The 57,489-nt window shown below is 67.1% G+C and carries 49 protein-coding genes (2 of these 49 cut by a window edge); 18 read left to right on the forward strand and 31 right to left on the reverse strand.

Annotation, left to right across the window (positions count from 1 at the left end; genetic code table 11):
* From BDW41_RS01515 to hutU, 5 genes are all read right to left on the reverse strand, one after another.
* Positions 1–2,466: the 5' portion of an EAL domain-containing protein gene (locus BDW41_RS01515; RefSeq protein ID WP_083337551.1), read on the reverse strand. The gene continues 192 nt to the left of window position 1, outside the view; the window shows 2,466 of its 2,658 coding nt (coding positions 1–2,466); it begins with the start codon at positions 2,464–2,466; its stop codon lies beyond the left edge, outside the window.
* A gap of 176 nt (positions 2,467–2,642) precedes the next feature.
* On the reverse strand, positions 2,643–3,416 hold the full coding sequence (locus BDW41_RS01520; RefSeq protein ID WP_074547226.1) for an iron-containing redox enzyme family protein: 774 nt from the start codon (positions 3,414–3,416) through the stop codon (positions 2,643–2,645).
* A 318-nt stretch (positions 3,417–3,734) separates the two neighbouring features.
* A complete protein-coding gene (locus tag BDW41_RS01525; RefSeq protein ID WP_074547225.1) occupies positions 3,735–4,124 on the reverse strand; it encodes an MAPEG family protein in 390 nt (129 codons plus the stop codon).
* Between the two features lie 66 nt (positions 4,125–4,190).
* Positions 4,191–5,213, reverse strand: coding sequence for a class A beta-lactamase (bla, locus tag BDW41_RS01530; protein WP_074547224.1), 1,023 nt, complete (start codon positions 5,211–5,213; stop codon positions 4,191–4,193).
* 130 nt (positions 5,214–5,343) lie between these two features.
* On the reverse strand, positions 5,344–7,014 hold the full coding sequence (gene hutU / locus BDW41_RS01535; protein ID WP_074547223.1) for a urocanate hydratase: 1,671 nt from the start codon (positions 7,012–7,014) through the stop codon (positions 5,344–5,346).
* A gap of 189 nt (positions 7,015–7,203) precedes the next feature.
* On the opposite strand from hutU, the gene BDW41_RS01540 reads away from it, so the two are divergent.
* The 3 genes from BDW41_RS01540 to BDW41_RS01550 all read left to right on the forward strand — a co-directional run bounded on the left by BDW41_RS01540 (position 7,204) and on the right by BDW41_RS01550 (position 9,860).
* Positions 7,204–7,761, forward strand: a complete 558-nt coding sequence (locus BDW41_RS01540) for a hypothetical protein (protein ID WP_110301506.1) — start codon at positions 7,204–7,206, stop codon at positions 7,759–7,761.
* Between the two features lie 75 nt (positions 7,762–7,836).
* Entirely contained in the window at positions 7,837–9,330 is a 1,494-nt protein-coding gene (locus tag BDW41_RS01545; RefSeq protein WP_074547222.1) for a DNA-3-methyladenine glycosylase 2, read from the forward strand.
* Positions 9,330–9,860 (forward strand): methylated-DNA--[protein]-cysteine S-methyltransferase, encoded by a 531-nt coding sequence (locus tag BDW41_RS01550; RefSeq protein ID WP_074547221.1) that lies wholly within the window; start codon positions 9,330–9,332, stop codon positions 9,858–9,860. The genes BDW41_RS01545 and BDW41_RS01550 overlap by 1 nt, the downstream gene beginning before the upstream one ends.
* Positions 9,861–9,878: 18 nt before the next feature.
* Here the strand turns inward: BDW41_RS01550 and BDW41_RS01555 are convergent, their stop codons facing one another.
* Positions 9,879–10,109 (reverse strand): hypothetical protein, encoded by a 231-nt coding sequence (locus tag BDW41_RS01555; RefSeq protein WP_146217282.1) that lies wholly within the window; start codon positions 10,107–10,109, stop codon positions 9,879–9,881.
* Between the two features lie 138 nt (positions 10,110–10,247).
* On the opposite strand from BDW41_RS01555, the gene BDW41_RS01560 reads away from it, so the two are divergent.
* Entirely contained in the window at positions 10,248–11,525 is a 1,278-nt protein-coding gene (locus tag BDW41_RS01560; protein WP_074547219.1) for an ectonucleotide pyrophosphatase/phosphodiesterase, read from the forward strand.
* Positions 11,526–11,766: 241 nt separating this feature from the next.
* Here the strand turns inward: BDW41_RS01560 and BDW41_RS01565 are convergent, their stop codons facing one another.
* Positions 11,767–13,065 carry an MFS transporter gene (locus BDW41_RS01565; protein ID WP_233496734.1) on the reverse strand — a complete coding sequence of 433 codons (1,299 nt, stop codon included), beginning with the start codon at positions 13,063–13,065 and terminating at the stop codon, positions 11,767–11,769.
* Positions 13,066–13,310: 245 nt separating this feature from the next.
* On the opposite strand from BDW41_RS01565, the gene BDW41_RS01570 reads away from it, so the two are divergent.
* The gene (locus BDW41_RS01570) at positions 13,311–15,002 is read left to right on the forward strand and encodes a diguanylate cyclase (RefSeq protein WP_158536962.1); all 1,692 of its coding nucleotides are present in this window, start codon (positions 13,311–13,313) and stop codon (positions 15,000–15,002) included.
* Between the two features lie 7 nt (positions 15,003–15,009).
* On the opposite strand, the gene BDW41_RS01575 is transcribed toward BDW41_RS01570, so the two are convergent.
* From BDW41_RS01575 to BDW41_RS01595, 5 genes are all read right to left on the reverse strand, one after another.
* Positions 15,010–15,999, reverse strand: a complete 990-nt coding sequence (locus tag BDW41_RS01575) for an alpha/beta hydrolase-fold protein (protein WP_074547338.1) — start codon at positions 15,997–15,999, stop codon at positions 15,010–15,012.
* 5 nt (positions 16,000–16,004) lie between these two features.
* Positions 16,005–19,004: a glycoside hydrolase domain-containing protein gene (locus BDW41_RS01580; protein ID WP_146217283.1), complete on the reverse strand. Its 3,000-nt coding sequence runs from the start codon at positions 19,002–19,004 to the stop codon at positions 16,005–16,007.
* Positions 19,005–19,141: 137 nt separating this feature from the next.
* Complete coding sequence (locus tag BDW41_RS01585; RefSeq protein ID WP_074547216.1) at positions 19,142–20,128, reverse strand: multidrug resistance efflux transporter family protein; 987 nt, start codon at positions 20,126–20,128, stop codon at positions 19,142–19,144.
* 68 nt (positions 20,129–20,196) lie between these two features.
* A complete protein-coding gene (locus BDW41_RS01590; RefSeq protein ID WP_074547215.1) occupies positions 20,197–21,564 on the reverse strand; it encodes a HAMP domain-containing sensor histidine kinase in 1,368 nt (455 codons plus the stop codon).
* Complete coding sequence (locus tag BDW41_RS01595) at positions 21,561–22,247, reverse strand: response regulator transcription factor (protein ID WP_074547214.1); 687 nt, start codon at positions 22,245–22,247, stop codon at positions 21,561–21,563. The genes BDW41_RS01590 and BDW41_RS01595 overlap by 4 nt, the downstream gene beginning before the upstream one ends.
* Before the next feature lie 164 nt (positions 22,248–22,411).
* Here BDW41_RS01595 and BDW41_RS01600 point away from each other — a divergent pair, with 164 nt between their 5' ends.
* Positions 22,412–22,909: a Spy/CpxP family protein refolding chaperone gene (locus BDW41_RS01600; RefSeq protein WP_074547213.1), complete on the forward strand. Its 498-nt coding sequence runs from the start codon at positions 22,412–22,414 to the stop codon at positions 22,907–22,909.
* Positions 22,910–22,997: 88 nt separating this feature from the next.
* Here the strand turns inward: BDW41_RS01600 and BDW41_RS01605 are convergent, their stop codons facing one another.
* Positions 22,998–24,113, reverse strand: coding sequence for an aldo/keto reductase (locus tag BDW41_RS01605; RefSeq protein WP_074547212.1), 1,116 nt, complete (start codon positions 24,111–24,113; stop codon positions 22,998–23,000).
* Between the two features lie 107 nt (positions 24,114–24,220).
* On the opposite strand from BDW41_RS01605, the gene BDW41_RS01610 reads away from it, so the two are divergent.
* Positions 24,221–25,138 (forward strand): LysR family transcriptional regulator, encoded by a 918-nt coding sequence (locus BDW41_RS01610; protein ID WP_074547211.1) that lies wholly within the window; start codon positions 24,221–24,223, stop codon positions 25,136–25,138.
* A 7-nt stretch (positions 25,139–25,145) separates the two neighbouring features.
* Here BDW41_RS01610 and BDW41_RS23295 read toward each other — a convergent pair whose 3' ends face one another.
* The gene (locus BDW41_RS23295) at positions 25,146–25,313 is read right to left on the reverse strand and encodes a hypothetical protein (protein ID WP_158536963.1); all 168 of its coding nucleotides are present in this window, start codon (positions 25,311–25,313) and stop codon (positions 25,146–25,148) included.
* A gap of 143 nt (positions 25,314–25,456) precedes the next feature.
* On the reverse strand, positions 25,457–26,824 hold the full coding sequence (locus BDW41_RS01615; RefSeq protein ID WP_074547210.1) for a formimidoylglutamate deiminase: 1,368 nt from the start codon (positions 26,822–26,824) through the stop codon (positions 25,457–25,459).
* An 81-nt stretch (positions 26,825–26,905) separates the two neighbouring features.
* Between BDW41_RS01615 and BDW41_RS01620 the strand changes: the two genes are divergently transcribed.
* Genes BDW41_RS01620 through hutI form a run of 3 tightly spaced genes read left to right on the forward strand, consistent with a single transcriptional unit; the run spans position 26,906 to position 31,211 of the window.
* Positions 26,906–28,480: a carbon-nitrogen hydrolase family protein gene (locus tag BDW41_RS01620; protein WP_074547209.1), complete on the forward strand. Its 1,575-nt coding sequence runs from the start codon at positions 26,906–26,908 to the stop codon at positions 28,478–28,480.
* A gap of 59 nt (positions 28,481–28,539) precedes the next feature.
* On the forward strand, positions 28,540–29,979 hold the full coding sequence (locus BDW41_RS01625) for a chloride channel protein (protein WP_233496748.1): 1,440 nt from the start codon (positions 28,540–28,542) through the stop codon (positions 29,977–29,979).
* Positions 29,976–31,211, forward strand: coding sequence for an imidazolonepropionase (gene hutI, locus BDW41_RS01630; RefSeq protein WP_074547207.1), 1,236 nt, complete (start codon positions 29,976–29,978; stop codon positions 31,209–31,211). Before BDW41_RS01625 ends, hutI begins: the two co-directional genes overlap by 4 nt.
* Positions 31,212–31,276: 65 nt before the next feature.
* Here the strand turns inward: hutI and BDW41_RS01635 are convergent, their stop codons facing one another.
* From BDW41_RS01635 to BDW41_RS01655, 5 genes are all read right to left on the reverse strand, one after another.
* Complete coding sequence (locus BDW41_RS01635; protein WP_074547206.1) at positions 31,277–31,438, reverse strand: 30S ribosomal protein THX; 162 nt, start codon at positions 31,436–31,438, stop codon at positions 31,277–31,279.
* Between the two features lie 78 nt (positions 31,439–31,516).
* Positions 31,517–32,497: a cation diffusion facilitator family transporter gene (locus BDW41_RS01640; RefSeq protein ID WP_074547205.1), complete on the reverse strand. Its 981-nt coding sequence runs from the start codon at positions 32,495–32,497 to the stop codon at positions 31,517–31,519.
* Positions 32,498–32,557: 60 nt separating this feature from the next.
* Entirely contained in the window at positions 32,558–32,983 is a 426-nt protein-coding gene (locus BDW41_RS01645; protein ID WP_074547204.1) for a MerC domain-containing protein, read from the reverse strand.
* A gap of 115 nt (positions 32,984–33,098) precedes the next feature.
* Positions 33,099–33,605, reverse strand: coding sequence for a transcriptional repressor (locus tag BDW41_RS01650; protein WP_074547203.1), 507 nt, complete (start codon positions 33,603–33,605; stop codon positions 33,099–33,101).
* Between the two features lie 48 nt (positions 33,606–33,653).
* Positions 33,654–33,929: a hypothetical protein gene (locus BDW41_RS01655; protein ID WP_074547202.1), complete on the reverse strand. Its 276-nt coding sequence runs from the start codon at positions 33,927–33,929 to the stop codon at positions 33,654–33,656.
* Positions 33,930–34,055: 126 nt separating this feature from the next.
* Between BDW41_RS01655 and BDW41_RS01660 the strand changes: the two genes are divergently transcribed.
* From BDW41_RS01660 to BDW41_RS01680, 5 genes are all read left to right on the forward strand, one after another.
* Positions 34,056–34,757, forward strand: coding sequence for a response regulator transcription factor (locus BDW41_RS01660; protein WP_074547201.1), 702 nt, complete (start codon positions 34,056–34,058; stop codon positions 34,755–34,757).
* Positions 34,744–36,123: a HAMP domain-containing sensor histidine kinase gene (locus BDW41_RS01665; protein WP_074547200.1), complete on the forward strand. Its 1,380-nt coding sequence runs from the start codon at positions 34,744–34,746 to the stop codon at positions 36,121–36,123. The genes BDW41_RS01660 and BDW41_RS01665 overlap by 14 nt, the downstream gene beginning before the upstream one ends.
* Positions 36,124–36,214: 91 nt before the next feature.
* Complete coding sequence (locus BDW41_RS01670) at positions 36,215–37,366, forward strand: efflux RND transporter periplasmic adaptor subunit (protein ID WP_158536964.1); 1,152 nt, start codon at positions 36,215–36,217, stop codon at positions 37,364–37,366.
* A gap of 22 nt (positions 37,367–37,388) precedes the next feature.
* The gene (locus BDW41_RS01675; RefSeq protein ID WP_074547198.1) at positions 37,389–40,577 is read left to right on the forward strand and encodes a CusA/CzcA family heavy metal efflux RND transporter; all 3,189 of its coding nucleotides are present in this window, start codon (positions 37,389–37,391) and stop codon (positions 40,575–40,577) included.
* Positions 40,574–42,040 (forward strand): efflux transporter outer membrane subunit, encoded by a 1,467-nt coding sequence (locus BDW41_RS01680; protein ID WP_074547197.1) that lies wholly within the window; start codon positions 40,574–40,576, stop codon positions 42,038–42,040. Before BDW41_RS01675 ends, BDW41_RS01680 begins: the two co-directional genes overlap by 4 nt.
* A gap of 646 nt (positions 42,041–42,686) precedes the next feature.
* On the opposite strand, the gene gltX is transcribed toward BDW41_RS01680, so the two are convergent.
* Both gltX and BDW41_RS01690 read right to left on the reverse strand, forming a co-directional pair.
* Complete coding sequence (gene gltX, locus BDW41_RS01685; protein WP_074547196.1) at positions 42,687–44,087, reverse strand: glutamate--tRNA ligase; 1,401 nt, start codon at positions 44,085–44,087, stop codon at positions 42,687–42,689.
* A gap of 172 nt (positions 44,088–44,259) precedes the next feature.
* Positions 44,260–44,694: a DUF4399 domain-containing protein gene (locus BDW41_RS01690; RefSeq protein WP_074547195.1), complete on the reverse strand. Its 435-nt coding sequence runs from the start codon at positions 44,692–44,694 to the stop codon at positions 44,260–44,262.
* 168 nt (positions 44,695–44,862) lie between these two features.
* On the opposite strand from BDW41_RS01690, the gene BDW41_RS01695 reads away from it, so the two are divergent.
* Complete coding sequence (locus tag BDW41_RS01695) at positions 44,863–46,041, forward strand: glycosyltransferase family 1 protein (protein ID WP_074547194.1); 1,179 nt, start codon at positions 44,863–44,865, stop codon at positions 46,039–46,041.
* 214 nt (positions 46,042–46,255) lie between these two features.
* Positions 46,256–46,825, forward strand: coding sequence for a phosphatase PAP2 family protein (locus BDW41_RS01700; protein WP_074547193.1), 570 nt, complete (start codon positions 46,256–46,258; stop codon positions 46,823–46,825).
* 601 nt (positions 46,826–47,426) lie between these two features.
* Here BDW41_RS01700 and accD read toward each other — a convergent pair.
* Genes accD through trpB form a run of 3 tightly spaced genes read right to left on the reverse strand, consistent with a single transcriptional unit; the run spans position 47,427 to position 50,359 of the window.
* The gene (gene accD / locus BDW41_RS01705; protein ID WP_074547192.1) at positions 47,427–48,299 is read right to left on the reverse strand and encodes an acetyl-CoA carboxylase, carboxyltransferase subunit beta; all 873 of its coding nucleotides are present in this window, start codon (positions 48,297–48,299) and stop codon (positions 47,427–47,429) included.
* 54 nt (positions 48,300–48,353) lie between these two features.
* Complete coding sequence (gene trpA, locus BDW41_RS01710; RefSeq protein ID WP_074547191.1) at positions 48,354–49,154, reverse strand: tryptophan synthase subunit alpha; 801 nt, start codon at positions 49,152–49,154, stop codon at positions 48,354–48,356.
* Positions 49,151–50,359: a tryptophan synthase subunit beta gene (trpB, locus tag BDW41_RS01715; RefSeq protein ID WP_074547190.1), complete on the reverse strand. Its 1,209-nt coding sequence runs from the start codon at positions 50,357–50,359 to the stop codon at positions 49,151–49,153. Before trpB ends, trpA begins: the two co-directional genes overlap by 4 nt.
* Before the next feature lie 103 nt (positions 50,360–50,462).
* Between trpB and BDW41_RS01720 the strand changes: the two genes are divergently transcribed.
* A complete protein-coding gene (locus tag BDW41_RS01720) occupies positions 50,463–51,359 on the forward strand; it encodes a LysR family transcriptional regulator (RefSeq protein WP_074547189.1) in 897 nt (298 codons plus the stop codon).
* A gap of 132 nt (positions 51,360–51,491) precedes the next feature.
* Here BDW41_RS01720 and BDW41_RS01725 read toward each other — a convergent pair whose 3' ends face one another.
* The 6 genes from BDW41_RS01725 to BDW41_RS01750 form a co-directional block, all read right to left on the reverse strand.
* Complete coding sequence (locus BDW41_RS01725) at positions 51,492–52,139, reverse strand: phosphoribosylanthranilate isomerase (RefSeq protein WP_074547188.1); 648 nt, start codon at positions 52,137–52,139, stop codon at positions 51,492–51,494.
* Entirely contained in the window at positions 52,136–52,903 is a 768-nt protein-coding gene (truA, locus tag BDW41_RS01730; RefSeq protein WP_074547337.1) for a tRNA pseudouridine(38-40) synthase TruA, read from the reverse strand. The genes BDW41_RS01725 and truA overlap by 4 nt, the downstream gene beginning before the upstream one ends.
* A gap of 105 nt (positions 52,904–53,008) precedes the next feature.
* The gene (locus tag BDW41_RS01735; RefSeq protein ID WP_074547187.1) at positions 53,009–55,402 is read right to left on the reverse strand and encodes a FimV/HubP family polar landmark protein; all 2,394 of its coding nucleotides are present in this window, start codon (positions 55,400–55,402) and stop codon (positions 53,009–53,011) included.
* A gap of 201 nt (positions 55,403–55,603) precedes the next feature.
* Complete coding sequence (locus tag BDW41_RS01740) at positions 55,604–55,894, reverse strand: hypothetical protein (RefSeq protein ID WP_074547186.1); 291 nt, start codon at positions 55,892–55,894, stop codon at positions 55,604–55,606.
* Positions 55,894–56,922: an aspartate-semialdehyde dehydrogenase gene (locus BDW41_RS01745; protein ID WP_074547185.1), complete on the reverse strand. Its 1,029-nt coding sequence runs from the start codon at positions 56,920–56,922 to the stop codon at positions 55,894–55,896. The genes BDW41_RS01740 and BDW41_RS01745 overlap by 1 nt, the downstream gene beginning before the upstream one ends.
* Before the next feature lie 112 nt (positions 56,923–57,034).
* A protein-coding gene (locus BDW41_RS01750; RefSeq protein WP_074547184.1) for a D-glycerate dehydrogenase crosses the window boundary here: on the reverse strand, positions 57,035–57,489 show its end. Its footprint extends 565 nt past the window's final position; 455 of the gene's 1,020 nt are visible here — the last part of the coding sequence; the start codon falls outside the window, past its right edge; the stop codon is at positions 57,035–57,037.

The following is a 57,489-nucleotide window of genomic DNA, read 5'->3' on the forward strand; positions in this document are numbered from 1 at the left end:
CAGGCGGCGGCACAGCGTGAGCATGGCTTCGATGATGGCACCATCGCTGCTGTCGTCCGGCAGTCCAGCGACGAAGCTCTGGTCGATCTTCAAATAGTCGATGGCGCGCAGCTTCAGGTAGCTCATCGACGAATAACCGGTGCCGAAGTCATCGATGGCCACGCCCACGCCCAGCGAATGGAGTGCGTGCAGCGTGCGCTCCATTTCTTCGCCCAAGCGCAGGATGGCGCCTTCGGTGATTTCCAGCATCAAGCGTTCGGGGGCGAGGCGGCGCGCTTCCAGCAGCATGCGGATCTCGTCGACGAAGTTGGCCTGCCCGAACCAGTTGGCCGATACGTTCACCGCCATGCGCAGCGGCGGCAGGCCGGCCTTGTCCCAGTCGTACATCTGCTGGCATGCGGCCTGCAGCACCCACTGGTCGATGCGGCGGATCAGGCCCAGCTTTTCCGCCATGGGAATGAACTCGCCGGGCGCAATCAGTCCGCGCTGCGGATGGAACCAGCGCAGCAGCGCCTCCACCGCCACGATGCGCCCGGTGCGCATTTCCACCGTGGGCTGGTACATCAGCCTGAACTCGTTTTCCGCCAGCGCCTTGCGCAGCTCGGACGCCAAGGCGATGCGGCGCCGCGCATCGGCCTGCATACGCGGCGAATAGAAGCGGAAGGCGTTGCGCTCTTCCGTCTTCGCGGCATACATGGCGGCATCCGCATTGGTGATCAGCGTGGGCACGTCGGTGCCGTCGAGCGGGAAGCAGGCGATGCCGATGCTGGCGCTCAGCGCCAGCTCGTAGTCGCCCACCGCGAAGGGTGCGGACAGCACGGAAAGCAGCCGCCCCGCCAGCGCGCTGGCCTGTTCGCGCGAATGCAGGTCGGGTAGCAGCACGGTGAATTCGTCGCCGCCGATGCGGCCCGCCACGCCGCGGTCGCCCAGCTCGTAGGCGATGCGCTCGGCTACCTTCACCAGCAGTTGATCGCCGATGGCATGGGTGTAGCTGTCGTTGACCGCCTTGAACGCATCGAGATCGATGAACACCACCGCCGCCATGCCGCGGTCACGCTCGGCCCGCACGATGGCCTGCACGCAGCGGCGCTCGAACTCGGCGCGGTTGGCCAGGCCGGTGAGCGTGTCGTGCGCCGCCATGTACTGCAGGCGCTGTTCGTTCGCCTTGGCCGCGCTGATGTTGTTGATCACGGCGACGTAGTGCTGCACTTCGCCTTCGGGGTTGCGGATGGCGCTGATGCTGAGCAGTTCCGGGTAGCTGGTGCCGTCCATGCGGCGGCTGCGCACCTCGCCGACCCAGTTGCCTTCCGCTTCGATGGTTTCCCACACCGAGTCGGGCAAGGGCGAGCCGTCCGGCAGGCAGCGCAGGTCGTCGAAGCGCAGGCCCAGCAAAGCCTGCACGGTGAAGCCGGTCATGCGGATATGCGCGGCGTTGACGCGCGCGACGCGGCGCTCGGCGTCCGCGATGATCACGCCTTCGGCGATGCTGGCCAGCGCCTCCGAGGCGATGCGCCGCTGCTGTTCCAGGTTCACGCGCTCGGTGATGTCGCGCATGATGGATTGGCGCACGCTCTGCGTGCCCCAGTGCGTGGTGCTGCTGCGCATTTCGACCGGACGCAATTCATCGCCCGGCCCACGCAGTTCGCCGGTGACGGCGCCGTCGGCGCGATGCAGCAGGGGCGAGAAGAAGGTGGAAAGCTCCTCGCCGGCCAGGTCGTCCACGCCGCGGCCGGTCCATTGCAGCGCGGTGCGGTTGGCTTCCAGGATGCGGCCGCTTTCTTCGTCCACCATCAGGATGGCGTCGGCCGCGCTGTTGAACAGCACACTGTAGCGTTCCTCGGTGCCGCGTATGCGCAGCAGGATGCGGCGTGCCATGCGCAACCACAGCAGCGAGGCGGCGCATGCGGTCAGGAACACGGCGGCGAACAGCACGCGTCCCAGCCAGATGGCGCCCTGCGCCACTTCCAGCGAGAAACCGTTGGTCAGCGGTTCCAGTTCGTTGTTGAGTCCATTGATGCGATCCAACTGCCATTGCAGCCACGAGCGCTGAGGCTGGCCGCGCGCATAGGCGTCCTGCAGCTCCTGCGCCACGGCGTTCAACTGGGTCAGGGGCCGGTCGGCCGCGCGCCACAGGCCCACCGCTTCGCGCATGTGCGGCGCGCCGGTGCAGAAGCGCAACATGAAGATCATGCCCGGCTCCGCCTGCGGCAGGATCTTGCCGCGCTCGAAGGCCAGGTGAATCTGCGCGCGGTCGTAATGGCCCGAGGCGATGGCATCGCGCGCCCAGCCGTCGGAGCGCAGCAACTCGTAGTTGTCGCGGAAGTGCGCCAGCCGGGCGACGTCGCCGGAATTGGCATAGCCGAGCAGATCCACCACGGCCTGCTTCTGGGCCTTGCTCCAGACACTCTCGCCGTTGAGGAAACCGGCGAGAGTGACCTGGACCTGGAGGGCACCCCAGGTAAGAATGAGAATCAAGCCGATAACGGCCACTAGCCCGTAGGCCAACGGCCTCAAGCGACGGGACAGCGGTCTTGGAGAGGTGCTACGGATCAAATCCATGGCGTCCTTTTACACGACCACTTCAGAAAGCTACATCTCGAAGCGATGTCTCGTCCCGCCAGACTGTCGACGACGAGATTCCGTTACGCCGCCTGCTCTTCCACCTCGCCCACCGCATGCTGCACGAGGCAGCGCTCGAGGCCGTAGTGCAGGCTTACATAGCTGCGCTCGATGCATTCCCGCACGTGCTCCACTTCCTCGGGGGCGGGCTGGCTGCCCATCAGGGTACAGACGATTTCCAGCGCCTCCCACGGATGAGTATCGTCATAGGCCGCGTGTAGCTGAAGCCAACGCAGCGTCGCCTTGCGGCCGGCCTCGGGCAGGCTGTTGGCATAAGCCACGCTGTCGTAGACCTTGGCGGACCACTCGCCCGTGACGCCTTCGATGGCGTAGTTGGTGGCGGCGATGCCGGCGGCGAGGGTATCCCGGCCGCAGACGTCGTGGCACCAGTCGGCCGCCGTCTGGGTGCCGCGCGGCGGCGTACCGTCAAGAACGTCTTCACGCGGCACGCCGGCGCCTTCGGCCCAATCCAGCCAATACTCCGCGTGGTTCTGCTCCACGCGGATATTACGTACCAGCCAGCGTCGTGCCATGTTGTCGCCGGCGCTCCTGCCGTAGCGCGTCTTGAGCAGGCTCAGTGCCATGAAGGACGGAAAACGCTCGATCAGCGACCAGGTGCCCACCATGAAGTTGTGCATGGTCTGCGGGTCGATGCTGCCGTCGCGCATCATGTCCCACATCACGTGGTCGCGAACGCTCCGGCGGGCGGGTTCGCAGGCTTCAACCATTTCGCGCGCCCACTTCGGGTAGCTGGAAAGTTCGGTCAGCGAGCCGGTGCGTACAGTGTTGGTGTTCATGCAATGTCTCCAGTGATCGATCAGGGAATGCCGCCGAACCCTGCCGGCGGCCCGGCACGCACTGCGCCGGACCTGCATAGTGGTCACGCCTTGGAGAGCTTGCGAACGCCCCGTTCGAGGCCGTTTTTTGGAAACCTCATAACTGGTTGATGGACATTGGAAAAATAAAACCGGTGCAACGCCGTGCCATGCCGCAATGATGGGAGACCGGCGCCAGAAAACCGGCGAACGCCAGATTTTTGACGACCGCGGGCGCCTTGGCAGCCCGCCTGGGGCAAGGCTTTTCACGTGGCCATCACGGCGTCGGCCGCGGCGGGATCATCCGAACGCGGCCGACAGCACCATCACGATCCCGACCACGGAAGCGGTCCAGACCAGCGTGCGCAGATAGGGAATGCCGATCGCATAGACCGGCAGATAGATGACGCGCGCCCACACGTAGAGCTGGGCGCCGAGCGCGGTCTGGGCGTTGGTGCGCTGGCCCACCACGACCACCAGCACCGCGGCGGCGAAGAACGCGAAGGTCTCGAGGTAATTCCGGCTGGCGCGATCCACCCGTGCGGCAAGCCCGGTCAATGGCACCTGCTCATCGCGATTGCCCGCGTTCCAGGCCATGCCACGCCGCACCAGCGACAACAGCGTGGCGAACACCAGGTAGACCAGCCCCAGCGCCACCGACCAACCCAACATCTTCAGCTCGACCGGCATGTCGCACCTCCTCGTTGGATGTGGCGACATGATGCGCCGGGACGCCGCCCGGCACTACCCGGCGTATCAGGGATGAGCGGCCGTCGCCACGGTGCGTGCGATCTCGGCGAACAACTGGTCGCGCTCCTTGGCGGTCGTGGCCGAATCCATCAGGAACGCCGCCACGAGCACCTTGTGGCCATCGGGCCAGGTGATGATGCCCATGTCGTTGAAGGCCGCCGTGCGGTTGCCCAGCGAGCCGCTGGTGCCGGTCTTGTCGGCGAAGCGCACGCCAGGCGGCAGACCGGCGCGCAGGCGATTGGGGATGGTCTGCGCCTTCATCAACGCCAGCAGGCGCTGCGTGGACGCCGGCGACAGCAGGCTTCCCTCCACCAGTTTGTGCAGGAAGGTGATGGCCGCGTCCGGCGTGGTGCGGTTGCGCGGGTCCTTCAGGAACGCCTGGTAGCCATGCTCGTAGCGTTTCGCCGCTGCCGCGTCGCTTTCGTTTTCGGGTGCCTGCCCGCCGGGCGGCAGTCCGTTGAAGATCCGCGAAATGCCGGCTTCATCCATATCCACGCGCATGCCCTCGATGCCGTGGGCGCGGAAGTATTCCGTCACCACATCCGGCCCGCCCACGGTGCGAAGCAAGGCGTTCACCGCCGTGTTGTCGCTCTCGCTGACGGCCGCCTTCAGCAGTTGCTCGAGCGTGAAATCCATGCGCTCGCCCTTGAAGTGCGTACCGACGGAAGGAATGGCCGAACCGCTTTGCACCTGGTCGCGAGTGATCGATACCAGCTGCTGCAACGACAGCGTGCCTTCGTCGACGCGCGACAGCACGGCGGCTGCGACCGGCGCCTTGAACACGCTCATCATCGGAAAGGCCACTTCCGCATTCACACGCGGCGATGCGCCGGTGGAAAGGTCCAGCACGGCGATGCCGAGCGTGGCCGGGCGCGCTCGTTGCGCGAGTGCTTCAAGCGAATGCTGTAGCGCATCGTCGACATGTGCGGCTTTCGCGGGTTCCGCCGCAAGCGAAGGCGTCGAAGCGCTCGCGCATGCCAGGGCGAAGACGGCCGCGGCCAGCGCGCGGCGTGCATAGGGGAATGTCATGGGAGTCCTTGCCGATGTGATTGCCGCCCGCACTGTTGCAGTCGACCCTGGCAAATCGGTGGCACGGGCCTGTCCATGTTCGGACAGGCCCGTGCGGAGCCTTGCGCCTGCGCAAGGCTCCATCGGTCGATCAAAGCATGGGCAGCTTGAGGCCCTGCTCCTTCGCGCAGGCCACGGCAATCTCGTAGCCCGCATCGGCATGGCGCATCACGCCCGTACCCGGATCGTTCCACAGCACGCGCGCGATGCGCTTGTCGGCGGCCTCGCTGCCATCGCACACGATCACTACGCCGGAATGCTGCGAGTAGCCCATGCCCACGCCACCGCCATGATGCAGCGACACCCAGGTCGCGCCGCCGGCGACGTTGAGCATGGCGTTGAGCAGCGGCCAGTCGCTGACGGCGTCGGAACCGTCGCGCATCGCTTCCGTCTCGCGGTTCGGGCTGGCCACGGAACCGGAGTCGAGGTGATCGCGACCGATCACCACCGGTGCCTTCAGCTCGCCCTTGCGCACCATCTCGTTGAACGCCAGGCCCAGCTTGTGGCGCAGGCCCAGACCCACCCAGCAGATGCGCGCGGGCAAGCCCTGGAAGCTGATGCGTTCCTTGGCCATGTCCAGCCAGCGATGCAGGTGCGGATCGTCCGGGATCAGCTCCTTCACCTTCTGGTCGGTCTTGTAGATGTCTTCCGGATCGCCCGATAGCGCCACCCAGCGGAACGGGCCCACGCCACGGCAGAACAGCGGGCGCACGAAGGCCGGCACGAAGCCGGGGAACGCGAACGCGTTCTCCAGGCCCTCGTCCTTCGCCATCTGACGGATGTTGTTGCCGTAGTCGAAGGTGGGAATGCCTTGCGCATGGAAGGCGAGCATGGCTTCCACGTGCTTCTTCATGGATTGCTTCGCCGCCTTCGCGGTGCCGGCCGGATCGCTCTTGCGGCGCTCGAACCACTGCTCCACCGTCCAGCCCTGCGGCAGGTAGCCATTCACCGGATCGTGCGCGCTGGTCTGGTCGGTGACCGCATCCGGGCGCACGCCGCGGCGCACGAGTTCCGGCAGCACGTCGGCGGCATTGCCGAGCAGCGCGATCGACTTCGCTTCGCCAGCGGCGGTGTACCGGGCGATGCGCGCCAGCGCGTCGTCGAGGTCCGTCGCCTGCTCGTCCACATAGCGCGTCTTCAGGCGGAAATCGATGCTCTTCTGCTGGCATTCGATGTTGAGCGAGCATGCGCCCGCCAGCGTGGCCGCCAGCGGCTGCGCGCCGCCCATGCCGCCCAGGCCCGCGGTGAGGATCCACTTGCCCTTGAGGCTGCCGCCGTAATGCTGGCGACCCATTTCCACGAAGGTTTCGTAGGTGCCCTGCACGATGCCCTGCGAGCCGATATAGATCCACGAGCCGGCCGTCATCTGGCCGTACATCATCAAGCCCTTCTTATCGAGCTCGTTGAAGTGCTCCCAGTTCGCCCACGCCGGCACCAGGTTGGAGTTGGCCAGCAGCACGCGCGGCGCATCCGCATGCGTGGGAAACACGCCCACCGGCTTGCCGGACTGGATCAGCAGCGTCTCGTTGTCGTTGAGTTCGCGCAGCGCACGCAGGATGGCGTCGAAGCATTCCCAGTTGCGCGCGGCACGGCCGATGCCGCCGTAAACCACCAACTCCGCCGGGTTCTCGGCCACTTCCGGGTCGAGGTTGTTCTGCAGCATGCGGAACGGCGCCTCGGTGAGCCAGCTCTTGCAGCTCAGTTCAGCGCCGCGCGGCGCGCGGATGGTGCGGGTGGTGTCGATTCGGGTGGGAGCGTTCATGGAAAGCGTCACAGCCAGTGGGAAAACCCGATTGTGACCAGCCCCGCCGATGCCCGCAAACCGCACTGCGGCAAAACAGGCCGACATACGGTTGTGTTAAGCCTTCTGGTCGATTGAACGCCTATTTTTGCGAGAACAGACTGCGCTGGGGATTCAGGCTCGACCGTCGCGACCTTGTGGGGGACCACCATGAACGCGACCTACCCTGCCGCGTTGCTGACGCTGGCCTTGCTCGCCACTGCCAGTGCCGACGCCGCGGAAAAAAGCACGCCGTCCGACCAGGAACTCATCGCCAGCGCGATGCGCGCCGCGCCACCGGGCGTGGCGAAGGACGCGACCATCGTCGCCATGGACGCGCAGGGAAAGATGCGCACGCTGCGCGAGGGCAAGAACGGCTTCACTTGCATGCCCGACAACCCGGCCACGCCCGGCCCCGACCCCATGTGCATGGACAAGAACGCGTGGGAATGGGTTGCCGCCTATATGGCGCACAAGCCGCCGGCGGCCGGCAAGATCGGTTTCATGTACATGCTTGAAGGCGGCACCGACGCGAGCAATACCGATCCCTACGCCACGGGCCCTGCCTCGGGCAATCACTGGATCAAGACGGGCGCGCACGTGATGGTGGTGGGTGCCGATCCCGCGTTCTATGACGGCTATCCGAAGAACGCGGAGCCCGACACCAGTGCGCCTTACGTCATGTGGTCCGGCACGCCCTACCAGCACCTGATGGCGCCCGTGAAATGAACGTGGCCGGAGCGCCCGGCCATTGATGTCCGAAAACGGCGAGTCATGCCTTCGCGCCGGTGCTAGCCTGCACCCATGACCGACCGACATGACACGCCACTCGACACCCATACCTGCGAGCAGGCACGGCTGAGCCGCGACGCACGCTTCGACGGCCTGTTCTTCACCGCCGTCACCAGCACGCGCATCTACTGCCGGCCGGTGTGCCCCGCGCCGCCGCCGAAACCGCAGAACGTGCGCTACTACGGCAGCGCGGCGGCGGCGGAAGCCGCAGGGTTTCGTCCCTGCCTGCGCTGCCGTCCCGAGCTGTCGCCGGGCAACGACGCATGGCAGCGCGGCGACCACGTGATCGCGCGCACGCTGAAGTTGATGGACAGCGGCGCGTTCGACGAGTTGTCGGTGGAAACGATGGCCGAGCGCGTGGGCCTGGGCGCTCGGCAATTGCGCCGCCTGTTCGTGGAGCGCCTCGGCGCGCCGCCGATCAGCGTGCATACCACGCGCCGCCTGCTGTTCGCGAAGCAGCTGCTGACGGAAACGTCCATGCCCGTCACGGAGATCGCCCTCGCGTCCGGCTTCCGCAGCCTGCGCCGCTTCAACGCCGCCTTCCTGCAGGCCAACCGCATGGCGCCGCGCGACCTGCGGCGTCACCCGAGCACCACGACGGAAGACGCGATCGTGCTGCGGCTGGGCTATCGGCCGCCGTACGACTTCGAAGCCATGCTTGCCTTCCTGCGCGGACGCGCGCTGCCGGGCGTGGAATACGTGGACGAGCACAGCTATGCGCGCGTGTTCGGCACGCCCGACGCGCCGGGCTGGTTGCGGCTGAGCGCATGGCCCGGCCGCGAACATGCGCTGCGGCTGGAACTGCACTGCCCCCAGCCTGCGCAGATGCTCGGCGTGGTCAACAAGCTCCGCCGCATGTTCGACCTGGACGCCAGCCCGCAATCGATCGGTGACGCGCTCAAGGAAAGCCCGGTGCTGCGTCCCCTGCTGCGCAAGCGTCCCGGCTTGCGTCTGCCCGGCGGCTGGGACGGTTTCGAGATCGCGGTGCGCGCCATCCTCGGCCAGCAGGTCAGCGTTGCGGCCGCGCGGACGCTGGCCACGCGCATCGTGCACAAGTTCGGTACGCCGGTGGCGTCGCCCGTGCCGGGATTGGAGCGGCTGTTTCCCGGACCCGAATGCCTCGTGGAAGCGGACCTGCGCTCGGTCGGGCTCACCACCGCGCGCGCCGCCACCGTGCGTGGCGTGGCGCAGGCCCTGCTGGACGAGCGCATCGATTTTCGCAGCGAGCAACCGCTGGAGGAATTCGTGGAGCGATGGGTCGCCTTGCCGGGCATCGGCGAGTGGACGGCGCATTACATGGCCATGCGTGCGCTCAGCCATCCGGATGCCTTCCCCGCGGCCGATCTCATTCTTCGCCGTGCGGCAGCGGGCAGCGGCCCGGAGCTGTCGACCAAGGCGCTGACCTCACTCGCCGAAGCATGGCGCCCGTGGCGCGCCTACTCCGTCATGCATCTGTGGCGCAGTGCGTCCGATGCGGCGCAGGCAACGAGCAGGAAGGTGGTGTGATGTCCAACGAGACGATCTGGTACGACGACATGCCCACGCCCATCGGCGTGCTGCGCCTGGTGGCCGACGACGTGGGCCTGCGCGAGGTGTGGTTCTCCACCGGCCGCCATCAGCGTTCACCGCGTCCGGAATGGGTGCGCGCACGCGAACCGCTTGCACAGGCGCGACAGCAGTTGGACGAGTATTTCGCCGGCGAGCGCCAGCAGTTCGACCTGCCGCTGCATCCGCTAGGCACGCCGTTCCAGGTGCAGGTGTGGTGGGAGCTGTCGCGCATTCCCTACGGCACCACCATCAGTTACGGGGAAATGGCGCGCCGTATCGGGCAGCCAGCGGCCGTGCGCGCCGTCGGCGCCGCCAATGGCAGGAATCCGCTGCCCATCGTGCTGCCATGCCATCGCGTGATCGGCGCGAACGGCAGCCTCACGGGATTCGGCGGCGGACTGCCCACCAAGCAATTCCTGCTCTCGCTGGAAAGCCGCACGAAGGAAGGCGATCTGTTCGGCGTACCCGTGCGTGGCCTCGCGCACTGACGCGCGGCTTCTGTCGAATCAGCGATCCGTCGTCACCGGCGGCGGCGTCACGGCTTTCTGGTAGGAGTCGACCTGACGGGACGGATGCGAAAGCGAATACGCGTCGCCCGTCGATGCCTGCTGGCTCGCCGCGCCCTTGCTGGCCTTGGCCTTCGATGGCTTGGCGTGGTTCGACGACGAGTGCGTCTGCGCGTGCGGGGTCGATGCCTTCGCCGCAGGCGGGCTTGCGCTGGCGGCGGATGCGGGCACGTCGTCCGGCGTTGGATATGCCCATGCCGCACTCGCCAGGAGCTGGCAAGTGGCGAACGTCGCGTAAAAGAAAAGACGTGTAATGGTCATACGCCTGGGCGATGATACGGGCTTTGTATCGATATTAAAGCCCCGCGTATGAAGATCCTGTTCCGCTCGCTGCTTTGTTCGCTGATCGCGCTCGGCGCCGGTTGCGCCACCACGCACAATACGCCGCCCGCCACGCCGGCAACGCAGGCCGCCACCAAGGCCACGCCCGCTCCGCTGCTGCTGATCTCCATCGACGGCTATCGCACCGACTACATCACGCGCGGACTCAGCCCGACCTTGCAGACGCTGGCCGACGGTGGCGTACGCGCCGCCGATGGCATGCAGCCGTCGTTCCCGTCGCTGACCTTCCCCAACCACTACACCCTCGTGACCGGCCTGCGCCCGGATCACCACGGCATCGTCAACAACACGATGTCCGACCCGGTGCTCGGCAAGTTCTCGCTGAGCAACCGCGAGGCGGTCAGCAATGGCCGCTGGTGGGACGAAGGCACGCCGCTGTGGGAAACCGTGCAGAAGCAGGGCATGCGGAGCGCCACCATGTTCTGGCCGGGCTCCGAGGCGGATATCCACGGCGTACACCCGAACTACTGGAGGCCCTTCGACGGCAACGTGACGGCGGACCAGCGCGTCGACCAGGTGCTCGCATGGCTCGACCTGCCGGCGAGCGAACGCCCGACCTTCCTCACCCTGTACTTCGATGAGGTGGATCACGCCGGCCATACCTACGGCCCGGATACGCCGCAGGTCAATGAAGCCATTGCGCACACCGACGCCGCGCTCGCGCGCCTGGTCAAGGGGCTGGTGCAGCGCGGCCTGCTCGAGCGCATCAACATCATCGTGGTCGCCGACCATGGCATGGCCAGCACGCCGGCGCACAACATGGTGATGGTGGACAAGCTCATCCCGCTCAAGCACGTGGACGTGGTGAGCCTGGGCGTGCTCGCCGGCTTCAACCCGAAGCCGGGCTACGACTTCGCCAAGATCGAAGCCACGCTGGAAAAGCCGCAGAAGCACATGACGTGCTGGGACAAGACCCGCGTGCCCGCACGCCTGGCCTACGGCAGCAACCCGCGCGTGCCGCAGCTGCTGTGCCTGGCCGACGTGGGCTGGCGCGTGTCCACCAGCGACTATGTCGCGAAGAAAAAGAAGCCGACGCTGGGCGAGCACGGTTACGACAACGCCGCGCCGGAAATGCAGGCGCTGTTCGTCGCGCACGGCCCAGCCTTCCGCCAGGGCCTGCAGGTGCCGTCGTTCCCGAACGTCGACGTGTATCCGCTGATGGCACACCTGCTCGGCGTTGCGCCCGTGGCCAATGACGGTGACTACGGCGTTGTGAAGGGCATGCTCAAGGCGGAAGCGCAGTAAGAGCTTGTTCAATATTCCGGTGGAGTCCCCTCCCCTCACCGTCATTCCGGCGCAGGCCGGAATCCAGTGGCGAAGTGACCGGTTGTCGCGTGACGTCAAAGCACTTGGCTCTTCGGCAAAAACCGCACCAAGAGGCTCTGGATTCCGGCCTGCGCCGGAATGACGGTGAGGGCAGTGGGTGTTCACGCGAGATTTTGACCAGGCGCCAAGAGTCACTTGCCAAAAAAGATCTTGCGATGCTTCACTGCGGAATCGGCGGCTCCGTTTCCGGCCGCGACGGGCTCACCAATGGCGGCAGGCGATACAGGCGCAAGGCGATCAGCAGGCCGGCGGCGATCAACGCGCCGACAAAGACGGCAACGCCACTCCAGCCTTGCGAGACATAGAACAGCCCGCCGCAGGCGCCGGCGATGCTGGAGCCCATGTAGTACGAGAACAGATACAGCGACGAGGCCTGCGCCTTGTTGCCGCCGGCACGCCGGCCGACCCAGCTGCTGGCGATGGAGTGCCCGCCGAAGAAACCAAACGTGATCGCCACGATGCCGGCCACGATCAAGCTCAGTGAGCTGGTCGCGGTGAGCGCAAGCCCCGCCAGCATCAGCGCGAACGCGGTCCACAGCACCTTGCGTCGCCCCAGCTTGCCGGCGAGGTGGCCCATCCACGCGGAACTGAAGGTGCCGATGAGGTAGACGCTGAAGATGGCGCCCACCACGGCCTGGTTCAGCCCGTAGGGAGGCGCGAGCAGGCGATAGCCGATGTAGTTGTAGACCGTGACGAAGGCGCCCAGCAGCAGGAAGCCTTCGGCAAACAGCCACGGCAGGCCGGCATCGCGGAACGTCGCCGCGAAACGCCCCATCAACGCGCCCACGTGCAAGGGCCGGCGCACGTGGTGGCGCGAAGGCGGCAGCATGCGCCAGAACACCAGGCCGGAAAGCAGGCCGATCACGCCCACGGTGGCGACGCCGATGCGCCAGCCGGCGAACTCTGCCAGCACGCCCGCCACCAGTCGCCCGCCCATGCCGCCGATGGCATTGCCGCTGATGTACAGCCCCATGCCCAGGCCGATGGATTCGGGATGCATCTCTTCGCCGAGGTAGGTCATGGCCACGGCGGGCAACCCGCTCAGCGTCAAGCCGAGCAGCGCGCGCAGCACCAGCAGCATGTTCCAGTCCGGCACCAGCGCGGTCAGCAGCACCAGCAGCGCCGAGGAAACAAGCGAGGCCGTCATCACCGGCTTGCGGCCCCACGCGTCCGATACGCCGCCGGCAAACAGCATGGCGAAGGCCAGCACGCCCGTGGTGAGCGACAGCGACAAGGCGGCCGTGGCGGCGCTCACGCCATAGTCCTTGCTGAATTCGGGCATCAGCGGCTGCGTGCAATACAGCAGGCCGAAGGTGGCCAGGCCGGCGGCGAACAGGGCCAGGTTGGTGCGCCGGAATACCGGCGTGCCATGGCGGATGAAGTCGTGGGACTCAAGTTCGCCCGCCGCCGGCCGATGTCCTGTCCGGGTCACCGGTTCCACGCTTTCCCGCCTTGCCATGTTGCTGCCGCCTCGATACCGCAAGAGGCCACAAGCATAAGACTTGCCGCGATGGTGTTCGACCGCGGCTCCGACATCGGCACCCCGTTCAGCACGGTGGGCCGGCCTGTCAAAAAGCGCATGTCACAGGGCGGACGTGATACATAGGGCCCAGCAGGGAACGTCCCGGGAGAGGACAGCCCTGCAAGCCGGTAACAGGGGACCGGTGAATCAAAGGGGGAGTTATGCCTTTTCGCGGACCCGTGATGGTTGTCGTCGCGTGGGTGTGCGTCATGCTGTTCGTGCAGACCGTGACGGCGGCACCGGCGCGGTCGCGCCTTGCCGTTCTTCAGGTCGCGGCGCTGCCGCCGGGCGTGCCGGCACCAGCGCCGGCGCAAGTGATCCGGGGCGAGATGGATGCCGACTTCGTGCCCAGCGCCTCCACCCACACGCCCAACGCGATGGAGTCGCAGCGCTGGTATCGCCTGACCCTCGACCGCGACTGGCACGAATCCAGTTCGCCGGTGCTCAGTTTCACCGGCGCGGCCTACATCCCCATCACCGTGTATGCGCCGCCGGCATATCGCCCTTATGAGCTGTGGTTTGCGCAGACCGGCCCGCCCGCACGCTTTTCGCGGCATCACCTGGCGTTGGAACTTCCGCACGATCTGCGTGCCGGGCAGCCGGTCTACGTGCGCATTGCGGCGGACAATTTCACTCGGCAGATCCGCGCCGACGTGACCGACATGGCGACGTATCAGTCGCAGGACCTGAACCATGTGCGCCTGGTCACCCTGCTCTCCAGCGTGCAATTCACCATGCTGCTGGCCGCGCTATGCCTGTGGCTGGTGTTGCGCGACCGCGTGCTGCTGTATTTCTTCGGCTACACGGGCCTGCTGTGGCTGGCGCAATTGCTGATGAGTGGCGAGGCCTACGAACTGCCCGGCGGCTGGCTGCTGGTGCCGCTGGGCCCGCATGCGCTGTGGCTGCTGATCGTGCTCGGCGCGCCGCTGCAGTTCTCGTTCATCATCGAGTTTTGCCATTTGCGCAGCGTCACGCCTGGCGCGGCGCGCGTGCTGGGCTACATGCGCTGGCCGTTCCTGGGCATCGCCCTGCTGCTCTGCTTTCCGTTCGCCGAGCGCATGAACCTGCCCGCCAGCGCGCACAACTGGTGGTTCTCCATCTCGCTGCTGTGGGCGCTGGGCGCGGTGATCCTCGCCGTCGTGCGGGGCGGACAACCGGCACGCATCTTCCTGATCGCGTGGCTGCCGCAGGTGCTGCTGAACATCCTGCGCCTGGGCCAGGTGCTGCTGAAGCTGGATCTTCCCTCCTGGCTGGAATACGGCCTGCCGACCGCGATGGCGTTCTGCGCCGTGGTGCTGACCATCGGGCTTGCCGACCTTTCGCTCAGGACGCGCCGCGAGCGGGACATGGCGCATCATCTGGCCGATCATGACGCACTCACCGGCGTACTCAATCGCCGCGCCCTGGTGCGCCGCCTGCATGAGGCGGAAACACAGGCCCGCGCGCAGCATCAGCCACTGGCGCTGATCTTCCTGGACATGGATCACTTCAAATCGGTGAACGATCGCTACGGCCACCAGACCGGCGACGCCTGCCTGCGCGTGGTGGCCGAAGCCATTGCGGACGAACTGCGCCCGCCGGACAGCCTGGGACGTTACGGCGGCGAAGAGTTCGTCGCCGTGCTGCCGGGCACCACCCAGCGCCACGCCATGGCCGTGGCCGAACGCATTCGCCACAGCATCGAAACGCTGCCTGTCCATGCACGCGGCCATACCTTGCAGACCACGGTGAGCATCGGCGTGGCCAGCCTGCTCGGCCCCGCCGATACCGTCGACGAACTGATCGCCCGTGCCGACGCCGCGCTGTATCGCGCCAAAATGCAGGGCCGCAACAACGTAGTCGCCGATGCGTCGCTGACGGCGGTGGCGAGCTGACGTTGCCTCACGGAGCCGGCGTTACATCGCCCGCGCCATAGGCCCATACGAGGAACACGGGCAGCATGCGTTTCCATGTCGCCTGGTTGTGTTCGCCGTCGGCGAACAGGTCGTAGGCCACGTCATCCGTCCTCGATGGGTGCGCCGCGTAGTCCATGTCGATGGAATAGCCCAGGTCGCGCAGGCCGCGGCGATGCGTGCCGTCAGGAGCCGTGAAGCCATTGATGACGTCCTGCAGGTCTTCCACCGCGTCGATGACGCCGTTGTGGTTGCGGTCGTTGGTTTCCTCGCGGCCGCCCACGGCAAACCAGAACCGCACCGGTTTGCGCTCATGCGCACGCGCCAGCATGGAGGGCACCAGCCGCGTGCTTTCCACCGCCTGCGCGTCGCTGCGATCCGCCGCCAGCCAGAACGACGGCGAGAACGCCCCTACCCGACCGAACACCTCGGGATATTCCCAGCCGAGGCAGAAGGCATTGAGCGCGCCCAACGACCAACCGAGCATGGCGCGGCCGGACGCGGAGGCCTGCGTGCGGTAGTGCGTGTCGATCATCGGCACCAGGTCATTCACCAGCCACGCCGAGTAATCGTAGGCACGCGCGCCGATGGGGCCGATGCGCGAACCGCCCACCACGCTGCGACGGCGGGCACGATCGAACAGGCCGTAGCCGGAGGCGCGGTCCTTCAGCATGTCCACCGCGACCACGATCACCGGCTCGATAACGTGCTGCGCATAAAGCGACGCCAGCGTGTCCTGCAGACCCACCGCCTCCATGTCCTGTCCGTCGTTCGCATACAGCACGGGATAACGCGCATCGTTGGTCGCATAACCGGGCGGCAGGTAGACCGTCACGTGAACCTGTTCCGGCGCAAACGCCGGCGCATCCAGTACCAGCTTCACCGGCGGCGGCGCGGCATCCTCAGCCTGAAGGGCTGATGCAAAACCCTGCATGCCGAACCACAGGCACGCAGCCACAGCTTTCCTTTGCACACGCATGAACATCACTCCGCCACGATCAGCCAGCCCTTGCCGGGCTCCACGGGTATCGCTTCATCCACCTTGAACGTCGCCTGCGGCTGGAAACCGGCAACCGATGGCGCCGACAGCGTGACACGTCTTGGCGACAGGCCCAGCGCCTTCCAGTCCACCAGCAGCTTCACGTCCACCTTCTGCGGCGCCCACGATGCGATGGCGATCAGCGTCTTGTTGCCCTTGCGCACGTAGCTGGTGGCGAGCACGTCGTCGCGATTGGTCTTCACCGGCGCGTCGTGCACCCACCAACCGATCATGTCGGCCTGTTCGATGCCGAACGCGTCCCACAGCTTCCACAAGCCGCGCGGATCGCTGCCTGCCGACCAGCCCAACCGATTCGTCATGCCGAACAGCATGCCGCGCCAGGGGTTGCCGTCGTTCTGCAGCATCTCGCCCATCAGGCCATAGGGGATGCCGGAGATCTCGGTGAGCCAGTACGTGGGCGAGGTTTTCTCGTAATCGAACTCCTCGCCGAACCACAGCCGGTCGATGTACGGGAACAGCTCCATGTACAGCAGCGCGCTGTTGATATAGCCGTCGCGCGGGTTGTACTGGCTGGCCGAATGCAGATCGATCAGCGGATCGGGGCGATGCGCCTGCAATACCTTGCGCACGCGCTTCATGGTGGTGCGATCGTAGGCCACGTCGTCCAGGTACAGGCCATCGATGCCGATGTTGCGCGCGAGCCAGTCCAGGCCTTCGATGTAATAGTTGTGCCAGCGGCTCTGGCCGGCGTTGATCACGGCCGCGTCGCGATTCTCCGGCACATGCCATGCCGCGATGTAGTCGCCGTCGAGGTGCTCCTGCAGCCAGGAGAACCCACCGCCCTGGCCCGCGCTGATCACCTCGTGCCCCAGACTTTCGAGCATGGGCAGTTCCGGCGCGCGGTCGGACAGCTCGCGCACGGTGTCGTAGATCTTCACGCGCATGCCGCGCTGGTGTGCCGCATCGACGTAGGCGCGCATCGCCGCCGGCTCCAGGAACGGATAGTTGATCCACGGGTTGATCGGCGTGGCGTGGTGGATGTTCACCACGTTCGCGCCATCGGCCTTGATGGCATCGAGGTCGCCGTACTTGTGGAAGTAGCGTTCGGCGAAATGCCTGGCCGGGTCGATCGGCTTGAACGGCGTGACACGCATGACGATGTCGTAGTGCAACGTTTCGCCGGCTTTCATCCGGCGGGGGCCGCTATAGGCTTCGGCCAGATAGTCCTTGTCCTCAGCGCGCAAGCGGATGCCGCCCTTGCCGTCGTTGTCCCATGAGGTGGGCATGCGCAGCGGCTGTTGCTGGTAGAAGTTCGTGTTGAGCGGGCGCCGGTAGTTCTCGTCGCGCAGATGGAACTCAAGCCCGGCATTCACCGAGCCGATCCATGCGCCATCCTGGTTGTTCTTCGCGTGCCACGTCCAGCTGAAATCGACGGGTGCCGCATCGCCCTGTCGCCCAAGGCCAAGCTGGTACCGCGCCGCGTCGTGCTGCATGGGAATGGACAGGCGAATGTCCCGCAGCGACACATCCTTCGCGGCCGAGAGCGCGATGCTGTAGGCCAGGGTGCCATCCGCTTCGAGACTGGCCTTCACGTCGCCGGTCAGCGCACCCGCGTTCGCATTGACCTGCCAGTGAACCTTGCCGGGGCCGTCCCTCTGGATCTGCGGCGAGTGGGCGGCAGCCAGCACGTGATCGCCGGCATCGTCCGCCACGATCAACTGGATGGGCGCCGCGAGCAGGGCCTTGGGCTGCTTCGCGAATCCCGTCATGCGTTCGTCGAAGCGGCTGGTGATCTGGGCCGGCAAGCCGTTCGCGGCGAGGGTGATGTCGCGCCCCAGGATGCCGAGCGTGCTCCCCTTTACCGCAATCGGCACAAACGGCTTCACCACCGTATCGTCCTGCGCCAGCGCGGAATTGAGCCAGCGCAGGCGCGTCAGCTTGAACGGATCGTCATCGCCATGCGCGATGGCCTCGCCCTCGCCCACCGTGATCGCCAACGGAATCGACTGCGCGGCCACGCCATCCGCGGACACCGTCACCGCGCCGCGGTAGACGCCGGGCTTTGCCGTCGCCGGAATATCCAGCCCCATCCACAACGCCTGCACGCGCCCCTGGGCCACATCCACGCGCGCCGTAAAAGGCTTGCCGTCGTAGCCGACGCCACGGAGGTTGAAGCAGGTCAACGCGCTGGCGGGAATGACGGAGCCATCGTCGGCACGCAAGTCGCTGAAAGCTACGCGCACATCGTTCACCGCCGCGCGCGGAGCCCATGCGCCGAGCTGGAAGCTCAGGTACTCGCCGCGCTGGGCGGTGTCGCTCAAGGTGCCACCCGCTCCGCGCTGGGCCCAGCGCCCGGGCAGCGTGTCGAACATGCGGATGGGATAGGCGCGCGTCTCCGGGAACAGGAGCAAGGCATCGGATGCATGCTTCGCCAGCAGGGCCTGCAGTTCGTCCGCCGTCGCGGTGCGCTCCATCGGCGTGTAGGCGTCGAAATCGTCCACCGCCTCATAGCGCAGCACCGTGGCCTGCGGCAGGCGCGACCAGTGCTTCGCATCGCCGAGCTTGCGTGACCATGCGGCATCCGCGGTGTCGCTGGGTGTCGCATAGCTCACCGTGGGGTAATTGCTGCGGCCCTTGCTGACGTGCGGCTGGTAGTAGATCGCATACGTGCCGGCTTGCGTGGCCTGAAACACCAGCTCGCCGCTGGCTCGGTCGATGGCGCCGCGCCGCACGTTGGTCACGATGGAGCCATCGGGCGCGGTGACGATCACGGCGACGTTCTCCGGATGCGCGTCGCGCCGGCGCCACGAGATCACCACGTGCACCGCCGTGGCCGGCGCATCCACCTGCACCAGGTAACGGTGATTGCCCAGCGCATCCGCGTTCCATCGCAGCGCCTGCTGCGTGGCGGGCGCCTGCGCATGAGCGACACCGGCCGCGCCCAGCAGCGCGCCCACCATGATCCAAGCACGACCTCGATGCACTCCGTTCTCCCCGGATGGCTAAAAAACCGGCGACGCTCGCGAAGCCGTAACGGAAGTGTTTAACCCGAGGGGATGCGCAGGGGCAAGTTCCGGAAGGACTGTACTGGCGAGACGTTCGTGCGTAGAAGCAAAGTCGCTCAGGCGCCACGATCCGTCTTCAGCGTGCGCACGTCTTCCTCGTGTCCCGCCGCGGAGCGTCCACTCACCCAGCCGAACAAGGCGATGCCCATCACGATCATCACCGCGCCGAAGGCGGAGAAACCGTGCGGCCACGCTTCGCCGAGGAACGTGGCGCCGATCACCGTGGCAAACAGCAGTTCGGCGGCCTGCATGGCTTCCACCGCCGCCAGTGCGGTTGGCTCGGTGCGCACCATGTCGGTGGCGCGGAAGAACAGCACCGTGGCGATGACGCCCGACGACAACGCCACGCCGCCCGCCAGCAGCACTTCGCGCCAGCCCGGCGGGCCAATGAGCAGCCACGTCGCGGCGGCCAGCAGCAGCCACAGCGGCCAACTGCACAGCGTCATGCCGAACACGCGCTGGGTGGCGCCGATGCGCGTGCCGCTGCGTTCCAGATGCAGCAGCACCATGCGATTGCCCAGTGGGTACGCGAACGCGGAGAACACCACCGCGGCCATCGCCAGCCAGTCGCTCATGCGCAGCCGGCCTTGCGCGTGGCCCCACTGCAAGGCGAACACGCCGGCCACGATCAACGCGCCGATCGCCACGCTGCGCCATGCCAGGTGGCGCCGTTCATCGCGATAGATGAACGGCGCGAGCAAGGGGCCTGCCAGCACCGTGGTCTGGAAGCTGCCGGCCACCAGCCACGACGGGCCGCTGTTGGCGGCCCAGGTCAGCGGCAGGCCGAACAACACGAAGCCCACCGTGCTCCACCACAGCCACGTGCGCGGATAGCGCTTCAGCTCCATCGGCAATTGTCCAAGACCGCCCTGCCAGGGCAGCACGATGGCGAGCAGCGGCAAGGTGATCAGATAGCGCAGGATCACGGCCCACGCCCAATGCCCGCCGCCCGCGACGAGGCTGCGGTTGAGCACATAGGTCATGGTGAAGAACAACGCCGCGCACAGCGCCAGTCCCACCGCGGCGACAGCGTTGGAGCGCATGCGTTGGTCCGTGGGTTGAAGAACGGCGAGTGTCGCAGACGCCGGGGCGTTTTCGAAGGCCGGTGGGCTCAGCCCGCCTCGTCCGGCGACAGCGGAAGCTGAAGGCTCACCACGAACCCGCCGCCCTCGCCGTTTTCCGCACGGATATCGCCGCCATGGGCCTTCACCACGCGCTGCACGATGGCCAGGCCCAAGCCGTGGCCATCCGCGCGCGAGGCGTTGCTGCCGCGGAACAGCGGGCGGAACAGCGAGCCGATTTCCGCCTCGGGCACGCCAGGGCCGTTGTCGCGCACCGTCACGTCGACCTTTCCCGCCGCCGGCCGTGACGCCAGCTCGACGCGTCCGCCCCTGGGGCTGAACTTGATGGCGTTGGCGATCAGGTTGTCGAACGCACGTTCCAGCAGCAGCTCGTTGCCGGATACCACCGCCGGCAGCGGCGCCGCCAACTGCAGGGTGATGTCCCGCGCCTGCGCCTCCAGTTCGGCGCGCTGCACGCAATTGCGCAGCAGCGCCGACACGTCCACCGGTTCGCGGTTCACGCCGGGGATGCCACCCTCCAGTCGCGACAGCGCGAGCATCTCGCCGGTCATGTTGTCGAGCCGGCCGATCTCCTGCTCGGCCTGCAGGAAGTAGCGCGCGGCTTCCTCGGGCGTGGCGCTGCGCTGGGCCAGGTCCAGGATCAGGTGCAGGCGCGCCAGCGGCGAACGCAGTTCGTGCGAGAGATCCTGCAGCACGCTGCGATCATGCGCGACCAGCGCCTCGATGCGCACCGCCATGGCATCGAAATCGTTGGCGAGCTGGCGCAGTTCTTCCGGCGCGCGGCGCCCGGGCGCTTCGACGCGCGCGGACAACTCGCCCGAGGCCATGCGCCGCGTGGCGCGACTGATCGCCTCCACCGGCTTGGCCACGCTGCGCGCCACCCACCAGCCCACCAGACCGATGAACAGCAACGACAGCCCGCCCTGGAAGGCGAGGAAGATGGTTTGCCGCGTGCCCTGGCGCAGCCGCGAGTGCGTGCGGCTCAACGCCACCAGCTGGCGAACCTGCCCATCGCTGCCCCGCACCTGCTGCACGGCCAGGTAGAGATTGGGCCAGGGCTGCAGCACGACGTCGCGCTTTTCGTCCAGCCAGGTCTGCAGGGACGACTGCACCGACAGCGGCATGCGTATCGGCGACAGCGCCTGGCCGTTCTCGTACAAGGTGGCCTCGATGCCTTCGTGCCGTTGCTGCAGCGACCACTCGGCCAGCGCGGTCGAGCCGCCGCTTTCGAAAGCCTGGTCCGCGCCCTGCGCGAGCGCGGACCAGTTGATTTCCACCGCTGTGCTGAATTCGATGAAGCGCTGCGTCAGGAAGATGCCCAGGCCCAACGCCAGCAGGTTCGCGGCGCAAAAGCTGATCAGCACGCGCCAGTAGAGGGAGCTGTTGAAGGGATTCACGCCGCGCCCGCCACCAGGCTGTAGCCCGCGCCGCGCACGGATTCGATGCGCGGCGCCTGCGCGGATGCCTCGGCCAGCTTGTGGCGCAGGCGGCTCACATGCACGTCGATGCTGCGGTCGAACCGCTGCAGCTCGCGCCCCAGCGCCATGCGCGTGAGCGTGGCCTTGTCCACCAGTTCGCCCGCGCGTTGCGCGAGCGCCAGCAGCAATTGGAATTCCGCACCGGTGAGCGTGAGTTCCTGCTCGCCCACATAGGCGCGACGCTCGGCCGGCTCCAGCCGCAACACGCCCACCTGCAGGCTGCCCGCGCTGACCGGCGCGTTGCGGCGCAGCTGGGCACGCACGCGCGCCAGCAGCTCGCGCGGCAGGCAGGGCTTGGTGAGGTAGTCGTCCGCGCCCAGCTCCAGCCCGATCACGCGATCCACCGGCTCGCCCTTGGCGGACAGCATGATCACCGGCAGGCGGTGCTTGAGGCGCACTTCGCGCAAGGTTTCCAGGCCGTCGCGGCCGGGCATCATCACGTCGAGGATCAGCAGGTCCGGCCGCGTGGCCGCGTTGTGCAGCTGGGCGAGCCCCGCTTCGCCGTCGTGCGCGACGTCCACGGCGAAGCCCTCGCGCTGCAGGTATTCGGCCAGCAGGTCGGCCAGGGCGCGGTCGTCATCGACGATAAGGATTCTGGGCATGTCGGGGGTGCAACGATTTCTTGCGTGGGAGTCCATTCAAACCGGGTGGCGAGGCCCGCCACCACGGGCTTTACCCTTCTTTACCTTCCCGCAAAGAACATACACATAGCGCTGTCGTCAAATAGGCACCAAGCAAGACCCCCCAACGACACAGGTGTAAACCCATGCGCAAGAACATCTCTCTCGCTCTGGTGCTCGCTTCGGCGGTTGCCCTCGCTCCGTTCGCCATCGCCTCCGCGCAGGACGGCGGCCCGCATGGCGGCTTCCACGGCGGCCATGGCCACGGTGCGTTCGAGGCGTACAGCAAGCTGAACCTGACCGACGCCCAGAAGGCCAGCATCAAGCAGATCATGCAGACCGCCTTCTCGCAGGGTAAGGCGCAGCGCCAGGCCCTGCGCCAGCAGCGCGAGGCCTTCGAGCAGATGGCCCCGAACGCGTCCGGCTACCAGGCCGCGGCTACCGCCCTGGCCCAGGCCGAAGGCGCCGCCACCACGGCCCGCGTGCAGCAGCGCGCCGCCGTCCGCGCCCAGGTCTACGCCATCCTGACCCCGGCGCAGCAGGCCCAGCTGGCGACCCTCAAGGCCCAGCGCGAAGCCCGTCGCGAACAGTGGCAGCAGTTCAAGGCGCAGCATCCGGTGTCGGGCTCGTCCTCGGCCCAGTAACGGTTCGCACGACGTCACAAGAATCACGGTAGCGCTTCGCTACCGGCAAGAAACCCGGCGCCAGCCTGCATGCTGGCGCCGTTCTTTTTCAGTCGGCCTTGAAGCCCGCCTGCTGCTGCGCCGGCACATACACCGGCGGCGCATAGCCCGCGGGCTTGCTGCCCACCGCCACGCCACCGTGGATGCGCGACTGCTGGACGTCGCCGAAAAACCAGTACGGGAAGCTCGGCTCCAGCGCACTGGCCGCATCGAGGCGCGCGCGCAGCTCGCCGGGAATCTCGAACGACAGCGCCGACAGGTTGTCGTCCAGTTGCGCCAGCTTGGTCGCGCCGATGATCACCGAGGCAATGCCCGGCTGCGTGGCTACCCAGTTCAGCGCGACCTGCGCCATGGGCCGGCCGATCTTGCCGGCCACTTCCTCCAGCGCGGCGACGATGGCCCAGTTGCGCTCGGTGAAGCGGTCGAAGCCCGGCGTGCCGGAAATCTTCGCCAACCGGCCATCGCCCGCGCCGCCGGCCTCGCTGGGTTTGTACTTGCCCGACAGCAGGCCCATGCCCATCGGGCTCCATGCGGTGATGCCTATGCCCAGTTCGCCCGCCATCGGCACGAACTCGTGCTCGATGTGGCGCTCGATCAGCGAGTACTCCAGCTGCAGGTTCACCAGCGGCGTCAGCGCGTGGGCCTCGGCGTAGGTCTGCGCGCGCGAGGCATACCAGGCCGGCACGTCGGAGAGGCCCGCATAGCGGATCTTGCCGGCGCGCACCAGGTCATCCAGCGTGCGCACCACTTCCTCCGCCGGGGTCAGGCGATCCCAGGTGTGCAGGATGTACAGGTCGATGTAGTCGGTGCGCAGGCGGCGCAACGAGCCCTCCACCGCGCGCAGGATGTTCTTGCGGCCGTTGCCGCCCGCGTTCGGGTTGCCCGGCTGCGCGTTGTAGCTGAACTTGGTGGAGATCACCGCGCGGTCGCGGCTGCCGCTGTCGGCGACGAACTTGCCGAGCAGCTCTTCGCTGGCGCCCTCGGTGTACAGGTCGGCGGTGTCGAAGAAGTTGCCGCCGGCGGCGAGATAGCGGTCGAACATGGCGCGGGCAGTGTCTTCCGCCGCGCCCCAGCCCCAGTTGTCCCCGAAGGTCATGGTGCCCAGGGCAAGGCGGCTGACGCGCAGGCCGGAACGGCCGAGGGTGTAGTAGGCATCGAGCGACATGGCGAACTCCTGTAGGTGAGGGATGGAGCGGATGGGCGAAGTCTGCGCCTTGCCATTACGCGGAAAAATCCGGATCGTGTGCATGCGTTATTAAGCGGAGCTAATCAATGCCCACCGACCACGCCGCCGCCCTGCGCGCCTTCCGCCTGATCGCCCGCCACGGGAGCTTTACCCGCGCCGCCGCGGAGCTGGAGGTCACCGCCTCCGCGCTCAGCCAGACGCTGCGCCAGCTGGAAGACCACGTGGGTGTGCGCCTGCTGCACCGGACCACGCGCCGCGTCGGGCTCACCGAGGCCGGCCATGCTTTCCTGGAACGCATTTCCCCGGCCCTGAACGAGATCGACGAAGCCATCGACGCCCTGCGCCAGCACGGCGACCGCCCCGCCGGCACCCTGCGCATCGCGGTGCCGCAGATGGTGCTGGATCATCTGATCGCGCCCTGCATCGCCCCGTTCATGCGGGCCTGGCCGGAGATCCGGCTGGACATCCAGGTCGACAACCGCCTCACCGATCTGATCGGCGAGGGCTTCGACGCCGGCATCCGCCTGGGCGAGCGCCTGGCGCGGGACATGGTGGCGATTCCGCTGGGCGGGCCGCAGCGCGCCGTGGTGGTCGGCTCGCCCGCCTACTTCGCCGCGCACGGCCGCCCGACGCATCCGCGCGACCTGCCATCGCACGATTGCGTGCGCTTCCGCTTCAGCAACAACGCCATCTATCGCTGGGAATTCGCGCACCCGTCGGGCGCGTCGAAAGGCCAATGGTTCGAACTGGACGTGGACGGCCCCATCACCACCAACGATCCGGGCATGGCGATCCAGGCCGCCATCGACGGCCTTGCGTTGACCCACATGATGGAGCCCTCGGCACGCAAGGCGCTCGCGGAGGGGCGGCTGGTATCCGTGCTCGAGGCATGGCTGCCGCCCTTCGACGGTTTCTATCTCTACTACCCCAGCCGACTGCAGGTGCCGCCCAAGCTGCGCGCCTTCATCGAGCATCTGCGTCGGCACATCGCGGCTTCGCCGTGACGACGCATCACGAGCGCCAGTGACCCGAGACGTACACACCGCTCGGCGCGTAATAGGCCGGCACCCAGACGCGCGCGCCGTAGTGACGCGGTGCGACCACCACGCAACCGGTGAGTGACAGGCTCGCGCTGAACATGACGGCGAGGCCGAGAGCGATCAGCATGAGTCGACGCATGGGGTTCTCCTTCGGGTGGGTTTGCTCCGGAAAACGCCAGCGTGAAAACGGCGATGACGGAGGCGCCCGAAAGCGATGGCTGCGATTCATGCAAACCGCAGCAACCATTCATGCTGACGGCAAACTTGCCGACGCCGTGCGCGTCAGTGCTGCGCGAGCCGCTCCATGACGCTGCGATAGCGCGCGGCGATGCGCTCCTCGTCGCGATGCACGAAACCGCGCACCACCCACTCCCCGCCCACCATCACATCGCGCACCAGGGACGCGTTGCCGGCAAACAGAAAACTGTCGATCACAGAACGCTCGTCGCGCGCGGCCAGCAGCGGCGCGCGATCATCCAGCACCAGCAGGTCCGCGCGCGCGTTCGCGCGCAGCTCGCCGATGGGCAGGCCGGACGCCGTCGCGCCACCATGCAAGGCCGCGCGCCACAGCGTCTCGCCCACGCTGTCGCCCTGATGGCAAGCGGCGATGTTGCGATGGCGCGTGGACAGGCGCTGGCCGTATTCCAGCCAGCGCAGTTCCTCGACCGGCGACACGGAGATGTGCGAATCGGAGCCGACGCCCAGCGTGCCCTTCGCGTCGATGTAGTCCGCCAGCGGAAACAGGCCATCGCCCAGATTCGCCTCGGTGGTGGGACACAGGCCCGCCACAGCACCGCTGCGCGCGATCTGCGCGGTTTCCGCGTCGCTCAGGTGCGTGGCGTGCACCAGCGTCCAGCGCGCGTCGACCGGCGCGTGATCGAACAGCCATTCCACCGGCCGCGCGCCACGCGTGGCGAGACAATCCTGCACTTCGCCGATCTGCTCGGCGATATGGATGTGGATCGGGCAATCCTTGCTCGCGTCGTTGGCGAGTATCTGCCGCAACGCGTCCTCCGGCACGGCGCGCAGCGAATGCAGCGCGATGCCCACGCGCAGCTTGTCGCTTTCGTGCGCGCGCAGGCTTTCCAGCAGCCGCAGATAGGACGGCACATCATGGCCGAAGCGGCGCTGGCGCGGCGCCAGCGGCCGGCCATCGAAGCCGCCGCTCATGTACAGCACCGGCAGCAAGGTCAGCGCGATGCCCGCCTCGCGCGCCGCTTCGATCAGCGCCAGCGACATGGCCTCCGGCTGCGCATACGGCGTGCCGTCGGGCTGGTGATGCAGGTAGTGGAACTCGCACACCTGCGTATAGCCGGCCTTGAGCATTTCCACGTAGAGCTGGGCGGCGATGGCCTGCAGCTCGTCCGGCCCGATGGTGGCGGCGAAGGCATACATGGTTTCGCGCCAGGTCCAGAAACTATCGTCACTCTTACCCTTGCGTTCGGCCAGCCCCGCCATCGCGCGCTGGAACGCATGCGAATGCAGGTTCGGCATGCCGGGCAGCACCCAGCGTCCCAGCCGCTCGCCCTCGCCTGCCCCGACGCCGGCCAGCATGCCGCCGTCGTCCACTTCCAGCAGCGCGTCCGAGGTCCAACCTTGCGGCGTCCAGAGACGATCGGCGGTGTAACGGGTCGCAATGGTGCCTGCCATGACCGGACTCCTGGGAAACAGACACCGAGTGTAACCGTTCGATAAGCCGTCTCGTTCACATCGATACGGCATAATGCGGCGATGGCCAAGAAAAACCAGGAACACACCCCGAAGCTGCTGGTGCGGCAGGCCAAGCCCGCCGACGTGCCCGCGCTGGTCGATCTCACCGCACGCGTCTATACCCCGGAATGGGGCCATGCGGCGGAAATGCTGCGCTCACAGCAGACGCACTTTCCCGAGGGACAGTTTGTCGTGGAGTACGAGGGTAAGGTCGTCGGCTATTGCGCGACCTTCCGCATCGACGAGGCCGCGGCGCTGGCGCCGCATACCTGGATGCAGATCACCGGCGGCGGAATGGCTTCGCGCCATCGCCGCGACGGCAACTGGCTGTACGGCATGGAAGTGGTGGTGCATCCGGACTACCGCAACATGCGCATCGGCCAGCGCCTGTACCAGGCCCGCAAGCGCCTGTGCACCGACCTGAAGCTGCGCGGCATCGTGTTCGGCGGCCGCATTCCCGGCCTTGCGCGCAACCTGCACCGCTACGGCAGCGCGGAGGCTTACGTGCAGGCCGTGGTCGAGGGCAGGCGCCGCGACCTCACGCTCAGTTTCCAGCTGAGCAACGAGTTCGAGGTGATCGGCCTGCTGCGTGGCTACGTGCCTTCCGACTACGAGTCGCTGGGTTATGCCGCGCACCTGGTGTGGCGCAATCCGCAGCTGCTGGACCAGCCGGACATTCCCTCCATTCCGTCCACGCAGCGCCTGCCTGACCTGGTGCGCGTGGCGTCGGTGCAATACCAGCAGCGGCGCATCCGTTCGTTCGAGGAGTTCGCCACGCAGGTGGAGTATTTCACCGACATCGCGGCCGACTACAGCGCGGATTTCGTCACCTTCCCCGAGCTGATCACCCTGCAGCTGCTGTCGATCGAGAACGAGGAACTCTCGCCGGTCGAGTCGATCCGCAAGCTCAGCCAGTACACACCGCAGGTGAAGGAGCTCTTCAGCCGGCTGGCCGTGCACTACAACATCAACATCATCGCGGGCTCGCATCCCACCGAGCAGGCCAACGGCGACATCCACAACGTCTGCTACGTATGCCTGCGCGACGGTTCGATCCACGAGCAGGAGAAGATCCACCCCACGCCGAGCGAACGCACGGTGTGGAACATCACCGGCGGCGACACCGCGGCCACCATCCAGACCGACTGCGGCCCCATCGGCGTGATGATCTGCTACGACTCGGAATTCCCCGAGGTCGCGCGCCATCTCACCGATCAGGGCGCCTTGATCCTGTTCGTGCCGTTCTGCACGGACGTGCGCGAGGGTTACCTGCGCGTGCGCTACTGCTCGCAGGCGCGCGCCATCGAAAACCAGTGCTACGTGGTACTTTCGGGCAACGTCGGCAACCTGCCGGGCGTAAACAATTTCGATATCCAGTACGGCCAGAGCTGCATTCTCACGCCGAGCGATTTTCCCTTCGCCCGCGATGGCATCGCGGCCGACTCCACACCGAACATAGAAACCGTGCTCTTCGCCGACCTGCATCTGGAAAGCCTTGCCCGCGCCCGCAATGCCGGCGCCGTGCAGAACCTCAAGGACCGCCGCTTCGACCTCTACGAAACGCGCTGGACCCGCAAGTCCGAGGCGTCCTTGTGAGCCATCCGGACGAGGAACGCGAACGCCCGGCCGCCACCGTCACGGGACGCCTCCAGCAGCTGGTCAATTCGGACCTGTTCTCGCCGGTGCAATGGCGCCGGCGCATCCTGTTCTGGGGCGGCGCAGTGCTGGTGGGCCTGGCCGCCATCGGTTTCGCGCGAGCGGCCGACTGGGCGTTCGACGTCTTCCACGGCGTGGTCACGCACAACCGCTACTGGGCGTTCCTGATCACGCCGGCGATGTTCGCGCTGCTGGCATGGCTGACCGAAGGCGCGCTCAAGCCCACGCGCGGCTCGGGCATTCCGCAAGCCATCGCCGCACTGAAGATCGAGGACGAAGGCTTCCGCGGCAGCCTGCTTTCGCTGCGCGTGGCCATCGGCAAGATGGCCCTGACGCTGGCCGCCCTGCTCGGCGGCGCGTCGGTGGGACGCGAGGGCCCGACGGTGCATGTGGGCGCAGGCCTGCTCTATTCGCTGGGACGGCGTTTCGGTTTCGCGGAACCCGCTGCGGCGGGGCGCTTCATTCTTGCCGGCGCCGCCGCGGGCCTTGCCGCCGCGTTCAACACGCCGCTGGCGGGCATCGTGTTCGCCATCGAGGAAATGAGCGGCTCGTTCGAGCATCGCATGAGCGGCATCCTGCTGACCGCCGTGTTCGTGGCCGGCCTGGTCTCGCTGGGCACGCTGGGCAATTACGCCTATTTCGGCCACTTCGACATCGGCCTGCCGCTGGGCAAAGCGTGGTGGGCGGTGCTGGCCACGGGCATCGTGTGCGGCCTCGCCGGCGGTTTCTTCGCGCGGCTGATCCTACCGCACGACACGGGCTTCCGTGGCTTCGTCGGACGCCTGCGCGCACGCCAGCCGGTGGTGTTCGCCGCTGCCTGCGGCCTGGCGCTGGTCCTGCTCAGCCAGCTCACGCATACCGGCCTCTACGGCACCGGCTATGCGCAGGCCAAAGACATTCTTGAGGGTCATGCCAACACGGTGCAGAGCTTCGGCCTGCTGAAGTTCCTGGGCAATATCGCCTCGTACTGGGCCGGCATTCCCGGCGGCATCTTCTCGCCGGCGCTCGCGGTGGGCGCGGGGCTGGGCAACAACCTGTGCGTCATCCTGCCGGGCGTGGATCCCTCGGCGGTCGTGCTGCTCGCCATGGCAGGCTACCTTTCCGGCGTCACGCAGGCGCCGCTCACCGCCACGGTGATTTCCATGGAACTCACCGCCAACCAGCAGATGGTGCTGCCGATCATGGCGACCTGCCTGCTGGCGCGCGCGGCCTCGTCGCTGCTGTCGCGCAAGCCGGTGTACCGCGCGCTCGCCGACAAGCTGATCGAAGGCTACGAGCGGGAACTGGCGCGACGTGCCGAGCAGGCTTCCGAGGACGAAGACGACGATGCGCACGACGCATGGACCGAACACGCGATGGTGGAAGATCCGGCCACGCCGATTCCCCCGCCCCACGAGCCGCCAGCCTCCACGCCATCCAACGACCATCGACCGTCATGACGCCACGCTGGGATCACCTGCTGACCAACGCCACGCTCGCCACCTTTGCCGGCGACGCGCCTTACGGCCTGATCGAACAGGGCGCGATCGCGCTGCATGAAGGGCGCATTGCCTGGATCGGCCCGCAGCGCGCGCTTCCCGCGGATGTCGCCGCGCAGGCGTCGCAGGTGGAAAACCTGGGCGGCGCCGTGGTCACGCCGGGACTGATCGATTGCCACACGCACCTCGTGTTCGGCGGCAATCGCGCGCACGAATTCGACATGCGCCTCAATGGCGCCACCTACGAGGAGATCGCGCGCGCGGGCGGCGGCATCGTCTCGACCGTCAAGGCCACGCGGGAAGCGAGCGAAGACGAACTGTTCGCACAGACGCTGCCGCGCGCACACGCGCTAATGAGCGACGGCGCCACCACGCTGGAGATCAAATCCGGCTATGGCCTGGACCTGGATACCGAGCGCCGCATGCTGCGTGTGGCGCGACGGCTGGGCAAGGCGCTGGGCATCACGGTGCGCACCACCTTTCTCGGCCTGCATGCCCTGCCGCCGGAATACCGCGACAACCGCGACGGCTACGTCACGCTGATGTGCGACGAGGTATTGCCTGCGCTTGCCGGCGAAGGCCTGGTCGATGCGGTCGATACCTTCTGCGAAACCATCGGCTTCACGCCGCAGGAAACACGACGCGTATTCGATCGCGCGACGCAACTGGGCCTGCCCGTGAAGCTGCACGCCGAGCAGCTGTCGGATCTCGATGGCGCGGCCCTGGTCGCCGAGTTCCAGGGGCTGTCCGCCGATCATCTGGAATACCTCAGCGAAAATGGCATCCGCGCCATGGCCGAGGCCGGCACGGTGGCCGTGCTGCTGCCGGGCGCGTTCTACGCATTGCGCGAAACCAAGCTGCCGCCCATCGCCAGCCTTCGCCGGCACGGCGTGGCCATGGCCGTCGCGACCGACTGCAATCCCGGCACGTCGCCCCTGCTCTCGCTGCGTCTGGCCGCGGGCATGGCGTGCACGCTGTTCCGTCTCACGCCGGAAGAGGCGCTGCGTGGCGTGACCGTGCACGCGGCGAAGGCGCTCGGTCTCAGCGACCGTGGCACGCTGGAGGTGGAAAAGCGGGCCGATCTGGCCGTATGGAACGTGAAGCAGCCGGCGGAGCTGTGCTACTGGATAGGCGGTAATCAGGCCCTGCGCAAGCTCTTTATCGCCGGGGCAAGCCAGCCAGCGAACGGCTGAACGGTTCTGTCGCGCCCATAAAAAAGCCCCCGCATTGGCGGGGGCTTTTTGCGAAGCGCGACGGCTTAGGCCGACTTCTTCTTCGGCGCGGCCTTCTTGGCAGCTGCCGGCTTGGTCACGGTCGCCTTGCCGCCGGCGACGGCCGGCTGCACCGAATGAGCGCGGCTGTTGCCGTAGCTGCCACGATAGGTCTTGCCACGACGGGTCCTGCGATCGCCCTTGCCCATGGGGAACTCCTTGATTCGTTGGGGTGAATACGGCCGACCATCGTATCAGCGACCGCCCAAAGCGCAATAGTCGGCAAATTAATGGCAACGGGGGCCGGCGCAGCCGCGCGTCCCGTCCGTACAGGGCTCGGAATCCACCTGCACGGTAACGTGCTGGATGCTGAAGCGTTCCGCCAGCACCTGGTTGATCGCGCGGATAGCCGAACCGCTACTGGCACCGTCATGCAGCTCGGCATGCAGCGTCGCCATGCGCGACCCCGACGCCAGCTGCCACACGTGCAGGTGATGCACGTCGCGAATGGAGGCGTCGGCATCGCGCAACGCCGCTTCGACGTCGCCGGTGTTCATGCCTTCGGGCACGCCTTCCAGCAGGATGTGCGAGGAACGCCGCAGCAGGCGCCACGCGCTGTTGAGGATCAACAGCGACACCAGCAGCGAAAGCACCGGATCCGCCCAGTTCCAGCCCATCCAGCGCACCAGCAGCGCGGCCACCACGGCGGCCACGGAGCCGAGCAGATCGCCCAGCACATGCAGCGTGGCGCCGGCGAGGTTCACGTCGTCGTGCGCGTGCCCGTGCAGCGTGCTCAGCACCAGCACGTTCACCACCAGGCCGATCAGTGCCACCACCAGCATCATCCCCGAAAGGATGTGCGCGGGCTCGAACAATCGGGTGATCGCCTCGTAGGCAATGAAGGCGACCAGCACGAACTGCGTCAGCGCGTTGACGAAGCCCGCGAGCACTTCCAGCCGTCCATAGCCATAGCTGCGCCGCGCATCCGCCGGCCGGCGGGCGAACCATGCACCGGCTACGGCGAGCAGCAACGCCAGTGCGTCGATCAGCATGTGCCCTGCATCAGCCACCAGCGCCAGCGAACCGGACCAGAAGCCGCCCACCGCCTCCACCACCATCATCGCGGTGGTGAGCACGAAGGCGAAGATCAGCTTCTTTTCGCGCCCGGTGACGCCGCCGTGGGCATGATCGTGCGCATGCGCATGACCTTGTGCATGGCCATGGCCGTGATGATCGTGATCGTGGGTGTGCGCGTGCGCGGAACTCATGCGTAAATGCTAGAAACCCTAGGCGCCGTTACACAATCACGGCGCGATATGCCGCGATCGTCAGTGAACGCACTGCGGACCGTGCACGTGCAGCGCGCGATGCGTGCGCAGGTTGACGAAATGGCCCGCCGCCACCAGCAGGCCGCCGCAGGTGACGAGCACACTGTGCAGGCCAATGGAGTATTTCTCGGCAAAGGTGACGCCGATGATCAGCAAGGCCAGCCCCGGCAGCGCCAGCAACAAGGCCAACGGACGATGATGATGGCGATAGCCGCTGATCAGGCTGAACAGGGCCAGCGCGCTCGCGAACATGACGAACCCCCGTTCGAACGCATGATCGGCCAGGAAGCCGAGCCCGAGCACGGGCAGCAGCGCGAGCACGAACGGCAGTGCCGCGCAGTGAATGGCGCACAGGAACGACGCCACCGTGCCTACCCGGTCTGCCAGGGACCACCAGCGCGTCTTGTTCGGTTGGGGAGCTTCCATCGGATCGGGGCCGGAGCGGAGCACGGACCGGGCCTTGGGGTAGCCCGTTCCGCGCATGTTACATTATAACGTCGCAAACGCAAGCCACGTGAACCCGGCCGTTCAGGCCAGTGGATCAGCTCTTGCGGCAGTTCTTGCAGAGGCCGTGCACTTCCAGCGTCTGCGCCTGCGGACGGAAGCCGAAGGCCTTGGCCTGCGCCTCGATCAGCTCCGCCACGCGCTCGTCGCACACTTCCTGGGCGCTGGAGCAGTTGTCGCAGATGAGGAACGGCACCTGATGCGCCTCCGCCGGGTGATGGCAGGACACGAAGGCGTTGATGGATTCCAGCTTGTGGATGAAGCCGTGCTCGAGCAGGAAATCGAGCGCGCGGTACACCGTGGGCGGCGCCGCGTTGCCATGGCGTTCGCGCAGCTGGTCCAGCAGGTCGTACGCCTTCACCGGCTTGCCGGCGCCGGCCACCAGCTCCAGCACTTCCTTGCGCAGCGGCGTCAGCCGCAGGCCACGCTCTTCGCTGGCATGCTCCACCGCACGCACGAAGCTCTGCGCATCGTCGTGATGATGATGGTGTGCATGCGGCTTGTCGGCGGTATGGCTCAATGGAATCTCCTCGCCCGGCATCATACACCGTCGCTTACATGAGGCCTGCGGCGAGGCAGCGCAAGCGCGTGCTCAGCGCTGCCCCGGCAACGGCGGCGGCCCCGTGCGCCGCGGCCTCGCCAGCACGACGATCCAGCCGATGGGCCCAAGCACGGCGGCCCAGACCACACCCTCCACCGTGCGTCCCCGCCACCAGCCGAGCAGCGCGCCGACCGCGATGAACGCCACGTTCCACCACAGCAGCGCCACCCACGGCACCATGCCCATGAGGTTCAGGAAAACCTGCAGGAACGCCTCGGGGCTGTCCGGGTCCACGCCCTGCATCGCCTTTTCCAGCCAGTGCTCCACGCCGGGTCCGTCCTCTGATTACGATAGATGGATGATGATGCGTCGATGGCCGGCCTGCATACTGCGCGCCGTCCGAGCATCCCGCCGCGACCACGCCACAGCAACGGATCAGGGCATCCCCACGCCATGCGCTGCCTGCTCATTGAAGACGACATCCCCACCGCGGAGCTGATCCGCGAGGGCCTGGCCGAGGCGGGCCACCAGGTGGAAGCCTGCCATGACGGCGCCACCGGCCTGGCGCGCGTCAGCAGCGAGCGTTGGGATCTGGTCGTGCTGGACCGCATGCTGCCCGACGCCGTGGATGGCCTGGATATCCTCGCCGCCATGCGCCTGCGTGATGACCGCACGCCGGTGCTCGTGCTCAGCGCGCTCAGCAGCCTGGACGAGCGCGTGCGCGGCCTGCGCAGCGGTGGCGACGATTACCTGACCAAGCCCTTTGCGCTGGATGAAATGCTCGCCCGCGTGGAAGCGTTGGCGCGACGCGCTGGCCAGCGCCCGGAGCCCGACGTGCTGAGCGCCGGCGACCTCACCCTGGAACCGCGCACGCGCCGCGTATTCCGCAACGGCCATCCCGTGCCGCTGCAGCCGCGCGAATACCAGTTGCTGGAATACCTGATGCGCCACCAGGGCGAAGTGGTGACGCGCAAGATGCTGCTCGCCGCGGTATGGGGTTTCCACTTCGATCCGGAAACCAACGTGATCGACGTGCAGATGAGCCGGCTGCGCAACAAGATCGACCAGGATGGCGCCGCGCCTTTGATCCGCACCGTGCGTGGCGTCGGCTTCACCCTCGGCGCCGGGCGCGACGAACCGCATGCCGCTGAGTGACTTCCGCCATTCCGTGGTGTTCCGCATGGCCGCGGGCTATGGCCTGCTGCTGTTGCTGTCGGTGGCCCTCATCGCCGCGGTGTTCTACGTGGGCACTGCAGGCTTGCTCAAGAGCAATATCGACGAGCAGTTGCGCAGCCACACCCGGCAGCTGGTACAGGAAGAACAACAGCGCGGCATGGACGCCCTGACCGGCGATATCCACGACCTGCTGACCGACAACCAGGACAGCGATACCGAGATCTACCTGCTGCTGGATGCGCATGGCAGGAAGACCATCGGCAACCTCACCGCATGGCCCGCCTCGGCAGTCGCCGGTGACGGCATGCACGAGCTGGAAGTGAGCCGCCTCGACCGGCACGCGGCCAGCCGCCTGCTGAGCCATCGCTTTGCCGATGGCAGCGTGCTGCTGGTCGGCCGCGACATGCAGGACGTGCGCACACTCGAACACCGCATCGTGGTGGCCTTCGGCGTGGGCGGCATGCTGGCGTTGCTGCTGGCCGGCGGCGGCGCGCTGCTGTTCCGCACGCAACTGCAGCGGCAGCTCAAGGCCATCCATCGCACCACCACGGAAGTGGCCGCCGGCCGGCTGGACCGTCGCATCGCCGTGGGCCGCTCGCGCGACGAGTTCGCCATCGTGGCGCGCGACGTCAACGACATGCTCGACGAGATCGAGCGCCTGATGGACAGCACGCGCCAGGTATCCAATGCCATCGCGCATGACCTGCGCACGCCGCTGGGACGCGTGCGCGCGGCGCTGGAGCAGGCGCTGCGCTCGCCGCAACGGGACGCCCGACTGCCACGCGACGCGCAATACGCCATCGACGAGATCGACGGCCTGATCACTGTGCTGGACAAGATGCTGCAGATCGCCGAGGCCGAATCGGGCGTGCGCCGCGGCCATTTCGAAGCACTGCCGCTGGACGCCTTGCTGGGCGACCTGGCCGAGCTCTATCAACCAGCGGCCGAGTTGCGCTCGATCAGCCTGCAGTGGATGGTGGAAGGCGCAGCCTGCGTGATGGCCGACCGCCACCTGCTGGCCGGCGTGCTGGCGAACCTGCTGGATAACGCTTTCAAGTATGCCGGCGAAGGCGCTCTCGTCGTGATGAAGGCGCAGCCCATGGGCGAATGGGTTCACATCAGCGTGCAGGACGACGGCCCCGGCATGCCCGACGCCGCGCTTGCGCGCGCCACCGAGCGTTTCTTCCGCGTGGACAGCAGCCGCCACCAGCGCGGCAACGGACTGGGCCTGAGCATCGTGGCGGCGGTGGTGTCGCTGCATCGTGGTCGGCTCACGCTGGAAAACACCCATCCGGGCCTGCGCGTGGCCATCGACCTGCCCGGCGCCAACCTTTCCAAATCGTAACTGTCGCCAGCCGAAGGCCTGGCTTAGGGTGGCGGGGTTTCCCTGCCCGGCGGCTCTCCCAGGTTTCATGAAAAAGCATCAAGGACGACTGATGGCTGGTGCCTGCATGGTGGCAGCCATCCTGCTGGCCGTGTTCCTGCGCGCGCCCTCCGCGGCGGACAGCAACGCATCGCCCCCCGACGCGCCGAAAGACCTGCAGAACGTCACCATCAATCTGAAACAGGCTCGCCAGGTGCGTGTCGCGCAGGTCGTCATGCGCGACTTCACGCCGGGCGTGGATGCCGTGGGTTACGTCGACTTCGATCAGGATCGCCTGGCCCAGGTCAACTCGCCTTATGCGGGACGCGTGCGCGAGGTGATGGTGAAGGCCGGCGACGCGGTGAAGCGCGGCCAGGCGTTGTTCTCAGTCGACAGCCCCGACCTGACGCAGGCGGAAGCCAATCTGGTGAGCGCCGCCGCCGCGCGCGTGCAGACCACAGCGGCGCTGGAGCGCGCCAAGGGCATGGCGCAAGCGCAGGCCAATGCGCCGCGCGATGTGGAGCAGGCGGTGTCGGATCAACAGACCGCCGAAGGCAACTACCAGGCGGCGCGACGCGCGCTGCGCATCTTTGGCAAGAGCGACGCGGAGATCGACCGCATCGCCACGACGCGGCGCGTGGACGGTGAACTGCGCATCGACAGCCCCATCGACGGTCACGTCAGCACGCGCACCATCGCCGCCGGCGATCTGGTGCAGCCCGGCAACAGCCCCGCGCCGATCACCATCTCCGACGACGACAGCCTGTGGCTGGTCGCCAACGTCAGCGAGGACGATGCCGCCCAGGTGCACGTGGGCGACACGCTCGTCGCCAGCTTGCCTGCCCTGCCCCAGCAGAACATCAAAGCCACCGTCGACTACGTGAGCAACAGTTCCGATGCGGCCACGCACCGCGTGACGCTGCGCGCCACGTTGCACGCGCCGCCACCGGGCCTGCGCCCCCAGATGCTGGCCAGCTACCGCATCTTCACCGCTCCACCCGCGTCGCACGAAGCCGTGCCCGCGGATGCCGTGGTGCGCGAAGGCACGGGTGCCATGGTGGTGTTCACCACCGCCGACGGCTTGCGCTTCACGCGCCGACCGGTGCAGCTGGGGCCGCTGCAGGACGGCTACTACCCCGTGTTGTCCGGCTTGCCCGCGGGCCAGCGCATCGCCACCGAAGGCGCGCTGTTCCTCAGCAACGCGCTGGCGCTGCAGTCGCAGTAAGCACCTTTCATAAGGACCGAATGTGTTTCGTGGTCTTGTCGCCTTTGCGCTGACCCGCCGCGCCATCGTGCTGATGTCGCTGGCGGCGTTCGCCATCGCCGGGCTGGTGGCGTATGCCCGGCTCAATATCGAGGCTTATCCCAATCCCGCGCCCGTGATCCTGGAGATCACCGCGCAGGCGCCGGGACTTTCCGCCGAGGAAATGGAACGCAGCTACACGCGTCCCATGGAGGTGGGCCTGGCCACCACGCCGGGCGTGGAAAGCATCCGCTCCACCTCGTTCTATGGCCTGTCGTTCGTGCGCGTCACCTTCAAGTACGGCACCGACTATTACTTCGACTACACGCAGGCCGCGCTGGCGTTGCAGCAGAACGTGAGCCTGCCCAACAACGTGCAGCCGCAGATCCAGGCGTCCAGCCTGGTCGGCGAGGTATTCCGCTACCAGCTGGTCGGCCCGCCGTCGATAAGCCTGACCGAACTGCGCACGCTGCAGGACTGGGCAGTCACGCGCCGCCTGCTGTCCGTGCCCGGCATCGCGCAGGTGGTGACCTGGGGCGGCACCACCAAGGAGTACGACGTCGAAGCCGACCTGCACAAGCTGCAGGGCTACGGCATCACGCTGCCCCAGCTCGTCAGTGCCATCGGCAATGCCAACAGCAATGTGGGCGGACGCACCATCAACATCGGCCAGCAGTCGGTGAACATCCGCGGCGTCGGCCTGATCAAGGACGTCGACGACATCGGCAACATCGTGCTCAGCCAATCCAACGGCACGCCGGTGCTGGTGAAGGACGTGGCGAAGGTCGACATCGGCGCCGTGCCGCGCCTGGGCCGCGCGGGCCGGGACAAACAGGACGACGTGGTCACCGGCATCGTGGTGATGAACCGCACGCTGCAGACCAACGAAGTCGTCGCGCGCGTCAAGGACGAAGTCGCCCGTCTCAACGCCGACGGCACCCTGCCGCCCGGCGTGAAGCTGGTGCCCTTCTACGACCGCTCCACCCTGGTCGCCGTCACCACGCACACCGTGCTGCACAACCTGATCTTCGGCTGCCTGCTGGTGTTCCTGATCCAGTGGATCTTCCTGGGCGACCTGCGCAGCGCCATCATCGTCAGCGCCAATATCCCGGTGGCGCTGTTCTTCAGCATCATCATCCTGGTGCTGATGGGCGACTCGGCCAACCTGCTGTCCCTGGGCGCGGTGGACTTCGGCATCATCGTCGACTCGGCGGTGATCCTGATCGAGAACATCTTCCGCAACTTCCAGAAGAGCCACGACGAGCAGCGCGAAATGCTGCACGACGCCGCGCAGAGCGACCTGGGCACCTATATGCGCGGCGGCGCCACCCACGGCTGGACCGATCGCCTGCGCCTGCTGTTTATCAGCGCCATGCAGGTGGATCGCGCCGTGCTGTTCTCCTCCGCCATCACGGTGGCGGCCTTCATCCCGCTGTTCACCATGCAGGGCGTGGAAGGCCAGATCTTCAACCCGATGGCGCGCACCTACGCCTACGCGTTGACGGGCGCGCTGATCGCCACCTTCACCGTTTCGCCGGTGCTCGCTTCGCTGCTGCTGCCCAGGCACGTGAAGGAAACCGAGACGCTGTTCGTGCGGGCCATCCGCCGCATCTACACACCGGTGCTGCGCTGGGCGCTCGCGCGCCGCCGCACCACCGTGGGCCTGGGCGTGGGCTTTCTGCTGCTCGCCGCGCTGCTGCTTACCCGCGTGGGCACCGAGTTCCTGCCGGCGCTGGAAGAAGGCAACCTGTGGATACGCGCCTCCATGCCGCCCACCATTTCGCTCGAAGCCGGGCAGGACAAGGTCAACGAACTGCGCCGCATCCTGCTCACCCATCCGGAAGTGGTCACCGTGGTGTCGCAGCACGGCCGGCCCGACGACGGCAGCGATGCCTCCGGCTTCTACAACGTGGAACTGTTCGTGCCGCTCAAGCCGCAGGACGACTGGCCGAGCGGGCACACCAAGGAAAAGCTGGTGGCCGACCTGCAGCGCGAGTTCGAGAACGCGCTGCCTGGCGTCGAATTCAACTTCTCGCAGTACATCCAGGACAACATCGAGGAAGGCCTGTCCGGCGTGAAGGGCGCCAACTCGGTGAAGATCGTCGGCCCCGAACTGCCGGAGCTCGAGCGCCTGGCCGATGAAGTCATGCACCAAATGCAGCAGGTGCGCGGCGTGCAGGACCTGGGCGTGTTCCACGTGCTCGGCCAGCCCAACCTCAACATCACCATCGACCGTGCCAAGGCTGCGCGCTACGGCCTCAACACCGGCGACATCAACACCGTAGTGCAGGCCGCCGCCGGCGGCACCTCGGCCACGACCGTGCTGGAAGGCGACCGCCAGTTCGATCTGGTCGTGCGCCTTGCCCCACAGTACCGGCGCAGCATCGAGGACATCGGCAATATCCAGGTGGGCTACAGCCTTCCGAACGGCGGCACCGGCTATGTGCCGCTCCGCGACGTCGCCCGCATCAGCCTCGATACCGGCGCGTCGTACATCTACCACGAACGCAACGAGCGCTTCGTGCCGGTGAAGTTCAGCGTGCGCGGCCGCGACCTGGGCAGTACTGTGGCCGAAGCGCAACAGCGCATCGCCGAACACGTCACGCTGCCGCCGGGGTATCACCTGGCCTGGGCCGGCGAGTTCAACGATCTGGAGCAGGCGAAGCAGCGCCTTGCCGTGGTGCTGCCGATCGCGGTGGGGTTGATCCTGGCGTTGCTGTTCGCCCTGTTCAATTCGCTGCGCGACAGTCTGCTGACCCTCGCGGCCATTCCCTTCTCCATCGCCGGCGGCATCATCTCGCTGTACCTCTCCGGGCTGGATTTCAGCATCTCCGCCGCCATCGGCTTCGTGTCGCTGTTCGGCGTGTCGGTGATGAACGGCATTCTCGTCATCACCTACTTCAATCACCTCGTGTTCGCCGGCCTGCCTCCCGTGGAAGCGATGGCGCAAGCCGCCGAACAACGCATGCGCCCGATGCTGATGACCGCCCTGTCCGCATGCATCGGCCTGCTGCCCGCCGCGCTCTCCACCGGCATTGGCAGCCAGGTGCAACGTCCGCTGGCCACCGTAGTGGTCGGCGGCATGCTGATCGGACCGGTGATGCTGCTGATCGTGGCGCCCGCGTTGCAGGTGCTGGTGGTCGAGTGGTCGCACAAGCGGCGGAAGCGTCGACAGGCAGGAGGCACGCCATGATCCGCGCCGGAAAAACATCACGCTGGTGCGCGCTCGCCGCCGCGCTGACCGCCTGCGTCGGCTGCGCTGTCGGCCCGGATTATCATCGGCCCGCCACGCCCATGCCGGCACAACTCACCCGGCAACCGTTGGCATCCACCGTGGGCAGTGCGAGCGGTGCGTCCCAGCAGTGGTCCAGCGAGGCGATCGCGCAAACCTGGTGGGAAGTGTTCGGTTCCGACGCGCTCAATCGCCGCGTCCAGCGCGCGCTGGCGCGCAATCCCGATCTCGACGCCGCCACCGCCGCGCTGAAACAGGCACAGGAGAACGTGGCGGCACAGCGCGCCGCATTTTTCCCTTCCGCCCAGCTCAACTATTCGCCGTCCCGGCAACGCGATGCGGTGGGCACCTTGTCTCCCACGCTCGCCTCCAACGCGACCTACTACACGCTGCACACCGCGCAGCTCAACATCAGCTATGCACCCGACGTGTTCGGACTCAACCGACGCACGGTGGAGTCGCTGCAGGCGCAGGCCGACAACCAACGCTACCAACTGGAAGCAGCGCGCCTGACCCTGGCGGCGAATGTGGTAAATGCCGCCATCCAGGAAGCGTCGCTGCGCTCGCAGATGGAAGCCACGCAGGCCATCATCGATGCACAGACCAAGGCGCTGGCGATCCTGCACGACCAGGCAAGGCTCGGCTACGCCTCCGGGTTGGATGTCGCCGCCCAGGAAAGCGCGCTGGCGCAGGCACGCCAGTCGCTGCCGCCTCTCGAAAAACAGCTGGAACAGAACCGCGACCTGCTCGCCGTGCTGTGCGGCGACACGCCCGACCAGGCCGGCACGCCGGAGTTCGACCTCGAACAACTCACCTTGCCCATCACGTTGCCGCAGGCTGTGTCCTCGCAACTCATCACGCAACGCCCCGACGTGCGCGCCGCCGAGGAAAACGTGCACGACGCCAGCGCCCAGGTGGGCGTAGCGCTCGCCAACCGCCTGCCGCAGTTCACGCTGTCGGGCGCCTACGGCGGCAGCTCCACCTCGTTCACCCGCATGTTTACCGACGACAACGTGTTCTGGTCACTGGCCGGCAGCGTCAGCCAGACCGTGTTCGACTTCGGCGCGCTCAAGCACAAACAACGCGCCGCCGAAGCCGCCCTGCAGCAGTCCGCCGCCCAATACCGCAGCGTGGTGCTCGGCGCATTCCAGAACGTGGCCGACACGCTCTACGCCATCGACAGCGACGCACGCGCCCTCGCCGCCGCCGACGATGCCGAGACGGCCGCGGAACGCACGCTGACGCTCACGCAAAAACAGCAGCAACTCGGCTACGTGAATGCCTTGGCGTTGATCAACGCGCAGCAGGCGTACCAGCAGGCGCGCATATCGCGCGTGCAGGCACAGGCTGCGCGGCTCAGCGATACGGCAGCGTTGATGCAGGCGTTGGGAGGTGGGTGGCGGGGTCCGGCCATGCCGAACTGAGCGGTGAGGTTGGTTGCGCCGGCGGCATATGTTCTGGAAGTTGTCCGTTGCACGCGCTGTTGATTGGGTCCCTCGCCCGTCAGGGAAAGGGCTGGGACATTGCCACCAAGGCATGCGCTCCGCCGCCTGCCGCGACGCGATGTGCCGCACAGCGGCACGAGCCGTCGGCTCGAAGCTCTTGATCTTCCGGGTCCCCGTATGAAGCGGCGGACGGGTGGAGATCAGGCCCCGCAGGGGTGCCTGGCAGGACGCCAGGCACTTTTCGTCGGGGCAGGATGCCCCGTCGAAAAGCCCGCCACCCGACCGCGAACCTATCGGGCTTCAGCCCGATAGGCGCCTCATCCGGGGGGCCCTTCTCTTTGGTTACTTTCTCTTGGGCAAGCAAGAGAAAGTGACCCGGCCTCCGGCAGGAGGTCGGAACGCACGCCGCGTAGGCGGCCAGGTTGCGGGAGCGCCAAAAAGTGCCGACCACACTCCACGCGACAACCAACCATTACCGAAACTGGATCCCGGCCTGCGCCGGGATGACGGCTAAAGAACGAAACAGTGAGGCAAGAGTGGCCCCTCACCCCGGCCCTCTCCCCGGAGGGGAGAGGGAGAAAAACATCGCGCGGCGGAGGACGCCGCAGCCAAGACCGAACGGGCCTCAACCCTTCGCCCGCGCCACCGCATCGTCAATGCGCTTGAGCGCCACCTCGCGCCCCGCGAGATAGATCGTGTGATCGATGGACGGCGACACCTGCGTTCCCGTCATCGCCACGCGCAGCGGCTGGGCGATCTTGCCCATGCCAAGCTCCAGCTTCGCAGCCACCTGTTCGATCACGCCATGAATGGGCTCGGGCTTCCACTCGACGTCCGCCAGCAAAGCCTTCGCCGCTTCCAGTACCGCGACGGCGCTGTCGTTCTGCAGGTGCTTGGCGACGGCTTTGTCGTCCCATTCGGCGATGGGGCCGTACCAGATCTTGGCGCGCTCGGCCATTTCCTTCAGCGTCTGCACGCGGTCGCGCAGCGCCACGATGACGTCGGCGGGGTTGGGGCCCTTGCTGAAGTCGATGCCGGCCTGGGTGAGGTGCCACTCGAATTCGGGTGCGATGGACGCGGGATCTTCGGTCTTCAGGTAGTGCTGGTTGAGCCACGACAGCTTGGTGACGTCGAAGCGCGAGGCGGCCTTGTTGACGTCGGCCACGTCGAACAGGCGGATCATTTCTTCCTCGGAGAAGATTTCCTGGTCGCCATGCGACCAGCCCAGGCGCACGAGATAGTTGAGCAGCGCGTGCGGCAGAAAGCCGTCGTCGCGGTACTGCATCACGCTCACGGCGCCGTGGCGCTTGCTCAGCTTCTGGCCATCGGGGCCAAGGATCATGGGCAGGTGCGCGAACTCCGGCACTGGCTTGCCCAGCGCCTTGTAGATGTTGATCTGGCGCGGCGTGTTGTTCACGTGGTCATCGCCACGGATCACTTCGGTGATGCCCATGTCGATGTCGTCGACCACCACGGCGAAGTTGTAGGTCGGCCAGCCGTCGGAACGGAAGATCACCAGGTCGTCGAGCTCGGCGTTGGCCCACTCGATGCGGCCTTTCACCTTGTCCTCGAACACCACCGAGCCTTCCAGCGGGTTCTTGAAGCGCATGACCCGGTTGGGATCGTCGCGGTACGGCTCGTTGCGGTCGCGGTAGTAGCCGTTGTAGCGGGGCTTTTCGCCCTTGGCCATGGCTTCGTTGCGCATGGCTTCGATCTCTTCCTTCGACTCGTAGGCGTAGTACGCCAGGCCGGCCTGCAGCAGCTCATCGGCCACCTGCTTGTATCGCTCCAGGCGGGCGGTCTGGTAGATCGGGCCTTCGTCATGGTGCAGGCCCAGCCAGCTCATGCCATCGAGGATGGCCTGCACGGCTTCCTCGGTGGAGCGTTCGCGGTCGGTGTCCTCGATGCGCAGCACGAATTGACCGCCGCGACGACGCGCCTCCAGCCAGCAATACAGCGCCGTGCGGGCGCCGCCGATATGCAGGAAGCCGGTAGGACTGGGGGCGAAGCGGGTGCGGACGGTCATGGTCAGCCTGGACTGGAGCGAATGAAGCGCGGAATTTTAGCCCATACGGCGCGAAGAACCGACCGAGGGCTGTGAAATCCGCCGGTCGCGACCAGGCAAGGCGGGCACCAGACGACATGCGGCTGCCCGCCACCGGACGCATCGCGCCCGATGGCAGGTCGCGCGGGCTGGCTTACTTCACCGTGATCGTGACCGGCTTGGAAACGACGGCCGGCTCGAACGGAATATGGTTCTCGTCCGCCAGTTCGAGCTGCAGGGTGTGCTTGCCCGGTGCCAGCTTCAGGGTGGTTTCGGTCTGGCCGTTGCCGAAATGCAGGTGCTGCTCGTCCTTCGGGATCGGCTGGCCGGCGGCGGGCAGGTCCTTCACATCCACAAGCAGGTGATGGTGGCCGGTGCCTTCCTTCTTCACGCCGGCCGGGGCCACGCCCATGCCCTTGAGGCCGAACTGCACGGTGACTTCGGTGCCGACGATGGCGCCGTCCTTGGGCGAAATGATGTAGACCTCGGCGCCCGCCGGGGCTTTCGTCACCGGCAGGCCCGGCGCATCGGCGGCAACGACGGCACCCGCCAGACCGGCAAGCGCAACTGCGAGCAGAAAGCGTTTCATCGGCATGTCTCCACGGTGACAAGTCCCGGGAGTGTAACCGTGAAACCGCATGAGGCGCGTCATGGTGCGCCTGGCCCGTTAAATCCGTCATGCCGCCGTCATACACGCGCCACGCCCCCGCAACGCCGCGAGAGGAATCTGCGCAGGGCCAGCCAACGGTATGTTCAAGTGCGCATCGGCATCGTCAGCGAAACCTATCCACCCGAAATCAACGGCGTGGCACTGACCGTGCACAGCCTCGCCGCCGGGCTCGCTGCGCAGGGCCACACGGTCGACCTGATCCGTCCCCGCCAGCGGCAACCCTTCAAGGACGAACCCGGCATCGCCACGCTCGAAGTACGCGGCGCCTCCCTGCCCCGCTATCCCGGCCTGCGTTTCGGCTGGCCCGCGGGCGGCACGCTGCGCGAACGCTGGACGCGCCTGCGCCCCGACGCCATCTACGTCGCCACCGAAGGTCCGCTGGGCTGGTCCGCCGTGCGCGCGGCCAAGCGCCTCGGCATTCCCACGGCCACCGGCTTCCACACCCGTTTCGACGCCTACGCCAATCACTATGGCGTGGGTTTCCTCACGCCGGTGGTGCGCAACTACCTGCGCAACTTCCATCGCCGCGCGAAGGCCACGCTGGTGCCGACCGACGCACTCGCCACCGAACTGACCGCGCTGGGCGTGGACACGGCGCGGCTGCTGCGCCGTGCCGTCGATACGCGTCTGTTCCACCCCAGCCATCGCAGCGCCGAGCTGCGCGCCACCTGGGACGTGGACGGCAACACGCCCGTGGTGCTCTACGTGGGCCGCATCGCGGCGGAAAAGAATCTCGACCTGGCTGTGCGGACCTTCCGCGCGATCCAGCGCCACGTGCCCAAGGCGCGCTACGTGTGGGTGGGCGATGGCCCGGCGCGCGCGGCGCTGCAGGCGGCCAATCCCGATTTCATCTTTGCCGGCATGCAGCGCGGCGAGGACCTGGCGCGGCACTACGCCAGCGCGGATCTGTTCCCGTTTCCCAGCCTGAGCGAAACCTTCGGCAACGTGATCCTGGAGGCGCTGGCCTCGGGCCTGCCCGTGGTCGCCTATGAGGAAGGTGCGGCGCGCGAGCACCTGCATCCGGGCCGCAACGGCTACCGCATCGAGGCAGGCAACGAGAAGGCCTTTATCGAATCCGCCGTGATGCTGGCCTCCAACGCCAGCCTGATCCGCCACATGGGCCGCGCGGCACATGCCGGCATGGCCCACCTTTCACCCGACGCTGTCATCAACGAGTTCGAAAACCTGCTGTGTCAACTAGGGCGGGTTGACACCCACGAAGTGGCCCGCGCCGTATCTGTTTGCGCGCAGGCCAAGGAAGAATGAGGGCGTGTATGTCGATACACAACCGAATGATGACGCAGGCATGCGGGCAAACAGATACGGCCCTCCGGGTTGCCTTTCCCAAGCGCGCTGAGGGTGGCGCGACGCTTGAACAGGCCACCAGCCTGCCCCGCGCGCCGCACCACCCTCAGCGCGCTTGGGAAAGGCAACGAGGGCCACTTCGTGGGTGTCAACCCGCCCTCCCCAGGAGAACGCCATGAACACCCTGCCACCGCTGCACACGCCTGAACTCTCAGGACCGCGCTTCGCCATCGACCGCCGCATGTGCGTGGCGGCGAACCGCTGGGGCGCACGGCGCGCCGTCGGCGTGTTCTTCGGCATCATCAGCCGGCTTGGCGATGGCGTGTTCTGGTACTCGCTGATGGCCGTGCTGGCCCTGGTCGACGGCCACCGCGGCCTGCTCGCCGCCGCGCAGATGGCGATCACCGGCCTCACCGCGCTGCTGCTCTACCGTCTGCTCAAGCGCTGGACGCGCCGCCCGCGCCCGTTCCGCGCCTGCCCCGGTGTGATCGCCCACGTGCCGCCGCTGGACGAGTTCAGCTTCCCTTCGGGCCACACGCTGCAGGCGGTGAGCTTTACCGTGGTGGCGCTTGCCTGGTATCCGCTGCTCGCCCCGCTGCTGCTCACCTTCACTGCCCTGGTGGGCGCCTCGCGCGTGATCCTCGGCTTGCACTATCCGAGCGACGTGATCGCCGCCACGGCGATCGGCAGCGCGCTGGGTGCGCTGTCGCTGTGGCTGCTGCCGTTCCACGCACTGCTCGGTTGATCGGAAACAACGCGACACACCAGGCAAGCGCGTGCGCATTTGCGCACCAATGCGTCGTCATCGCTTTGGCATCAGCAAGATAGCCTACCTATCCACAGGCTTTTCCTGTGCGCATCCACATTCGCTGTGGAAAACATTACGCAGTTCCGATGCCCGGCACTGTGCAAATCTTCGCCACGGCGTCACGAACACCTTGCGTGGCAGGCAGTTGCGATGCTTGTCCACAGCTTTGTTCCATCCGCATCCACAATCGCTGTGGAAAACACGCGTCGATTGATCAAGAAATCAGCACGGCGTGACAAGTGATTGTCGGCAAAGGCGTGATTCGCGCTTTTCCACAGGCTTATGCAGGTGGAGTCCACATGCGCTGTGGAAAAGATCATTCGCCACTCTTGTAACGGCGGCATTCCTGCATGCAAAGCCGGGCAAGCAAGGCCCTGCGCATTTGCGCATCAATGCGTCATCACCGCTTTGCCGTCAGTGACATAGCACACCTATCCACAAGCTTCTCTCGCGTGCATCCACATTCGCTATGGAAAACCGCGCATAAAAAGACAGCGCCCGGAGGCGCTGTCTTTGGTGTATCGATGATCCGCGTCGATCAGGCGACGCGCGGCGCCTTCATCAGGATGCCCAGCAGGTCCGCCAGCTTGTCGCGCATTTCGCGGCGATCGACGATCAGGTCGACGGCGCCATGTTCCACCAAGAACTCCGAACGCTGGAAGCCTTCCGGCAGGGTCTCGCGCACGGTCTGCTCGATCACGCGCGGGCCGGCGAAACCGATCAGCGCCTTTGGCTCGGCGACGTTGATGTCGCCCAGCATGCCCAGGCTCGCGGACACGCCACCGGTGGTGGGGTCGGTCAGCACGCTGATATAGGGCACGCCGGCATCGCGCAGCTTGGCCAGTGCCGCCGAGGTCTTGGCCATCTGCATCAGCGAGAACAGCGACTCCTGCATGCGCGCGCCGCCGGTGGCGGAGAAGCACACGAGCGCGCTGCGGTCGGCCAGGGCGCGCTCGGCGGCGCGGGTGAACTTCTCGCCCACCACGGAGCCCATGGAGCCGCCCATGTAGGAGAACTCGAAGGCCACGGCCATCAGCGGACGGCCCTTCAGGCGGCCGCTCATGGCGATCAGTGCGTCTTTTTCGCCGGTGTTCTTCTGCGCGGCCACGATGCGGTCGCGATACTTCTTGGAGTCACGGAACTTGAGTGGATCGGTGGGCTCCATGCTGGCCCACAGCTCCTGCGCGGAACCCGGATCCAGAAGCGCATCCAGGCGCACGCGCGCCTCGATGGCATGGTGGTGTCCGCACTTGGGGCAGACCATCAGGTTGCGTTCCAGCTCCGGACGGTAGAGCACCGTGCCGCAGCCATTGCACTTCTCCCATACGCCTTCGGGCACCTTGCCCTTGCCGGCGTTGCCGGTGGCTTCCGTGCGGGCACGGGGAGTCATGATTTTCTGGAGCCAGTTCATCGCAACACCTCAAACGTTCATGACGCGACGCCGCGTCACGAACGCAGCGTGTTCTCAATGCGCATCCAGCGCGGCGCGGATGGGCGCCAGGAAATCCCTGGCCCGCGCGGTGGCGTCGTCGACGCCTTCCGCGCCTGCCAGGCGCTCCACCAGCGCGGTGCCGATCACCACCGCATCCGCAAACCCGGCAATGGCCTTGGCCGACTGCGCATCGCGCACGCCGAAACCCACGGCCACCGGCGCTTTCGACTTCGACCGGATATCCGCGACGCGGCTGGCGATGTCGCTGGTGCTCAACCGCGCCGCACCGGTGATGCCGGTGAACGAGACATAGTACAGGAAACCCTCGGCCGACCCGCACAACTGCACCATACGCGCGGGTGCGGTGGTGGGCGCGGCAAGCAGGATCCGCTGCAGGCCGGCCTTGCGCAAAGGCTCGAGCACGGCCGATTCCTCCAGCGGGCAATCCACCACCAGCACTCCGTCCACGCCGGCTTGCACAGCCTCCGTGGCGAAGCGTTCGTAGCCGTGGATCTCCAGCGGATTCAGGTAGCCCATCAGCACCACGGGCGTATCGCCGTCGCGCTGGCGGAACTGCGCCACCCAGCCGAGCACGTCGGCCAGGCCCACGCCCTTGGCGATGGCACGCTCGCCGGCGTGCTGGATCACCGGGCCATCGGCCATGGGATCGGAAAACGGCACGCCCAGCTCGATCACGTCGGCGCCCGCGGCCACCAGCGCATGCATCAGCGCCACGACGTGCTCGGGAGACGGATCGCCCGCGGTCACGAACGGGATGAGGCCGGTGCGGCCCTCCGTTTTCAGCTTGGCAAAACGACGGTCGATGCGGCTCATACCTGCACTCCTTCGCGAGCAGCAATGGTGTGCACGTCCTTGTCGCCGCGACCGGACAGGTTGCACAGCACCAGTCCGTCCTTCGGATATTCGCGCGCCAGCTTGATCGCCTGCGCCACCGCGTGGCTGGATTCCAGCGCGGCGAGAATGCCTTCGGTGCGCGCCAGCAGATGGAAGGCTTCCAGTGCTTCGTCGTCGGTCACGCCGACGTATTCGGCGCGACCCGCATCCTTCAGGAACGCATGCTCCGGCCCCACGCCCGGGTAGTCGAGCCCGGCAGAGACGGAATGTGTTTCGGTGATCTGTCCGTTGTCGTCGCACAGCACGTAGGTGCGGTTGCCGTGCAGTACGCCCGGACGGCCCGCCGCCAGCGAGGCCGCGTGATGCCCGGTGGCGATGCCCTCGCCCGCCGCTTCCGCGCCGACGATGCGCACGCCCTTGTCGTTAAGAAAGGCGTGGAACAAGCCGATGGCATTGGAGCCGCCACCCACGCAGGCGGTGATCACGTCCGGCAAGCGGCCAAACTGTTCCTGCACCTGCGCGCGCGCCTCGCGGCCCACGATGGCGTTGAAGTCGCGCACCATCAGCGGATACGGATGCGGCCCGGCCACGGTGCCGATGATGTAGAAGGTGTCGGCCACGTTGGTGACCCAGTCGCGCATGGCTTCGTTGAGCGCGTCCTTGAGCGTCTTCGAACCCGAAGTGACGGACACCACTTCCGCGCCCAGCAGCTTCATACGGTAGACGTTGATCTTCTGGCGCTCGATATCCACCGCGCCCATGTACACCACGCACTTGAGGCCGAAGCGCGCCGCCACCGTGGCGCTGGCCACGCCGTGCTGGCCCGCGCCCGTTTCCGCGATGATGCGCGGCTTGCCCATGCGCCGGGCGACCAGGGCCTGGCCGATGGTGTTGTTGATCTTGTGCGCGCCGGTGTGGTTCAGGTCCTCGCGCTTGAGCAGGATGCGCGCGCCGCCCACGTGCTGGCTCAACCGCTCGGCGTAGTACACCGGGCTGGGACGGCCCACGTAGTACTTCAGGTCGCGGTCCAGCTCGGCGATGAAGTCGGGATCCTGCCGCAGGCGCAGGTAGGCCTCGGTCAGCTCGGCCAGCGGGGCCATCAGGGTTTCGGCGACGTAGCTGCCGCCGTACTGGCCGAAGCGCCCGTGCTCGTCCGGGTAGGCGCTGAAATCGATCGTGCTCATGGGCGTCGGAAAGTCACAGGAGAAGGCGCCCAAGCTACCCCAAAGCGCCCGTGGCAAAAAGCGATATGATGGCCGGCATCCGTCAGAAAAACTCACACGTGCCATGCCCCGCGCCCTACCTTCGCTCAATGCCCTGCTCGCCTTCGAGGCCGCCGCCCGGCTCGGCAGCGTGAGCCGCGCCGCCACCGAATTGCACGTCACCCACGGCGCCGTGAGTCGCCACATCCGCGCGCTGGAGGAAGACCTGCGCACCGCCCTGTTCCAGCGGCAGGGGCGCGGCCTGGTGCTGACCCCGGCCGGGCAGCGCCTGCGCGACACCAGCACTAGCGCTTTCGCCCAGTTGCGCGACACCTGCGACGAGCTGCGCACCGGCACCGCCCACATGCCCTTCGTGCTGGGCTGCCCGGTAAGCCTGCTGGCCCGCTGGATGATTCCCCGGCTGGAGCGCCTGATGGCCGAACTGCCGGAACTGGACCTGCACCTGCGCCCGCAGGAAACCGCCTTCGACGAATCGCTGGCCGGGCTCGATGCCGCCGTGATGGCCGGCGAGCCGCCGTGGCCGCCGGGCTGGCGCGTGCATCCGCTGGCCCATGAACGCATCGGCCCGGTCGCCAGCCCCGCCTTCGCCAAGGCGCATCGCCTGGTCCGCAGCCGCCCGCAGGCGCTCCACGATCAGGCGCTGCTGCACACCCTGTCGCGGCCCGACGCGTGGCCAAGCTGGGCGGAAAGCATGCACCTGCCCGCCAAGCGGCTGAAGCCCGGCCAGGGCTATCCGCACCTCTATCACATGATCGAAGCTGCCGTGGCCGGCCGTGGCGTGGCCATCGCGCCCGAACCGCTGGTCGCCGACGACCTGGCTTCCGGCCGTCTCATCGCGCCCTGGGGTTTCCAGGACATCCGCGCGCAGTGGATCCTGGCGACGCCTGCACGCATCTCCGATCCGCGCGCCGAACCACTGGCCGCGTGGCTCAAGGCTTCGTTCGCCGATCAGGGCCAGTAGCCGGCGCGGTGTGCGCAATCGCGCGCCAGCGTGTCGCGATGCCTTTGGCATCAGTGGGATAGGTCACCTATCCACAGTGTTTTCCAGCAGGCATCCACATTGGCTGTGGAAAACTGCGTCGCCGGTGGCGGGCTAGCGGCGAGTCACATCCGGCTCGATCGAGCTGTCCGCCTCGCGCACCGCATGGATGAAACCGGCCAGCTTGCGGGCGTCCTTGATGCCCGGCGCCGATTCGATGCCGCTGGCGACATCGACGCCCCAAGGGTGGGCGAGCCGCACGGCCTGGGCCACGTTGGCCGGATTAAGGCCGCCCGCAAGAATCAAGGGCTGCGTCAAGTCGCGCGGCATCAGCGACCAGTCGAATGCCTTGCCGCTGCCGCCGGCTTCGCCCAGGCCGTGTCCGTCCAGAAGCAGGCCGGCCGCACCGGGATAGCGTTGCAGTTGGGGCAGCGCCGCCGCGCCCTCGCCCATCGCCATGGCCTTGAGGTAATGAAGCCCGAACTGCGCGCACCAGTCGTCCGGTTCCGCGCCATGGAACTGCGCCATGTCCGGCCGGATCGCCTCGATGGCTTCACGCACAAAGCCCGCGTCGTCGTCCATGAACAAGGCCACCGTGGTGACGAACGGCGGCATGGCGCGCACGATGGTTTGCGCCTGCTCCACGGAGACGCGCCGCTTGCTGCGTGCCGTCAGCACGACGCCGATGGCATCCGCGCCCTGCTGCGCGGCGAACAGGGCGTCCTCCACGCGGGTCATGCCGCAGCATTTGATGCGCGTCATTGGCTGACCTCGGCCGGCAGGCCCCATTGCGCCTCGTAGCGCGGCCCCAGAAAGGTCAGGCCCGACGCGGGCGCGGTAGGACCGGCCACTTCGCGGTTTCGCCCTTCCAGCAGCTCGCGCATCCACGTCACCGGCTGCTCGCCACGACCGATCGGCAACAGCGAGCCGACGATGTTGCGCACCATGTGATGCAGGAAGGCATTGGCCTCGATCTCCACGATGACCTGTTCTTCGTCGCGACGCACACTCACTGCCAGCACCTCGCGCCGGGCGTGCTTGGCCTGGCAGGAAATGGCGCGGAACGCGCTGAAATCGTGCTCGCCCACGATGGCCTGCGCCGCCTCGTGCATGCGCGCGGCGTCGAGCGGCAGACGCTCCCAGGTGACGTAGCGGCCTTCGAGCGCGGCGCGCACCTGGCGGTTGAGGATGCGGTAGCGGTAGCGCCGGCTGCGCGCCGAAAAACGCGCGTGGAAGGTCGGTTCCACCGGTTGCGCCCACAGCACCGCGACCGTGGAAGGCAGGTTGGAACAGGTGCCCAACACCCAGCCGCGCATGTCGCGCTGGACGTCGGTGTCGAAATGCACCACCTGGCAACGCCCGTGCACGCCGGCATCGGTGCGCCCCGCGCAGGTCACTTCAATCGGCTGGGCCGCGACGGACGACAGCGCACGCTCCAAAGCACCCTGCACGGTTTCCCCGTGAGTGAGCCGTTGCCAGCCGGAGAACTCGGTGCCGTCGTATTCGATACCCAGGGCGATGCGCATGAAATCCAGTGAAAACAGCCAGCGGAAGCGCAAAGGTTAGCAGGCCCGAAACGCACACGGGCCGGCAAAGGCCGGCCCGTGCGGGGTGTTACGGGAAAGGCGGTATCAGCGGATGCTTTCGAGCAGGCGCTTGGCCACGTCCTTCTGCATCTGCGAACCCTCGTGCATGACTTCTTCCAGCATGGCCTGTGCGCCATCCGGATCGCCCATGTCGAGGTAGGCGCGCGCCAGATCGAGCTTGGTGTCCACCGGATCGTCGGTGAGCTGCCCACCCAGGTCATGGTCCAGTTCGTGGCTCAGGCCACTGGCCAGATCGTTGTCGACGATGTCGTGGCCGAAGCCGTGATCCGTAGCGTGGGCATGCAGCGGCTTCTCTTCCGCCTCGTCGGCCTCGGGCTCCGCGAAGTGCCAGGTGGAGGCATGCACGTCGTGTTCTTCCTGCGCTTCCTCGCGGCTCGCCGGTGCCGGGGCGCTGGCGTGCGACTGGGCCGGCTTCGGGGTCAGGTCGAAATCGAAGTGATAGCCGCTGACCTTGGGCGCATTGGGAGCGGACGACGCCGGAAGCGGCGGCGGCGTTTCGTCGTGATCCTTGGCGTAGGCGCCCAGGTCGAAATGGTCCAGCGCCTCGTGTTCGTCCCCCACGTGCGCACGCGGCGCCCCGTGGGCAAACAGCGGGTGCTCGGGCACCAGGTCTTCGCCCATGTGCACCACATCCACCCATTCCGGCTGCTGCGGGTCGGTGATGTGGGCGTGCATGGCTTCCGCGGCGGCCTCGAAATGCTCGACGTCGCGGCGGCTGTAATAGAGGCTGACCAGTTCCAGGTGCAGGCCGATGTCGTCCGGATGCTCGGCGAGCTGGTCGAGCAGTTCGTCCTGGTCGTGGTCGGCGCCATCTACGCCGTCCGCCGGCATGGTGCCGAAGCGGTCGGCCAGCGACGACGTGCCGGCCGCGGCGGCCGGGGTCGCCGCCTTGCGGCTGCGCCCACGCAGGGCGGCCAGCAGGCCGAGCAGGATGACGCCGGCACCGGCGCCCCATGCCCAGGTCTGCATGTACCAAGGTTCTTCGTCAGCAACCGGCGCAGGCTTGGCGGCGGGCTTCACCGCCGGTGTCGCCGGCGCGGGCTTGGCCGCGGCCACCGGGGCCGAGCTGGCGTGCGCCGGCGCGGCGGCGCTGGATGCCGTAGCGGCAGCGGTGGCGGGTGCGCTCGCGGCCGCGGCCGGCTCGTTGGCCTTGACCACCGTCTCCACCTCGGGTGCCTTGGCCGATGCGGCCTTGGCGGGCGAGACCGGCGCCGTGGCGGCCACCGCAGGCTGGCCGGCGGCCTTGCGGGCTTCGGCCAGCTTGTGCTGCAGGTCGGCGATCTCGGAATCCTTCAGCGACAACAGGCGCTGGTTCTTGCCGTTGATGTCTTCCAGATCCTTCAGGCGCGACTTGAGTTCGTCCCCCTGCTTGGTCAGCGAGGCCAGGGCTTCCTGGCTGCGCAGCAGATCCTGGTGCAGGGCCGCCATGCCCTTCTCGGCGGCGGCCTTGTCACCCTTGCCGCCACGGCCGGCGGCATTGTCCGAACCCTCCTTGGCGGGAACCAGGGCAAGGTGATCGCCCGCCGGCGCTGCCGCGGCAGGCGCGGAGGAGGCGTTGGCGCGCGTACCGGCGTCGGCGACCGTGGTCGGCACCTTGGCGGCGCCGGAGCGCCAGTCGCTGTTCTGGCGACGCACTTCGGCCAGGGCGGCCGCGGCGGCCATGGCCTGCGCGTCGTCCTTGGTCGGCACGCGTAGCACCGCGCCGCTCTTCAGGGCGTTGATGTTGTCGCGGTAGAAGGCGTCCGGGTTGGCCGTCTTCAGCGCGATCAGCATCTGGTTCATGTCCACGCCGGCCGGCGCGGTTTCATGGGCGATGGCGGACAGCGTCTGGCCGCTCTCGACCGTGTAGGTGCCGCCACCGGCCGCACGCGGCGCCGGCGCGGGACGGGCCGGCTTGGCTTCCGGAGCCGGAGCCGCGGCCGTGGACTCGCTGCTGGACGCGGCCGGCGGCGTCGCCATCGCGCGGCGGGACGCCTTGCCGCCCGACTGCGTCGGTGCGCGGGTCGCGGGCACGTTGCCGGCAGCGCTGCCGGGTGGATCGAGCAGGATGGTGAATTCGCGCAGGCTCTTGCCGGCGGCGTTGTTCACTTCGACCAGCAGGTCGAGGTAGGGATCGTTGACCGGCGCGGCGCTGGTGATGCGGATCACCTTCCTGCCGTTGGCGCCGTCGACCACCGCGAACCGGAGGGGAACCGTCGGGCCGGCCGCGACGCCCGCCTGGGCGGCGTCCTCGGAGGACGCAAGCCGGGCGGTGAGGTTCTGCAGCTCGGCCGGGCTGTCGGGGTTGACCGGGATTTCGGCCAGCAGCGGCTGCCCCAGGGCGGATTTCACCTGGATCTGGCCCAGCTCCAGAGCGGCCGCCTGGCTACTGCCGAGGGCGAGCGCCAGCAGTATCGACAGCTTCAACGAACGATTCATCGTGTTTTCCCCCGAACGACCCCGTGACATTCTTATCGGCACACCGAAACACGGCAGCACCCGCAACGAGGCGTCACTTTAGTTAGATACAAGCCAATCAACAATAGCGTTGATCAGTATTTACAGCACCTTGCTGGCGCTTCTTCTCGTGGGACAGCGCCTCCGGGAGACCCAAGCCGGGCTCCCGGGGCGCCGCCTGCATCAATGACCGGCCGGCTGCGAGGCGGAGTTCAGCGCCTTCAACTGGGCCTGCAGTTCGGCAATGGTCTGGTCCTGCTGCTTGAGCCTGGCGTCCGCATCGTGGGACTTGCCCTCTTCCCGCGCCACGTCGCCCTGCAACTGCTTCACCGTCGCCTGCTGTTTCTGGATCGCCTGGTCGATCTGCTTCTGGTCGCCCGCCTGGGCGGCCGGCGTCGTCGACGGCTGTGCCGCCCGGGCAGGTACAGCGAACACCAGTGCACACATTACCAACCCGGTCAGCACATGCTTCATTACAGATAGTCCTTGATGAGAAGTTCAGCGATTTGAACGGCGTTGAGCGCCGCGCCCTTGCGGATGTTGTCCGAGACGACCCAAAGATCCAGGCCGCGCTCATGCGAGATGTCCTCGCGGATGCGGCCCACGAACACCGGGTCCTTGCCAGCCGCGTCGCTCACCGGCGTGGGATAGCCGCCGGCCTTGCGCTCATCCACCACCACCACGCCCTCGGCCTTTTCCAGCAGCTCTCGTGCCTGCCCGGCGGTGATCTTGTCGCGGGTCTCGATGTGCACGGCCTCGGAGTGGCCGTAGAACACCGGCACGCGCACCGCGGTGGGATTCACCTGGATGGTGGGGTCTTCGAGGATCTTGCGCGTCTCCCACACCATCTTCATTTCTTCCTTGGTGTAGCCGTTGGGCTGGAAGTCGTCGATGTGCGGGATCACGTTGAACGCGATCTGCTTGGAGAATTTCTGGCTTTCCACGTCCTGGAAGCTGAGCAGCGCGGCGGTCTGCTTGCCAAGTTCCTCCAGGCCGCTGCGACCCGCGCCCGACACGGACTGGTAGGTCGCCACGTTGATGCGCTCGATGCCCACCGCGCGATGGATCGGCGCCAGCGCCACCAGCATGCCCATGGTCGAGCAGTTGGGGTTGGCGATGATGCCGCGCGTGGTGTACTCGGCGATGGCGTGCGGGTTCACCTCGCTCACCACCAGGGGGATGTCGTCCTGGTAGCGGAACTCGGAGGTGTTGTCGATCACCACCGCGCCGGCCGCGGCGGCACGCGGCGCGTGCTCGCGGCTGACCGAGCCGCCGGCCGAGAAGAAGGCGATATCGACCCCGTTGAAGTCGTAATCGGCCAGGTTTTTCACGGTGACCTGTTTGCCGCCGAAAGTGACTTTTTCACCCGCCGAGCGCTCGCTCGCCAGCGGCACCAGCTCGCTGACGGGGAATTCGCGCTCGGCCAGGATGGCCAGCAGGGTTTCACCCACGGCGCCCGTTGCGCCGACCATTGCCACCTTGTAGCTGCTCTTCTTGCTCATGTCCCGTTATCAGGTAGGAGGAGTGGGAAAACCGCTCCGGCCTCCGCATCAGCGGAAATCTAGCCGGGGCGGCGTGCAAAACAACCAGCGACACGCATGGGCGTGAATGTCATCACGCTTTATGTGCGGACCCGCGTGCCAAAACCGCCGGATTGAGCGGAGTCGGCGGTTTTCCCGCCGCCTCGCCGTAGCCCAGCGCCGCAATCACATTGTCCACCGCCAGGTTGGCCATCGCGCGGCGGGTTTCTTCGCTGGCGCTGGCGATATGCGGGCTGAGCACCACGTTGTCGAGCGCGAGCAGGTCCGGATGGACCTGCGGCTCGCCCTCGAACACGTCCAGCCCCGCTGCCGCCAGCCTGCCTTCGCGCAACGCCGCGGCCAGCGCCGCGTCGTCCACGATGCCGCCGCGGGCGATGTTCACCAGCACGGCGGACGATTTCATCCGGGCCAGCTCCGGCGCGCCGATGGCGTGGCGGTTCTCCGGCGTGTACGGCAGCACCAGCACCAGGAAATCGGCGCGGCGCAACAGCTCCGCCTTGTCCACCAGGGTGGCCCTGCACTCGCGCT

This window comes from Dyella sp. AtDHG13 (assembly GCF_003201105.1).
Taxonomy (GTDB): domain Bacteria; phylum Pseudomonadota; class Gammaproteobacteria; order Xanthomonadales; family Rhodanobacteraceae; genus Dyella; species Dyella jiangningensis_B.

Excerpts from the sequence above, each read along its gene's own strand:
- BDW41_RS01745 (WP_074547185.1), bottom strand. The coding sequence starts at position 56,922 with ATGAGCAAGAAGAGCAGCTACAAGGTGGCAATGGTCGGCGCAACGGGC.
- truA (WP_074547337.1), bottom strand. The coding sequence starts at position 52,903 with ATGCGCATCGCCCTGGGTATCGAATACGACGGCACCGAGTTCTCCGGC.
- BDW41_RS01645 (WP_074547204.1), bottom strand. The coding sequence starts at position 32,983 with ATGGAAGCTCCCCAACCGAACAAGACGCGCTGGTGGTCCCTGGCAGAC.
- BDW41_RS01570 (WP_158536962.1), top strand. The coding sequence starts at position 13,311 with ATGGTTGTCGTCGCGTGGGTGTGCGTCATGCTGTTCGTGCAGACCGTG.
- BDW41_RS01615 (WP_074547210.1), bottom strand. The coding sequence starts at position 26,824 with ATGGCAGGCACCATTGCGACCCGTTACACCGCCGATCGTCTCTGGACG.
- BDW41_RS01740 (WP_074547186.1), bottom strand. The coding sequence starts at position 55,894 with ATGAAGCATGTGCTGACCGGGTTGGTAATGTGTGCACTGGTGTTCGCT.
- accD (WP_074547192.1), bottom strand. The coding sequence starts at position 48,299 with ATGAACTGGCTCCAGAAAATCATGACTCCCCGTGCCCGCACGGAAGCC.
- BDW41_RS01660 (WP_074547201.1), top strand. The coding sequence starts at position 34,056 with ATGCGCTGCCTGCTCATTGAAGACGACATCCCCACCGCGGAGCTGATC.
- hutU (WP_074547223.1), bottom strand. The coding sequence starts at position 7,014 with ATGAACGCTCCCACCCGAATCGACACCACCCGCACCATCCGCGCGCCG.
- BDW41_RS01585 (WP_074547216.1), bottom strand. The coding sequence starts at position 20,128 with ATGCGCTCCAACGCTGTCGCCGCGGTGGGACTGGCGCTGTGCGCGGCG.
- trpA (WP_074547191.1), bottom strand. The coding sequence starts at position 49,154 with ATGAGCCGCATCGACCGTCGTTTTGCCAAGCTGAAAACGGAGGGCCGC.
- BDW41_RS01620 (WP_074547209.1), top strand. The coding sequence starts at position 26,906 with ATGGCCAAGAAAAACCAGGAACACACCCCGAAGCTGCTGGTGCGGCAG.
- BDW41_RS01545 (WP_074547222.1), top strand. The coding sequence starts at position 7,837 with ATGACCGACCGACATGACACGCCACTCGACACCCATACCTGCGAGCAG.
- BDW41_RS01520 (WP_074547226.1), bottom strand. The coding sequence starts at position 3,416 with ATGAACACCAACACTGTACGCACCGGCTCGCTGACCGAACTTTCCAGC.
- gltX (WP_074547196.1), bottom strand. The coding sequence starts at position 44,087 with ATGACCGTCCGCACCCGCTTCGCCCCCAGTCCTACCGGCTTCCTGCAT.
- BDW41_RS01635 (WP_074547206.1), bottom strand. The coding sequence starts at position 31,438 with ATGGGCAAGGGCGATCGCAGGACCCGTCGTGGCAAGACCTATCGTGGC.
- hutI (WP_074547207.1), top strand. The coding sequence starts at position 29,976 with ATGACGCCACGCTGGGATCACCTGCTGACCAACGCCACGCTCGCCACC.
- trpB (WP_074547190.1), bottom strand. The coding sequence starts at position 50,359 with ATGAGCACGATCGATTTCAGCGCCTACCCGGACGAGCACGGGCGCTTC.
- BDW41_RS01600 (WP_074547213.1), top strand. The coding sequence starts at position 22,412 with ATGCGCAAGAACATCTCTCTCGCTCTGGTGCTCGCTTCGGCGGTTGCC.
- BDW41_RS01640 (WP_074547205.1), bottom strand. The coding sequence starts at position 32,497 with ATGAGTTCCGCGCACGCGCACACCCACGATCACGATCATCACGGCCAT.
- BDW41_RS01610 (WP_074547211.1), top strand. The coding sequence starts at position 24,221 with ATGCCCACCGACCACGCCGCCGCCCTGCGCGCCTTCCGCCTGATCGCC.
- BDW41_RS01605 (WP_074547212.1), bottom strand. The coding sequence starts at position 24,113 with ATGTCGCTCGATGCCTACTACACCCTCGGCCGTTCCGGCCTGCGCGTC.
- BDW41_RS01720 (WP_074547189.1), top strand. The coding sequence starts at position 50,463 with ATGCCCCGCGCCCTACCTTCGCTCAATGCCCTGCTCGCCTTCGAGGCC.
- BDW41_RS01650 (WP_074547203.1), bottom strand. The coding sequence starts at position 33,605 with ATGATGCCGGGCGAGGAGATTCCATTGAGCCATACCGCCGACAAGCCG.
- BDW41_RS01700 (WP_074547193.1), top strand. The coding sequence starts at position 46,256 with ATGAACACCCTGCCACCGCTGCACACGCCTGAACTCTCAGGACCGCGC.
- BDW41_RS01595 (WP_074547214.1), bottom strand. The coding sequence starts at position 22,247 with ATGCCCAGAATCCTTATCGTCGATGACGACCGCGCCCTGGCCGACCTG.
- BDW41_RS01565 (WP_233496734.1), bottom strand. The coding sequence starts at position 13,065 with ATGGCAAGGCGGGAAAGCGTGGAACCGGTGACCCGGACAGGACATCGG.
- BDW41_RS01735 (WP_074547187.1), bottom strand. The coding sequence starts at position 55,402 with ATGAATCGTTCGTTGAAGCTGTCGATACTGCTGGCGCTCGCCCTCGGC.
- BDW41_RS23295 (WP_158536963.1), bottom strand. The coding sequence starts at position 25,313 with ATGCGTCGACTCATGCTGATCGCTCTCGGCCTCGCCGTCATGTTCAGC.
- BDW41_RS01690 (WP_074547195.1), bottom strand. The coding sequence starts at position 44,694 with ATGAAACGCTTTCTGCTCGCAGTTGCGCTTGCCGGTCTGGCGGGTGCC.
- BDW41_RS01540 (WP_110301506.1), top strand. The coding sequence starts at position 7,204 with ATGAACGCGACCTACCCTGCCGCGTTGCTGACGCTGGCCTTGCTCGCC.
- BDW41_RS01550 (WP_074547221.1), top strand. The coding sequence starts at position 9,330 with ATGTCCAACGAGACGATCTGGTACGACGACATGCCCACGCCCATCGGC.
- BDW41_RS01680 (WP_074547197.1), top strand. The coding sequence starts at position 40,574 with ATGATCCGCGCCGGAAAAACATCACGCTGGTGCGCGCTCGCCGCCGCG.
- BDW41_RS01665 (WP_074547200.1), top strand. The coding sequence starts at position 34,744 with ATGCCGCTGAGTGACTTCCGCCATTCCGTGGTGTTCCGCATGGCCGCG.
- BDW41_RS01525 (WP_074547225.1), bottom strand. The coding sequence starts at position 4,124 with ATGCCGGTCGAGCTGAAGATGTTGGGTTGGTCGGTGGCGCTGGGGCTG.
- BDW41_RS01725 (WP_074547188.1), bottom strand. The coding sequence starts at position 52,139 with ATGACGCGCATCAAATGCTGCGGCATGACCCGCGTGGAGGACGCCCTG.
- BDW41_RS01560 (WP_074547219.1), top strand. The coding sequence starts at position 10,248 with ATGAAGATCCTGTTCCGCTCGCTGCTTTGTTCGCTGATCGCGCTCGGC.
- BDW41_RS01670 (WP_158536964.1), top strand. The coding sequence starts at position 36,215 with ATGGCTGGTGCCTGCATGGTGGCAGCCATCCTGCTGGCCGTGTTCCTG.
- bla (WP_074547224.1), bottom strand. The coding sequence starts at position 5,213 with ATGACATTCCCCTATGCACGCCGCGCGCTGGCCGCGGCCGTCTTCGCC.
- BDW41_RS01575 (WP_074547338.1), bottom strand. The coding sequence starts at position 15,999 with ATGCGTGTGCAAAGGAAAGCTGTGGCTGCGTGCCTGTGGTTCGGCATG.